General features: G+C 70.2%; 50 protein-coding genes and 1 pseudogene (2 of these 51 cut by a window edge). 33 read left to right on the plus strand and 18 right to left on the minus strand.

Features of this window, described 5'->3' with window-relative positions; all coding sequences use genetic code 11:
• A protein-coding gene (locus ACIRG5_RS41645; protein ID WP_402915800.1) for a sensor histidine kinase crosses the window boundary here: on the minus strand, positions 1 to 1,021 show its 5' portion. 113 nt of this gene lie to the left of the window's left edge; the window shows 1,021 of its 1,134 coding nt (coding positions 1–1,021); the start codon lies at positions 1,019 to 1,021; its stop codon lies off the left edge, out of view.
• Between the two features lie 135 nt (positions 1,022 to 1,156).
• Between ACIRG5_RS41645 and ACIRG5_RS41650 the strand changes: the two genes are divergently transcribed.
• The 7 genes from ACIRG5_RS41650 (at position 1,157) to ACIRG5_RS41680 (ending at position 6,355) form a co-directional block, all read left to right on the plus strand.
• Positions 1,157 to 2,491 (plus strand): hypothetical protein, encoded by a 1,335-nt coding sequence (locus ACIRG5_RS41650; RefSeq protein ID WP_402915802.1) that lies wholly within the window; start codon positions 1,157 to 1,159, stop codon positions 2,489 to 2,491.
• The gene (locus ACIRG5_RS41655; RefSeq protein ID WP_402915804.1) at positions 2,488 to 2,874 is read left to right on the plus strand and encodes a FixH family protein; all 387 of its coding nucleotides are present in this window, start codon (positions 2,488 to 2,490) and stop codon (positions 2,872 to 2,874) included. Before ACIRG5_RS41650 ends, ACIRG5_RS41655 begins: the two co-directional genes overlap by 4 nt.
• An 11-nt stretch (positions 2,875 to 2,885) precedes the next feature.
• On the plus strand, positions 2,886 to 3,986 hold the full coding sequence (locus ACIRG5_RS41660) for a hypothetical protein (protein ID WP_402915806.1): 1,101 nt from the start codon (positions 2,886 to 2,888) through the stop codon (positions 3,984 to 3,986).
• Positions 3,979 to 4,497 (plus strand): hypothetical protein, encoded by a 519-nt coding sequence (locus ACIRG5_RS41665; protein WP_402915808.1) that lies wholly within the window; start codon positions 3,979 to 3,981, stop codon positions 4,495 to 4,497. Before ACIRG5_RS41660 ends, ACIRG5_RS41665 begins: the two co-directional genes overlap by 8 nt.
• 111 nt (positions 4,498 to 4,608) lie before the next feature.
• The gene (locus tag ACIRG5_RS41670) at positions 4,609 to 5,574 is read left to right on the plus strand and encodes a hypothetical protein (protein WP_402915810.1); all 966 of its coding nucleotides are present in this window, start codon (positions 4,609 to 4,611) and stop codon (positions 5,572 to 5,574) included.
• 9 nt (positions 5,575 to 5,583) lie between these two features.
• Positions 5,584 to 5,943 carry a hypothetical protein gene (locus tag ACIRG5_RS41675; RefSeq protein ID WP_330276456.1) on the plus strand — a complete coding sequence of 120 codons (360 nt, stop codon included), beginning with the start codon at positions 5,584 to 5,586 and terminating at the stop codon, positions 5,941 to 5,943.
• Between the two features lie 91 nt (positions 5,944 to 6,034).
• Positions 6,035 to 6,355, plus strand: coding sequence for a hypothetical protein (locus ACIRG5_RS41680; protein ID WP_402915812.1), 321 nt, complete (start codon positions 6,035 to 6,037; stop codon positions 6,353 to 6,355).
• A 43-nt stretch (positions 6,356 to 6,398) separates the two neighbouring features.
• Here ACIRG5_RS41680 and ACIRG5_RS41685 read toward each other — a convergent pair whose 3' ends face one another.
• Positions 6,399 to 7,262, minus strand: a complete 864-nt coding sequence (locus tag ACIRG5_RS41685) for an alpha/beta fold hydrolase (RefSeq protein ID WP_402915814.1) — start codon at positions 7,260 to 7,262, stop codon at positions 6,399 to 6,401.
• A gap of 53 nt (positions 7,263 to 7,315) precedes the next feature.
• Between ACIRG5_RS41685 and ACIRG5_RS41690 the strand changes: the two genes are divergently transcribed.
• On the plus strand, positions 7,316 to 10,201 hold the full coding sequence (locus tag ACIRG5_RS41690) for a BTAD domain-containing putative transcriptional regulator (protein ID WP_402915816.1): 2,886 nt from the start codon (positions 7,316 to 7,318) through the stop codon (positions 10,199 to 10,201).
• Here ACIRG5_RS41690 and ACIRG5_RS41695 read toward each other — a convergent pair.
• On the minus strand, positions 10,190 to 10,960 hold the full coding sequence (locus tag ACIRG5_RS41695) for an SDR family NAD(P)-dependent oxidoreductase (protein ID WP_402915818.1): 771 nt from the start codon (positions 10,958 to 10,960) through the stop codon (positions 10,190 to 10,192). The two genes, ACIRG5_RS41690 and ACIRG5_RS41695, sit on opposite strands and share 12 nt — an antisense overlap.
• Before the next feature lie 97 nt (positions 10,961 to 11,057).
• Between ACIRG5_RS41695 and ACIRG5_RS41700 the strand changes: the two genes are divergently transcribed.
• Entirely contained in the window at positions 11,058 to 11,690 is a 633-nt protein-coding gene (locus tag ACIRG5_RS41700) for a TetR/AcrR family transcriptional regulator (protein ID WP_402915820.1), read from the plus strand.
• Here the strand turns inward: ACIRG5_RS41700 and ACIRG5_RS41705 are convergent.
• Genes ACIRG5_RS41705 through ACIRG5_RS41725 form a run of 5 tightly spaced genes read right to left on the minus strand, consistent with a single transcriptional unit; the run spans position 11,659 to position 16,580 of the window.
• Positions 11,659 to 13,095 carry a long-chain fatty acid--CoA ligase gene (locus ACIRG5_RS41705; RefSeq protein ID WP_402915822.1) on the minus strand — a complete coding sequence of 479 codons (1,437 nt, stop codon included), beginning with the start codon at positions 13,093 to 13,095 and terminating at the stop codon, positions 11,659 to 11,661. The genes ACIRG5_RS41700 and ACIRG5_RS41705 overlap by 32 nt on opposite strands.
• Positions 13,034 to 14,350, minus strand: a complete 1,317-nt coding sequence (locus ACIRG5_RS41710) for an MFS transporter (RefSeq protein WP_402915824.1) — start codon at positions 14,348 to 14,350, stop codon at positions 13,034 to 13,036. Before ACIRG5_RS41710 ends, ACIRG5_RS41705 begins: the two co-directional genes overlap by 62 nt.
• A gap of 9 nt (positions 14,351 to 14,359) precedes the next feature.
• Positions 14,360 to 14,818, minus strand: coding sequence for a MaoC family dehydratase (locus tag ACIRG5_RS41715; RefSeq protein ID WP_402915826.1), 459 nt, complete (start codon positions 14,816 to 14,818; stop codon positions 14,360 to 14,362).
• Complete coding sequence (locus tag ACIRG5_RS41720; RefSeq protein WP_402915828.1) at positions 14,815 to 15,690, minus strand: amidohydrolase family protein; 876 nt, start codon at positions 15,688 to 15,690, stop codon at positions 14,815 to 14,817. Before ACIRG5_RS41720 ends, ACIRG5_RS41715 begins: the two co-directional genes overlap by 4 nt.
• Positions 15,691 to 15,701: 11 nt before the next feature.
• Positions 15,702 to 16,580, minus strand: coding sequence for an SDR family NAD(P)-dependent oxidoreductase (locus tag ACIRG5_RS41725; protein ID WP_402915830.1), 879 nt, complete (start codon positions 16,578 to 16,580; stop codon positions 15,702 to 15,704).
• A 91-nt stretch (positions 16,581 to 16,671) separates the two neighbouring features.
• On the opposite strand from ACIRG5_RS41725, the gene ACIRG5_RS41730 reads away from it, so the two are divergent.
• From ACIRG5_RS41730 to ACIRG5_RS41760, 7 genes are all read left to right on the plus strand, one after another.
• Positions 16,672 to 17,463, plus strand: a complete 792-nt coding sequence (locus ACIRG5_RS41730; protein WP_402915832.1) for a PaaX family transcriptional regulator C-terminal domain-containing protein — start codon at positions 16,672 to 16,674, stop codon at positions 17,461 to 17,463.
• Positions 17,464 to 17,545: 82 nt separating this feature from the next.
• The gene (locus ACIRG5_RS41735; protein ID WP_402915834.1) at positions 17,546 to 17,722 is read left to right on the plus strand and encodes a hypothetical protein; all 177 of its coding nucleotides are present in this window, start codon (positions 17,546 to 17,548) and stop codon (positions 17,720 to 17,722) included.
• Positions 17,723 to 17,895: 173 nt separating this feature from the next.
• Positions 17,896 to 20,838 carry a M48 family metalloprotease gene (locus tag ACIRG5_RS41740; RefSeq protein ID WP_402915836.1) on the plus strand — a complete coding sequence of 981 codons (2,943 nt, stop codon included), beginning with the start codon at positions 17,896 to 17,898 and terminating at the stop codon, positions 20,836 to 20,838.
• A 421-nt stretch (positions 20,839 to 21,259) separates the two neighbouring features.
• On the plus strand, positions 21,260 to 21,958 hold the full coding sequence (locus ACIRG5_RS41745; protein WP_402915838.1) for a glycoside hydrolase family 11 protein: 699 nt from the start codon (positions 21,260 to 21,262) through the stop codon (positions 21,956 to 21,958).
• 187 nt (positions 21,959 to 22,145) lie between these two features.
• A complete protein-coding gene (locus tag ACIRG5_RS41750) occupies positions 22,146 to 22,700 on the plus strand; it encodes an RNA polymerase sigma factor (RefSeq protein WP_402915840.1) in 555 nt (184 codons plus the stop codon).
• A 29-nt stretch (positions 22,701 to 22,729) separates the two neighbouring features.
• Positions 22,730 to 23,755, plus strand: a complete 1,026-nt coding sequence (locus tag ACIRG5_RS41755) for a hypothetical protein (RefSeq protein WP_402915842.1) — start codon at positions 22,730 to 22,732, stop codon at positions 23,753 to 23,755.
• Positions 23,756 to 24,018: 263 nt separating this feature from the next.
• Positions 24,019 to 25,947, plus strand: coding sequence for a glycoside hydrolase family 44 protein (locus ACIRG5_RS41760; protein ID WP_402915844.1), 1,929 nt, complete (start codon positions 24,019 to 24,021; stop codon positions 25,945 to 25,947).
• 196 nt (positions 25,948 to 26,143) lie between these two features.
• Here the strand turns inward: ACIRG5_RS41760 and ACIRG5_RS41765 are convergent, their stop codons facing one another.
• Complete coding sequence (locus tag ACIRG5_RS41765) at positions 26,144 to 26,539, minus strand: RidA family protein (RefSeq protein WP_402916007.1); 396 nt, start codon at positions 26,537 to 26,539, stop codon at positions 26,144 to 26,146.
• A 97-nt stretch (positions 26,540 to 26,636) separates the two neighbouring features.
• Here ACIRG5_RS41765 and ACIRG5_RS41770 point away from each other — a divergent pair, with 97 nt between their 5' ends.
• Positions 26,637 to 27,614 carry a helix-turn-helix transcriptional regulator gene (locus ACIRG5_RS41770; RefSeq protein ID WP_402915846.1) on the plus strand — a complete coding sequence of 326 codons (978 nt, stop codon included), beginning with the start codon at positions 26,637 to 26,639 and terminating at the stop codon, positions 27,612 to 27,614.
• Between the two features lie 2 nt (positions 27,615 to 27,616).
• Positions 27,617 to 28,825 (plus strand): MFS transporter, encoded by a 1,209-nt coding sequence (locus ACIRG5_RS41775; protein WP_402915848.1) that lies wholly within the window; start codon positions 27,617 to 27,619, stop codon positions 28,823 to 28,825.
• On the opposite strand, the gene ACIRG5_RS41780 is transcribed toward ACIRG5_RS41775, so the two are convergent.
• Complete coding sequence (locus tag ACIRG5_RS41780; RefSeq protein ID WP_402915850.1) at positions 28,822 to 29,373, minus strand: SLC13 family permease; 552 nt, start codon at positions 29,371 to 29,373, stop codon at positions 28,822 to 28,824. The genes ACIRG5_RS41775 and ACIRG5_RS41780 overlap by 4 nt on opposite strands.
• Positions 29,374 to 29,412: 39 nt before the next feature.
• Positions 29,413 to 29,589 (minus strand): hypothetical protein, encoded by a 177-nt coding sequence (locus ACIRG5_RS41785; protein WP_402915852.1) that lies wholly within the window; start codon positions 29,587 to 29,589, stop codon positions 29,413 to 29,415.
• Between the two features lie 273 nt (positions 29,590 to 29,862).
• On the opposite strand from ACIRG5_RS41785, the pseudogene ACIRG5_RS41790 reads away from it, so the two are divergent.
• The 3 genes and pseudogenes from ACIRG5_RS41790 to ACIRG5_RS41800 form a co-directional block, all read left to right on the plus strand.
• Positions 29,863 to 30,015 (plus strand): annotated as a pseudogene (locus ACIRG5_RS41790) (hypothetical protein); the annotation flags it as partial.
• A 196-nt stretch (positions 30,016 to 30,211) separates the two neighbouring features.
• Positions 30,212 to 31,609, plus strand: a complete 1,398-nt coding sequence (locus tag ACIRG5_RS41795; RefSeq protein ID WP_402915854.1) for an acyltransferase family protein — start codon at positions 30,212 to 30,214, stop codon at positions 31,607 to 31,609.
• Between the two features lie 104 nt (positions 31,610 to 31,713).
• Positions 31,714 to 35,286 (plus strand): S8 family peptidase, encoded by a 3,573-nt coding sequence (locus ACIRG5_RS41800; RefSeq protein ID WP_402915856.1) that lies wholly within the window; start codon positions 31,714 to 31,716, stop codon positions 35,284 to 35,286.
• 54 nt (positions 35,287 to 35,340) lie between these two features.
• On the opposite strand, the gene ACIRG5_RS41805 is transcribed toward ACIRG5_RS41800, so the two are convergent.
• A complete protein-coding gene (locus tag ACIRG5_RS41805) occupies positions 35,341 to 35,907 on the minus strand; it encodes a TetR/AcrR family transcriptional regulator C-terminal domain-containing protein (RefSeq protein WP_402915858.1) in 567 nt (188 codons plus the stop codon).
• A 53-nt stretch (positions 35,908 to 35,960) separates the two neighbouring features.
• On the opposite strand from ACIRG5_RS41805, the gene ACIRG5_RS41810 reads away from it, so the two are divergent.
• The 4 genes from ACIRG5_RS41810 to ACIRG5_RS41825 all read left to right on the plus strand — a co-directional run bounded on the left by ACIRG5_RS41810 (position 35,961) and on the right by ACIRG5_RS41825 (position 39,949).
• On the plus strand, positions 35,961 to 37,211 hold the full coding sequence (locus ACIRG5_RS41810; protein ID WP_402915860.1) for an FAD-dependent monooxygenase: 1,251 nt from the start codon (positions 35,961 to 35,963) through the stop codon (positions 37,209 to 37,211).
• Positions 37,212 to 37,297: 86 nt separating this feature from the next.
• Positions 37,298 to 38,008 carry a hypothetical protein gene (locus tag ACIRG5_RS41815; protein WP_402915862.1) on the plus strand — a complete coding sequence of 237 codons (711 nt, stop codon included), beginning with the start codon at positions 37,298 to 37,300 and terminating at the stop codon, positions 38,006 to 38,008.
• Complete coding sequence (locus tag ACIRG5_RS41820; RefSeq protein ID WP_402915864.1) at positions 38,005 to 38,676, plus strand: DUF4166 domain-containing protein; 672 nt, start codon at positions 38,005 to 38,007, stop codon at positions 38,674 to 38,676. Before ACIRG5_RS41815 ends, ACIRG5_RS41820 begins: the two co-directional genes overlap by 4 nt.
• Positions 38,677 to 38,785: 109 nt before the next feature.
• Entirely contained in the window at positions 38,786 to 39,949 is a 1,164-nt protein-coding gene (locus ACIRG5_RS41825) for an LLM class flavin-dependent oxidoreductase (RefSeq protein ID WP_402915866.1), read from the plus strand.
• A 5-nt stretch (positions 39,950 to 39,954) separates the two neighbouring features.
• On the opposite strand, the gene ACIRG5_RS41830 is transcribed toward ACIRG5_RS41825, so the two are convergent.
• Positions 39,955 to 40,371, minus strand: coding sequence for a MarR family winged helix-turn-helix transcriptional regulator (locus ACIRG5_RS41830; protein ID WP_402915868.1), 417 nt, complete (start codon positions 40,369 to 40,371; stop codon positions 39,955 to 39,957).
• Positions 40,372 to 40,454: 83 nt separating this feature from the next.
• On the opposite strand from ACIRG5_RS41830, the gene ACIRG5_RS41835 reads away from it, so the two are divergent.
• Complete coding sequence (locus ACIRG5_RS41835) at positions 40,455 to 41,267, plus strand: SDR family NAD(P)-dependent oxidoreductase (protein ID WP_402915870.1); 813 nt, start codon at positions 40,455 to 40,457, stop codon at positions 41,265 to 41,267.
• A 117-nt stretch (positions 41,268 to 41,384) separates the two neighbouring features.
• Here ACIRG5_RS41835 and ACIRG5_RS41840 read toward each other — a convergent pair whose 3' ends face one another.
• Complete coding sequence (locus ACIRG5_RS41840) at positions 41,385 to 42,797, minus strand: ATP-binding protein (RefSeq protein WP_402916009.1); 1,413 nt, start codon at positions 42,795 to 42,797, stop codon at positions 41,385 to 41,387.
• Positions 42,797 to 44,464, minus strand: a complete 1,668-nt coding sequence (locus tag ACIRG5_RS41845) for an FAD-dependent oxidoreductase (RefSeq protein ID WP_402915872.1) — start codon at positions 44,462 to 44,464, stop codon at positions 42,797 to 42,799. Before ACIRG5_RS41845 ends, ACIRG5_RS41840 begins: the two co-directional genes overlap by 1 nt.
• A 56-nt stretch (positions 44,465 to 44,520) precedes the next feature.
• Here ACIRG5_RS41845 and ACIRG5_RS41850 point away from each other — a divergent pair, with 56 nt between their 5' ends.
• Complete coding sequence (locus tag ACIRG5_RS41850; protein ID WP_402915874.1) at positions 44,521 to 44,784, plus strand: UBP-type zinc finger domain-containing protein; 264 nt, start codon at positions 44,521 to 44,523, stop codon at positions 44,782 to 44,784.
• Between the two features lie 70 nt (positions 44,785 to 44,854).
• Positions 44,855 to 46,402 carry a substrate-binding and VWA domain-containing protein gene (locus tag ACIRG5_RS41855; RefSeq protein ID WP_402915876.1) on the plus strand — a complete coding sequence of 516 codons (1,548 nt, stop codon included), beginning with the start codon at positions 44,855 to 44,857 and terminating at the stop codon, positions 46,400 to 46,402.
• A gap of 19 nt (positions 46,403 to 46,421) precedes the next feature.
• Here the strand turns inward: ACIRG5_RS41855 and ACIRG5_RS41860 are convergent, their stop codons facing one another.
• Positions 46,422 to 47,132 (minus strand): class I SAM-dependent methyltransferase, encoded by a 711-nt coding sequence (locus tag ACIRG5_RS41860; protein ID WP_402915878.1) that lies wholly within the window; start codon positions 47,130 to 47,132, stop codon positions 46,422 to 46,424.
• Between the two features lie 75 nt (positions 47,133 to 47,207).
• On the opposite strand from ACIRG5_RS41860, the gene ACIRG5_RS41865 reads away from it, so the two are divergent.
• Positions 47,208 to 51,275, plus strand: a complete 4,068-nt coding sequence (locus ACIRG5_RS41865) for an alpha-(1->3)-arabinofuranosyltransferase (RefSeq protein WP_402915880.1) — start codon at positions 47,208 to 47,210, stop codon at positions 51,273 to 51,275.
• A gap of 16 nt (positions 51,276 to 51,291) precedes the next feature.
• Here ACIRG5_RS41865 and ACIRG5_RS41870 read toward each other — a convergent pair whose 3' ends face one another.
• Positions 51,292 to 52,467, minus strand: a complete 1,176-nt coding sequence (locus ACIRG5_RS41870; RefSeq protein ID WP_402915882.1) for a polysaccharide biosynthesis protein — start codon at positions 52,465 to 52,467, stop codon at positions 51,292 to 51,294.
• Between the two features lie 103 nt (positions 52,468 to 52,570).
• Between ACIRG5_RS41870 and ACIRG5_RS41875 the strand changes: the two genes are divergently transcribed.
• From ACIRG5_RS41875 to ACIRG5_RS41885, 3 genes are read left to right on the plus strand one after another with little or no spacing between them, the layout of a single operon-like run.
• Positions 52,571 to 54,175, plus strand: a complete 1,605-nt coding sequence (locus ACIRG5_RS41875; RefSeq protein ID WP_402915884.1) for a hypothetical protein — start codon at positions 52,571 to 52,573, stop codon at positions 54,173 to 54,175.
• A 3-nt stretch (positions 54,176 to 54,178) separates the two neighbouring features.
• On the plus strand, positions 54,179 to 54,346 hold the full coding sequence (locus ACIRG5_RS41880) for a hypothetical protein (protein WP_402915886.1): 168 nt from the start codon (positions 54,179 to 54,181) through the stop codon (positions 54,344 to 54,346).
• 4 nt (positions 54,347 to 54,350) lie between these two features.
• Positions 54,351 to 55,373 (plus strand): hypothetical protein, encoded by a 1,023-nt coding sequence (locus ACIRG5_RS41885; RefSeq protein WP_402915888.1) that lies wholly within the window; start codon positions 54,351 to 54,353, stop codon positions 55,371 to 55,373.
• Here the strand turns inward: ACIRG5_RS41885 and ACIRG5_RS41890 are convergent.
• A complete protein-coding gene (locus tag ACIRG5_RS41890) occupies positions 55,320 to 56,441 on the minus strand; it encodes a glycosyltransferase family 4 protein (protein WP_402915890.1) in 1,122 nt (373 codons plus the stop codon). The two genes, ACIRG5_RS41885 and ACIRG5_RS41890, sit on opposite strands and share 54 nt — an antisense overlap.
• Before the next feature lie 138 nt (positions 56,442 to 56,579).
• Here ACIRG5_RS41890 and ACIRG5_RS41895 point away from each other — a divergent pair, with 138 nt between their 5' ends.
• On the plus strand, positions 56,580 to 57,114 hold the 5' portion of the coding sequence (locus ACIRG5_RS41895; protein WP_402915892.1) for a class I SAM-dependent methyltransferase. Its footprint extends 191 nt past the window's final position; 535 of the gene's 726 nt are visible here — the first part of the coding sequence; it begins with the start codon at positions 56,580 to 56,582; the stop codon falls past the right edge of the window.

Below are 57,114 nucleotides of genomic sequence, written 5' to 3' on the forward strand. Positions count from 1 at the left end.
GGCCCCTGCGCACCGATCCCGAGTCGTCGCCGGGACCCGCGACGTTGCACGCGGCGACGGTCAGCGAGTCCGGCGCGTACTCCAGGGTCACCGTCACGCCGGACGCGTCACCGTGCCGCAGGGCGTTGGTCAGCATCTCCTGGATGATCCGGTAGACCGTGATGTCCAACGACTCCGGCACGTCCCGCCGCTGCCCGCGCACCTCCAGCCGAGCCGGTCTGCCCGCCGCGCGCACGCCGTCGAGGAGTTCGTCGAGGTTGTCGAGGCCCGGTTGCCGCGCGCCCTCGGACTTGTCGCCGTGCAGCAGGTCGAGCAGGTGCCGCAGGTCGACCATGGCCGCGCGACTGGACGTCTCGACCGCGCGCAGCGAGTTCGTGAGCTTGGGATTGCCGTCAGGCAGGCCGAGCCGGGCGGCGCCGGCGTGCAGTCCGATCGCGCTCACGTGGTGGATGATCACGTCGTGCAGGTCGCGGGCTATCGCACCGCGTTCCTCGGTGATCGCCTTGGTGACAGCGGCTTTCGCGTCCTTCTCCGCCATCGCCGACCGCTTCTCCAACTCGGCGAGGTAGGCGCGGCGGGCCGTCGTGTAGCGGCCGACGAGCCACGGCAGCAACGCGCCCTTGCACGCCACGAGCACCGCCTGCAACGGGCCGTAGCCGTTGATGATCATGCAGGTCATCAGGCTGGCCGAGAGCAGCCCGAGCGAGGTGTAGGCCGGTGTGCCGCGCAGCCACGCCCCTGCCCGGTACCCGGCGATCAGCAGGCCGGCGTCGTTGGCGTCGATCCCGTTGCGCATCGAGACGAGGACGATCACCGGGACGGCCGCCTGCGCCGCCGCCACCCACAGCGACAGCCGGGCGGGACCGGCGAGCATGGCGTCCACGGCCAGCGTCAGGACCAGCACGATCACGGTCTGGTGCAACGGTTCGCCGTCGAGCAACACGAACCCGCCGTCCACGACCATGCAGACGGCCGCGACCAGCCACGACTGGTGCTTGAGGGGCAGCTTGATCAGATCCATCGAGCGCAATCCTGCCCGATGACGTCCCTGAGAACCTCCCGCTTCGCAGGGGTCGGAGATCCCCCGCGCGGGGGACCCGGTTTCCGTCTCGGCAGTGACGCGGTGAGGTGGGCATGATCGATACGTTCGGTCGCGATGAAACGACGTGGTGTGACCTTGCTGCTCGTGCTGGGGGCGATCCTGGGGATCGCGGCCCCCGCACTGGCCGACGGCGTCCAGTCCGGCGCGGACGTCCACGTCGCGCAGAGCCTGGGCGACCGCGACCTGACGGTGATCATCCGGCGGGTCGCGGAGGTGCCGGGACCGGTGCACGTCGACGTCGTGACGCACGCGGGCACACCGGCCGGTGACGTCGCACTGACCTTGCGCGCGGCGGGCGCACCGAGCAGCACTGCCAAGGTGGAACTCGGTGCCACACCGGGGTTCTACTCCGGTGTCCTGCGCGTGGACCGGCCCGGACCGTGGGAGCTGGCGGTCGACGAGGCGACCATTCCGTTCGTCGTGCCCGCGCTCGTGCCGTCGCCGTGGGAGAACGCGACCTACGGCGGGTTCATCGCGGCCGGACTGCTGTTGCTGGCGGCGCTGCTGTTCGCCGTGTCCGGCAGGCCCGGGCTCGCGCTCGTGCCCACAGCGGGCGTGGTCGCGGCGGTGGCGGTCGGCGTGACGGCGGCGTTGCTGGCACCGAGCATCCCGCCGGTCGCGGCGCCCGGCACGCAGTTGGATCCGACCTATGACAACGTGACGAACCCCTACGAGCGAACGTCCACAGTGGACTTCTCGCGGCCGCCGGTGAACCTCGTCCCGAGCATGAACGGCAACGACCTCGTGCTCAGCCTGACGGACGGCTCGTCCGGACGGCCCGTGGACGACCTGCTGGTGCACGACAGCGCGTTCGTCCACCTCGTCGTGGTCTCGCCGTCCGGTCACCTCCGTCACCTGCACCCGGTCCGCACGGCGCCCGGCGAGTACCGCGCCCGGCTGCGCGGTCCCGAACAGGGCACGCACGCCATCGCCGCCGAGATCGCGCGGCGGGGCGGGGGAGTGCAGCTGCTGCGGTCCAGTGTGGACGTCGCCGGATCCGCCGCCGCCCAGGCGAACGACGGGACGACCGAGACGGCGATGGAGATCCGGGAGGCGGGCAGGCCGAGCACGATCACCGCGAAGTTCGGCGAGCGCGACCTGCAGCCGTGGCTGGGCATGCTCGGCCACATGATCGTCGTCGGCCCGGTCACCGACACCGCCGTCGACGCGCCGATCTGGGCGCACGTGCACTCGATGATCCCGCCGGCGCCGGGCATGCCGGACAAGCCCGACGAGAGCGTCGCCGCCTACGGGCCGGACGTGCCGTTCACCTACTCGTTCCCGCTGCCGGGCAGGTACCTCGTGTGGATCCAGGTCGAACGGGACTACTCGGTCGTCACCGTGCCCGAGATCGTCGACGTTCCCGCCGGGAAGGTGGTTTCGAAGTGAGGCGTTCAGCGGTAGCCGTCCTGGCCGGGGTGATCGCGATCGTGGCCGCGCTGGTCGTGCTGTGGCCACGCGGTGTCGAGGCCCAGCCGCACCTCGCCGAAAGCGGCGGGCTCCGGTTCGAGCTCACGCCCACCAGCACCAGAACCGGCAGCAACGCGTTCGACCTGCGGATCACCGACCGTTCCGGCAACGCAGCCGACGGTGATGTGACGGTCGAACCGGCCATGCCGCAGATGGGCCACGCGCTCGCCCCGATCACCGCGGCGCCGCAGGCTCCCGGCCAGTACCGGGTCGCGGGCGTCGACCTGCTCATGGCCGGCCAATGGGAGATCACCGTGTCACTGCGCAGCGAGCGGGTCGTGATCCCGCTGCTGCTCACCTAGAAGGGGGAGAAATGACCGCGAACATCGCGGCGACGACAGCGTCGCCGGCGAGGACGGTCCCGAGGGGGCTGGTCCCGGCGAGCGTCGTGCTCGGCGGCACCCTGCTCTCGCTGATCGGACTGACCTGGGACATCCAGTGGCACTCCGACGTCGGGCCGGACACGTTCTTCACCATGCCGCACCTGTTCCTGTACGCGGGCAGTGCGATCTCGGGCCTGGCGAGCCTCGCCGTGGTGCTGCTGACGACCGCGAACGCCAAGCGCGACAAGACGGTCGACCCGATGGTCGGCGGCCGCGCGGTCGGTGTCTTCGGCCGCACGTTCGAGGCCCCCGTCGGTTACCTGGTCTCCGGCATCGGCGCGGCGCTGTTCCTGGTCTACGGACTGTGGGACCAGTGGTGGCACGGCCTGTACGGCTTCGACGCCGTCATCGACTCACCGCCGCACATCGGGCTGCTGCTGTCGATCTCGATCACGATGGTCGGCGCGGTCATGATCTTCGCGGTCGCCAGGGACGAGCGCTGGGGCACCTACGGCGTCGCCGGTGCCGCGGCCACGTTGCTCGCGTTCAGCATGGTGACCGTGCTCGGCCTGCGCGCGTTGCCCGGCGGACCCGTCAACACGGTCAACGCGGGCAGTGCGTTCTTCTCGGTGATGATCCTGTTCATGGGCGCGTACGTCCTGAAGCAGCGCGGCGGCGCGCTCGCCGTCGGAGTGGTCGTCGCCGCACTTCAGGCCGTGTTCTGGTGGTTCTCGCCGTGGGCCACCGAGGTCTACGCGGACGCCACCGGCCTGCCGTTGCGCGACTACGTCGACGGCATCCCCGCCCTGCCCAACATGATCCCGATGAGCCTGATCCTCGTCGCGGTCGCCGTGGAACTGCTGCGCGGCCTGCCGGCCTGGGTTCCCGGCGCGGTCGGTGGCCTGATCATCACGGGTCTCGCGCCCGTGCAGCGCATTTTGGTGTACGGCAGCAACTTCCCCGCGATCGAACGCTACGTGGCCACCGTCGTGGCGGGCGTGCTGCTCGGTGCCCTCGCCGGGATGCTCGGCCGGCGGTTCGGTCACATGCTCCGTCACCTCGCACCAGCAAAGGAAGAGCGCCATGCGTAAGACGTTGCTGGGCCTCGCGGGCACGGTAGCCCTGCTGTTCGGACTGGCCGGCCCGGCGCTGGCGTTCGAGCCGGTGAACGTCGTGCACACCGAGAAGGTGCAGGCAGGACCGTACGACCTGACCATCGGCTTCAGCACGTGGCCGGTGAAGGCCATGCAGTCGCTGGACTTCACGTTCGCCCCCGAGGACGGGATCGAGGGCAAGAAGGGCACGCTGACCGTGCTCCACGAGGGCGTGGTGGGCGACGACGACCCGCTTGCCCGCCATCCCCGCAAGCGCGAGGTGTGGGGCCTGGACATCTACTCCCTGCCCGAGCCCGGGACGTGGACGCTGCGGTTCGACGTCGACGGACCGGCCGGTGCGGGGACCGGTGAGCTGAAGAACCTCCAGGTGATGGAGCAGCCTGGTCCGCCGATGGGCCTGTCCTGGGCCGTCAGCACCATCCCGTTGTTCGGCCTGATCGCGTTGATCGTGATCGCGTGGCGGAGGACGAAGACCGCTGTCGAGTAGGGCCGCTGCGTCAGGTGGCGGGCCCGGTTCCTGCCACCTGACCGGGTGAAGTTCGGTTCGAAAGGCTTGGGCGGCTGGCTTTTCGGTCGCGAGGTCCGGTACCCCTGCGCCGTGCGTTTGCCTCACGCGGTTTGGATTGGCGGGCTGTTGCTGCCCGCGTTGCTCGCCGCCACCGGCGTGGTCGTCTACGGCGGTGGTATCGAGCGGTCGCTGGACGCCGATGTGCGTTCGGCGCTCGGAAAAGCCGGCTACCACGGCGTTGTCGCCGTGGAGGGCCGGACCGTCGTGGTCAGCGAGGTCGCGCCGCGCTCGGTCGACGCGGTGCGCGCCGTGGTCTCCGACGTCTCGGGTGTCGGCACGGCCGACGTGCGGCAGGCCGAACCGGCGCAGCTGTTCGTCGCGGTGCGCGGCGCCGAGATCCTGGTCTCCGGCGCGGTCGCCGACGACGAGGAACGCGGTGCGCTCATCGGGGCCGTGCAGGTCGCTGACCACCGCGTCACGGCCGCGCTCCGGCTCGGCGGCCTTCTGCCGATTCCCCCGGCCGTCGTCGGGCGGGTGGTCTCCGCCGCGTTGTCCGCCAAGGTCTCCGACGTGACCGCGACCGTCCACAACGGTCAGATCGCGATCGCCGCCCGCGTCCCCGACGAGGCCCGCGCGACCGCGGTCCGCGAGGCGATCACCCAGGCGGCGAACGGCCTGCAGGTCACCGACCGCATCGAGGTCGGCCCGTCCGCGGTGGTCGGCGACCTGAACGTCGAGGCGCTGCACGACTCGATCTCCCGCCTGGTCAACGGCAACGGCGCGATCCGGTTCGTGCAGGGCACCACCGCCTACGAAGGCCACGGCACGGTGCTCATCCAACGAGTCGGCCGCATGCTTCTGGTCGCGCCGCGTGCCTCGATCACGCTGGTGGCACACGGCACCGACCAGGCGGTGGCCACGACGCGCGGCCAGATGGTGCGCGACGTCCTCGTGGGCCAGGGAGTGTCGGCCGCGCTGATCGCCATCGAGACCCGTCCCGCCCCCGGCGGCGAGTACGACCCGGCCACACGCCAGGTCGACGTCGTAGTCCGTTAGGAGTTCGTTGTGCTCTGGTTGTTCTCGCAGATGTTCCTGCTGTGCCTGGTGTCGTTCGCGGTCGGCTCGCTGGTGACGTGGCTGTCCGTGCGCGGCCGCCTGCAGCCCGAACGCCCGAAGACCCGCCTCGCCCTGCCCGCGCCCCGGCCGGCGGCGGAGCAGGTGGTGATCGCCGAACAGCCGGTGGCGCCGAAGCCGGCGAAGCAGGAGTCGTTGCCGGTCAAGGGCAACTCGAAGACGATGGTCTACCACACGCCCGACTCGCCGTACTACCGGCGGACCAAGGGCGACATGACGTTCGTCTCCGAGGCCGAGGCCCTGTCGGCGGGCTACCGGATGTGGACCACCAAGGCCCGCGTCAAGGCGTGAGGTTCAGTCCAGCGGCCGGTGGTGCGGCGCGACCTCGGCGAGCATCGGCGCGTCGCTGGAGACCAGGTCGGCGGCCGCGCCGAGTGCGATCGTGCCGGCGCAACAGGTGCGGGACGGGCATGTTCGTGTCCAGCTGGCCGGCGATCGGCGTGACGACGTGCTGTACGACGGCGGGGACGCGTTGGTGCGCAGGGCGGGCGAGAGGCCGTTGAGCGTCGATCTGCTGAGCCGCCAGTCGGTCGAGGTCGACGGGCGCACGCTGCGGCTCGCGGTCGGGCGCCCGGCGGACCGGGGTCAGGTGACGATCACCGTGCACGCCCCCGGTGTCCGCACCGTCGAGCTGAACAACCAGCCCGTCAGCTCGGTCACCCGGCACGGCGATCTGCTGAAGGTGACGTTCACGGTCGGATGAGCGGTGCGACGGGCCGGGGCTGTCCGCCCCGGCCCGTCGTGCTTCAGCGCTTCAGCAGGTCGCGGATGGCCGCGACGACCACGTCCGGCGCCTCCTCGGCCATGAAGTGTCCACAGGAGACGGTGCGGTGGTCGAGGTCGGGCGCCCAGGCCTGCCACAACGCCCTGGCGTCGAACCCGAGCGCGGCGCCCCAGTCCTGCTGCAGCACGGTGACCGGCATCTTCAGCTGGGCTCCCGCAGCCTTGTCGGCGGTGTCGTGCTCGACGTCGATCGTCGCCGACGCCCGGTAGTCCGCGACGATCGACGTGACGGCCTCGCGGCTCGCCCGCAGGTACTCGGCGCGGACGTCCTCGGGGAACGGCGTCTGGCTCCAGATGTCGAGGAAGTGGCCGAAGAACGCGTCCGGGGTCGCGCTGATCATCTCTTCGGCGAGACCGGGAGGCTGGGCCATCAGGAACAGGTGGAACCCGACGGCGGCGGACGTGCCGTGCATGACGTCCCACATGTCCAGCGTCGGCAGCACGTCGAGTGACGCGAGGTGCGTGACGTGCTGCGGGTGGTCGAGCCCGGTGCGGAACGCCACCAGTGCGCCGCGGTCGTGCCCTACCAGGGCGAACGTGTCGTGCCCGAGCGCGCGGGCCACCTCCACGACGTCGGCGGCCATGGTGCGCTTGGCGTAGGTGAGGCCGGTGTCGGCGGGCTTGTCGCTGTCGCCGTACCCGCGTAGGTCGGGCATGATCACGGTGTGGTCGGCGGCCAGGTCGGCGGCGACGTGCCGCCACATGAGGTGGGTCTGCGGGAAGCCGTGCAGCAGCACGACCGGGCTGCCCTGGCCGGTGGTGGCGACGTTGAGCTCGACGCCGTCGGAGACCTGAACGCGCTGGTGGTCGAATGCGGTGTGGTTCACGCACCCACTGTGCTGGTGGCCGATCAGCAACGAATCAGCGTTAGGGTCAGCGCGTGGTGACGTTCGGGGTGCTCGGCCCGCTGACCGCGGGATCCGCCCGCCTCGGCGGCCCGAAACAACGCGCCGTGCTGGCCCGTCTGCTGGTCGCCCGGCGCCGGGTCGTGCCGGTGCGCACGCTCGTCGCCGACCTGTGGGAGGACCCGCCGGACGGCGCCCTCGGCACGGTCCAGACGTTCGTCGGGGCGCTGCGCAAAGCCCTCGAACCGGACCGTCCACCCCGGACTCCGTCGTCGCTGCTCGTCACCGAGGGCGCGGGCTACGCGTTGCTCGCCGACGACGTCGACGCCTGGCGGTTCGAGGAGATGCTCGGCGGCGACCTGTCCGTGCTGGACGGTGCGCTGGCGCTGTGGCGCGGGCCCGCTTACTCCGAGTTCGCCGACGAGCACTGGGTACGGGCCGAGATCGACCGGCTGGAGGAACTGCGGCTGGTCGCGATCGAACGACGCTGTGAAGCAGCACTCGCCCTCGGCCGTTCCGCCGGTGTCGTCGCGGACCTGCGTGCTCACCTGGCCGACCACCCGTGGCGGGAGAAGGCCTGGAGCCTGCTCGCGCTGGCCCTGTACCGGGAAGGGCGTCAGGGAGACGCGCTGGAGGCGGTCCGCGAGGCCCGGCACGCGCTCGTCGAGAACCTCGGCGTCGATCCCGGCGAGGAACTCCGCGCGCTCGAGTCGGACATCCTGACCCAGTCCCCGCGCCTGCGGCCCCCACCCGTGTCGTCACTGGTGGGACGCGCCGCCGAGCTGGCGTTGCTGGAGACCGCCGTCCCGGCGGCCGGTCTGGGGATCGCGCTGGTGACGGGCGAGGCCGGCGTGGGCAAGACCGCCCTCGCCACGGCGTTCGCCGAGCTGCTGGCCGGCCGGGGCTGGAGGACGGTCTGGGCGCGCTGCCAGGAGGACGCGCCCGTGGCGTGGCCGTGGCAGCAGGTGGTCGAAGCGCTGGGGGAGGAACTCGTTGCCGCCGAACGATTCCGGCTCCGCCTGGCAATCGTGTCCACTGTGGAATCGGCGGCGCCGGTGCTGGTGGTGCTGGACGATCTCCACCGGGCCGACGAGGAGACCCTCGCGGTGCTGACCGCGTTCACCGGTCGCGTGCTCTCCGGCCGGGTGCTGATCGTCGCGACCTCGCGTTCGGCGGTGCCTTCGGAGGCACTGGCGCGCGCCGAACCGGTCCGTGCGGAGCTCGGCGGCCTGGACGAAGAGGCCGTCGCCGCGCTGGTGGGACCACGGGACGCGCGCGTGATCCACCAGCGCACCGGTGGCAACCCCTTCTACGTCAAGGAGCTCGGCCGGCTGGTCGCGTCGGGTGGCGACCTCGGCTCGGTGCCCGCCGGTGTGCGGGACGTGCTCCGGCACCGCCTCGCCGGGCTGCCCGCCGAGGTTCGGACCGTGCTGCACCAGGCCTCCGTGCTGGGCAGGGACGTCGAGGTGGACCTGCTGGCTGAGCTGGCGGGCCACGACGTGCTCGACGCGCTGGACCTGGCGATCGAGGCCGGTTTCGTCGTCGAGGTCGCACCCGGCCACGTCCGGTTCACGCACGCGTTGGTGCGCGACACCCTGTACGAAGACGTGTCGCTGACCAGGCGCGCACGGTGGCACGCCGCTGTGGCGGAGGTGCTGCCACCCGGCGACGTCCAGACGCTCGCTCACCACTACGCCCTCGCGGGTGCGCGAGGTGCCGCGGCGGTGACGGCGCTGGCGGAGGCAGCGGAGGAGAATCGATCACCTCGCGAGGCGGTGCGGCTGTGGCGGGCGGCGCTCGTGGCGGCCGGTTCGGAGCGGCTCGACCTGCTGACCGGACTGGGCAGGGCGTTGGCGGTGAGCGGAGACCTGGAGGGGGCGCGGGAGCAGAGGTCGGCCGCGTTGCGGCTGGCCGAAGGACGGGGGCCCGGAGCCGGGGAGCCCGGAAGCCGGGACACCGTCGCGTCTCCCGCCGTCGTGGACCCGGACGCGGTGGCCGAGGTGATCGGATCGTTCGACGTCCCCGGTATCTGGACCACCAACGACGACCCGGCCCACTCCGCCGAACTCGTCGCCGCCGCCGAACGCGTCCTGCCCGCGTTCCCCGGCCCCACCGCCACCCGTGCCCGCCTGCTCGCCACCATCGCCATGGAGGACCGAGGCACCGGTGCCCGCCTCGGTGAAGCACGGGAGGCCGAGGCCACGGCTCATGCCCTCGGCGACCCCGAACTGCTGGCGTTCGCGCTGAACGCCCGCTTCATGCACACCTTCCACCGCACCGGCCTGGCTCCGGAACGTGCCGCGATCGGCCGGGAACTCCTCGAGGTCGCGTCCGGCCGCCTGGTGACCCACGAGGTGCTGGGCCACCTGATCCTCGTCCAGGCCTGCTCCGCGCTGGCCGATTTCGGCACCGCCGACCAGCACGCGGCCGCGGCCGACGAACTGGCCCAGCGCCACGACCTGCCGTTGGTCGGCCTCTTCACCGACTGGTACGCGGCGCTGAAACTCGCGGCCTCAGGCCGGAAGGCCGAAGCCGACAGCGCGTATCGGGTCGCGGCCGGTCGCGTCAGGGGCACCGGCATGTGGGGCATGGAACGCGGACTCCTGCCGCTGGCCCTGCTGAGCCTGCACGGGCCGTCCACAGTGGACCTCGACGACGACTGGGGACCGCATCGGGACTGGGTGCGCCCGCTGGCGTTGCCGCACGACGAGGCTTTGAAGGCCGCGCGTGCTCTTCCCGATGGACCGGCGGACCTGCTCACGGAGGTCCGTGCCTGCCTGCTGGCGATGGCGGCCACCCGACTGGGGGACGACGAACTCGCGGAGCGCGCACACGCGTTGCTCCTGCCCGCCGAGAACGAGCTCGTGGCGGGTACCGGGCTGTTCACGTTCGGCCCGGTGACGGACTACCTACGCGGCTAGCGCGGGGCCGAGCAGCAGGCCGCCGTCCAGCACGAACTCCGACCCGGTCGCGAACGCCGCCTCCGCCGACGCCAGGTAGAGCACCAGCGCGGTGAACTCGCCGGGCTCGCCCAGCCGCGGCACGGCGAACGGCGCGGGGGAGTAGAGGTCGCCGATCGCGGGCTGACCGGCCGCGACCGGTTCGTTGATCAGCGGCGTCGACACCACACCGGGATGGATCGAGTTCACCCTGATCCCGTCCCTGCCGAGTTCCAGCGCGGCGGTCCTGGTCAGTCCGCGCAGCGCCCACTTGCTCGCGACGTACGGCGCGTAGTACGGCGAACCCACGTTGCCCATGGTCGAGGCGATGTTCACGATCGACCCGCCGCCCGCCCTGCGCAACGACGGCGCGACGTGCTTGATGCCGAGGAACTGCCCGGTCAGGTTCACCGCCATGGTCCGGTCCCACACCTCGCGTGACGTGTCCTCGATCAGTGCGGCCGCGTGCTGCGCGCCCGCGTTGTTCACCAGCACCGACACCGGCCCGAATCGCTTCTCCGCGGCCTGGACCGCTGAGATCCACGCGTCCTCGTCCGTCACGTCGAGCCGCACGGCGAACGCCCGCTCACCCAGTTCCTCGGCGACCTTCGAGCCCGCGTCCAGGCCCCGTGCGGCGATGACGACCTGCGCGCCTTCGGCGTGGAAGCCCCGCACGTGGCTCGCGCCCATCCCGCTCGTCGCGCCGGTGACGAACACCGTCCTGCCGTCGAAGCGTCCCATCATGTCCTCCAGTGGTGAGTTGAGTGACTCACCTCGGGACGGTAGGCGCGATCAGCATGGTGAGTCAAGTGACTCACCTCATGGCATACTGGACGTCGTGCCGACCTACCACGAACGCATGGCGGAGCAGAAGCGGACGGCGATCGTCGACGCGGCGACGGGGCTGTTCCTGGAATCCGGCTACGACAAGACCTCGCTTGCGCGCATCGCCGACGCGGCCGGGGTGTCGAAGGCGACGCTGTTCAAGCAGTTCCCGACGAAGGCCGAGCTGTTCGACGCGATCGTCACGGACTACTGGCGCACGGAAGAGGGCGCGCTCACGCCGCAGCCCGGTGATCCGGCGAAGGGGCTCAAAGCGCTCGGTGACCGGTACGTGGCGCTGCTGACGCGGCCGGGCATGGTCGCGCTGTTCCGCATCGTCATCGCCGAGGCGCCGCGCTTCCCCGAACTCGGCCAGACCCAGTTCAAGCTGGGCAAACAGCCGTTCTTCGACGCGGTCCGCGACTACCTCGCCGCCGAGAACGAGGCCGGCACCCTGGACGTCGGGGATCCGATCCTGGCCGCCACCCAGTTCCTCGGCATGATCTCGAACTTCGCGTTCTGGCCCCGGATGTTGCTGATGAACTGGGCGCCCACCGAGAAGGCCATGGCCCACTCGGTGGACGAGGCGGTCCAGACGATCCTGGCCCGGCACGAGGTCACAGCGGCAACCGGCGCAGCGCGGGCTTGAGGACCTTCCCGGAGCCCGTTCGCGGCAGTTCCGACACCACCTCGACGTGCACCGGGATCTTGTACTTCGCCAGGCGCGGCAGCAGGAACTCCCGCAGCCCGGCCGCGTCGACCACAGCGCCGTCGCGAGGCCGCACGAACGCGCGTCCGACCTCGCCCCACCGCTGGTCCGGCACCCCGACGACGGCGACCTCCGCCACGTCCGGGTGCGAGGTGATCGCGTTCTCCACCTCGGCCGGATAGACGTTCTCGCCGCCGGAGATGTACATGTCCTTGAGCCGGTCCAGGACGTACAGGTGGCCGTCGTCGAGCCGCCCGAGATCTCCGGTGCGGAACCACCCGTCCTCGGTGAACGCGGCCGCGGTGGCGACCGGGTCGTTCCAGTAGCCCGGGGTGACGTTGGGGCCCTGCACCTCGATCTCGCCGGTGTCGGCCAGCCGCAGGTCCCCGAAGAAGACGCACGGTCCGGCCGAACCGGCCCGCCGCACGCTGTCGGAAGCCTCCAGGAAGGTGGCGCCCGGAGCGGTCTCGGTGAGGCCGTAACCCTGGCAGAACACCAGGCCCCGGTCCTGATAGGCGTGGATCACCGCGTCCGGCACCGCCGCCCCGCCGCACAGCAGCACCCGCAACGACGACAGGTCCGCCGTCTGCCACAGCGACGAGGACGCCAGGTCCGCGTACATCGTGGACACACCGAACATCCACGTCACGCCGTGCGTCTCGATCAACGAGACGCACCGGGTGACGTCCCAGCCCGACGTGATCACGCTGTGCCCACCCTTGATGAAGGTGGGCAGCAACGTCTGGGTGAGTGCGGCGACGTGGAACAGCGGCGCTGTGACGAGGGTGACGTCGTTCGACGCGATGTCGACGCCGATCATCAGGTTGAAGGTGTTCCACAACAGGTTGGCGTGGCTCAGAATCGCGCCTTTGGGCCTGCCCGTGGTGCCGGAGGTGTAGAGGATCAGAGCGGCGTCGTCGATGCCGACCGGCTCGTCCAGCGGTTCGTCGGAACCGCCGAGAAGCCAGTCCTCGTACGTGGCAAGCGATACCGCCCGCGGATGCTCCACTTGATGGGACGGCGCGTGCACCAGCACGTGTGCGCCGGAGTCGCCGAGCTGGTAGTTGATCTCCGCCGGGGAGAGGCGGAAGTTCAACGGCACGAAGATCGCGCCCAGCTGGTGCGTGGCGAACAGGGTCTCGGCGAACGACGGGTGGTTCGGGCCGAGGTACGCGACCCGATCACCGTGCCGGACTCCGAGCTCCCGCAACCGCCACGCCAGCCGGGTCGTGCGAACGGCCAGCTCGCCGTACGTGGTCGAGACGCCGTCGTAGGTCAGCGCTTCACGCTTCGGCGCCATGCGCGCGCGGCGGTGTGGCCAGCTGCCCAGCCCCGAGTTCCGCATTCCTGTCTCCTGTCAGGCTGGTTCGGCTGGTCTCCCGCAGGATCACCGTGCACACGACCGTGAGCAGGCAGAACGCCGCGAGGATGAACGGGATCGCCCCCGTGCCGGAGGACCTCTGCACCTGCGCGAAGAGCAACGGCGCGAGCCCCGCGCCCAGACCCGCGAGCTGGTAGCCGAGCGAGGCGCCGGTGTAGCGGCTGCCGGTGTTGAACAGCTCGCTGTACAGGGCGGCGAGCGGCCCGTACATCATCGGGTGGATCACTGCCTGGCCGAGCACGAGGGCGAGGACCACGAACCCGTTGTCCACCAACGGGAACAGCACGAACCCGAACGCCGCCATGAGCACGGCGCCGGCGAGCACGACGGGCCTGCGCCCGAACCGGTCCGACGCCGCCGACCAGCCGAGGATGCCGATCACCGCGAGCGCCGAGGACAACGTCAGCGCGTTGAGGATCGTCTGCCGGCTGTTACCCGCCTGAACGCCGTAGGCGAGGATGAAGGTCGTCAGGGTCGACTGCGCGACGAACGCGGAGAGGCCGACACCGATGCCGAGCAACAACGTGCGCGGGTGGTTGCGCAGCACGTCGAGCAACGGCATCGAGCCGGGCTTGCGCTCCGCCTCGAAGACCGGCGTCTCCTCGACCTTCATCCGCACGAACAGGCCGATGCCGAGCAGCACCAGGCTCAGCAGGAACGGCACCCGCCAGCCCCACTCGAGGAAGGCCTTCTCGCCGACCAGTGCGGCGGTGCCGGACAACGCGAGGGTCGACAGCACCATGCCGCACGGCGCACCCGCGTTGGTGAAACTCGCCCACAGCCCACGCCGGGAGGTGGCGTGCTCGGCCGACATCAGCACGGCGCCGCCCCACTCGCCGCCGACGGAGATGCCCTGCACGACCCGCAGCAGGATCAGTCCGGCCGGAGCGAGCCAGCCGACCTGGGCGTAGGTGGGCAGCAGACCGATCAGGAAGCTCGCCACACCCATCAGGCTCATGGTGAGCACGAGCATCTTCTTGCGCCCCAGCAGGTCCCCGTAGTGTCCGAAGAGGACTCCGCCGAGCGGGCGGGCGAGGTAGCCGGTGGCGAACGTGCCGAAGCTCGCGATCGTGCCGACCAGCGGGTCCAGCGAGGAGAAGAAGACCTTGTTGAACACGACCGCGGAGGCCGTGGCGTAGAGCAGGAAGTCGTAGTACTCGATCACGCTGCCGAGGAAGCTCGACGCTACTGCACGGCGTAACTGCGTTGTTGTCGCCATGACTTCACCTCATGCGTAGTGGCGGTAGACGGCACGTGCGACACAAGCGGGCTTCGCGGAGCCCTCGATCTCGACGGTGAAGTCGACGGTGAGCTGCACGCCGTCGCCCGGCACGTCCTCGACCGACTCGACCCGGCCCAGCAGCCGGATCTTGGCCCCGACCGGCACCGGCGCGGGGAACCGCACCTTCTCCAGCCCGTAGTTCAGGCTCATCCGCACGCCCGAGACGTCGAGCAGTTCGGTCATCAACGGGATGAGCAGCGCCAGCGTCAGGTAGCCGTGCGCGATCGTGCCGCCGAACGGTCCGGATGCGGCGCGTTCCGGGTCGACGTGGATCCACTGGTGGTCGTCGGTGGCGGCGGCGAACGTGTCGACGCGCCCCTGGTCGATCTGCAGCCAGTCGGTGTGGCCGAGGCTCGTTCCCGCCAGGGCCTTGAGTTCGGCGATTCCTTGGACGGAGATGGTCACGCGTCCTCCTTGACGAGTCCGAGCAGGCGGGCTGCGTTGTGCTTGAGGATCTTGGGCCGGACCTCGTCGGAGATGTCGAGCTTGGCGAAGTCGGCGAGCCAGCGGTCCGGGGTGATGACGGGGTGGTCCGATCCGAACAGGACCTTGTCCTGCAGCAGGGTGTTGGCGTAGCGGACGAGCTGCGGCGGGAAGTACTTCGGCGACCAGCCGGACAGGTCGATGTACACGAACGGCTTGTGCGTCGCCACCGCGAGCGCCTCGTCCTGCCAGGGGAACGACGGGTGCGCGAGCACGATCCGCAGGTGCGGGAAGTCCACGGCGACGTCGTCCACGAGCATCGGGTTGGAGTGCTTGAGCCTGATGCCGCCGCCACCGGGCACGCCGGCGCCGATCCCGGTCTGTCCACTGTGGAACAGGGCGGGCACGCCCAGCTCCTCGATGACCTCGTACAGCGGGTACGCCATCCGGTCGTCGGGGGAGAAGTCCTGGAGGCTGGGGTGGAACTTGAAGCCCCGCACACCGTGCTCCTCGACCAGCCTCCGCGCCTCCCGGACGGCGGTGCGGCCCTTCCACGGGTCGACGCTCGCGAACGGGATCAGCACGTCCGCGTGTTCGGCGCAGGACGCGGCGATCTCCTCGTTGGAGATGCGCGGGTGGCCGGTGGCGTGCTCCGCGTCGACCGTGAAGATCACCGCGGCCATCTTCCGCTCGCGGTAGATCTGGGCGGTCTCGGCGATCGTCGGCTGCCGGTGGGCGGCCTTGAAGTACTTGGCGGACGCCTCGATCAGCGTCGGGCTCAGCGAACTGTGGCCGTCGCCGGAGATCTCGGCGTGCGTGTGGACGTCGATGGCGACCAGATCGTCCACGTTCATTTTGGGAATGTTCACGGCGCCACCGGCATCGGGACTCCGTAGGTCTCGGCCTCGAACTCGCTGAACCGCTCGGCGATCGCGGCCGCGTTCCAGCCTCCGTCCGCGAACAGGACCTGCTTCTCGGCAGGGTGCGACCAGAGCGCGAGCCGGTCCCCGCCGATGCCGATCGCCTGTCCCGTCACGCCTTTCGCCGCGTCCGAGGCGAGGTAGACGATCAGGTCCGCGACGTCCTCGACGGTGCCCAGGCCCTCGTCGCGCCGCACCCACTCCGGCAGTGGCGCGCCGGTCCGTTCGGACTCCTCGATCAACGGCGCGAACGCCGGAATCGTGCGGGTCATCTCGGTGGCCGCGACCGGGACGACCGCGTTGACGGCGATGTCCGAGCGGGCGAGTTCCAACGCCCAGGTCCGTGCCATGGCGGCGATCCCGGCCTTGGCGGCGGAGTAGTTGGTCTGCCCGAAGTTGCCGCGCTGGCCGGCGGGCGACGAGATCAGCACGAGGCTGCCGCCGGTGCCCTGCTCGCGCATCCGCACCGCCGCCGCGCGGGCGCACGTGAAGGTGCCGCGCAGGTGCACGTTGATGACCGCGTCGAAGTCGTCGTCGGTCATCTTCCACAGCACACGATCGCGCAGGATGCCGGCGTTGGTGACCAGCACGTCGAGCCGTCCGAACTCCTCCACGGCGGCTGCGACGAGCAGGTCGGCGGTCTCGGCGGACCCGACCGGCGCGATCACCGCGCGGCCCCCGATGCTCGCGGCGACCTCCTCCGCGGACTCGTCCACGTCGTTGACCACGACCTTGGCCCCGTTGCGCGCCAACGCTTCCGCGTAGGCCCGGCCCAGCCCGCGACCGGCGCCGGTGACGATCGCGACCTTTCCCGACAGCTCCATCAGGCGAGTCCTCTCCGTTGGGGTCGCGATCCAAAGTAGGGCATATTCATGACGCTCGTCTAGATGCTGCCCAACATGTATCGTGAGCTGTGTGACTCCCCAGTCCTTGATGCTCAACTTCCTCGGTCTGTACGTGTTCGACCGCGGCATCGCGGTCTACTCGGGCAGCGTGATCGACGTGTTCGGGCGCGTGGACGTCTCGGAGGAGGCGGTGCGCTCGACGCTGACGCGCATGACCTCGCGGGGCCTGCTCACCAAGCACCGCAACGGCCGCAAGGTCTACTTCGGACTCACACCGCGCGCGACGGACGTCCTGAGGGACGGTGAGCGCCGGATCTGGCAGCGCGGCGCGGTGAACCGGGACTGGGACGGCACCTGGACCCTGGTCGGCTTCTCGCTGCCGGAAGGCCGCCGCGGCGAACGGCACGACCTGCGTTCGCAGCTGCAGTGGGCCGGCTTCGGGCCGGTGCAGAACGGCCTGTGGATCGCGCCGGGCGCACGCGACGTGACCGCGCTGGTCGAGGGGCTCGCGGAGAACGTCACGGTCTTCACCGCCCAGCACGCCAAACCGACCGAGGCGGTGGACCTGGCCCGCCGCGCGTTCGACACGGCCGCCATCGCCGCCCGCTACCAGGACTTCCTGACGAAGTGGCGGGTGCCGGACGGCTCGTTGCCCGACGACCTGGCCCGCCAGTTGCTGCTGCACGCCGACTGGCTCGACCTCGTGCGCCAGGACCCCCACCTGCCGGCCGAACTGCTCGCGGGGGACTGGCCGGCGATCGAGGCCGAGCAACTGTTCCAGTCCCTGGCCACCCGCTACGTCGAGACGGCGACCCCGCTCGCGGCCGCCGCCATCGAGTCGATCGAGGTCGATGCCGGCTAGATCACAGCGCTGCGGAATCTATGGCGCTATCGAAAAGGTAGTTTGAGGCTCTCGTGCAGACGCCGAGTGGAAGATCTGCCCAGTGCTGCAGGCCGGCGTGCCGATCATGACCGGGACGGACGGACCCGGAACGAATCCCGCGGACCTGCACACCGAGTTCCGCGAACTGGCCGCCTGTCTCGGGCGTGTCGACCGGATGGACGCCATAGCCCCCGGCGTGGACGCGGACGTCCTCCTCCTCGCCACCGCCACCGTCTAATTAGGACTTTTGCGCGACGTGGCCGGTGCGGGTCTGTTCGCTACGACAATCGAGTGAGAAGTGCACAAACACTCGCGCGTCCGAACGACGAGGAGAACCCTCGGCCGGGGCCGATCTTCGTCTGGGCGAGGAGGGATCGAGGTGCTGTCCTGGTCGCTTCGGGGAGGTCGGCGATGACCGGCGCGGAAGTCGAGAGCGGAAGCCAGGACGACACCGCGCACAGACCGGTGCCCCATCCGCACGATGTGCCCGCGGGGACAACGACGCGGTTCGCGCTGTTGATCGCAGTGGTCGCGGCCACGAGTTCGACCATGTTCATGCTCCTGCACCTGCTGGTGCCCGCGAACTCGGCCCGTCAGGTGGATGCCCAGAAGAGCTGCTTCGCCGAGGTGTCCGGTCTGCCGCCTCTGGCCGGCCCGGATGAAGTGCCGTTGCGCGCGGAGGCTGCCGCGCGCGCGATGCGGTGTCTCGCGCCTGTGTACCTCGATGAGGTGTCCTGGGCGGGGTACGGGCTGGTGCTTCTGTTCGGTTTGGCGGTGGTCCTGTACTGGCTGCAGCCGTGGTGGATCATTCGCCGGCGTCGGTTGGTGCCGATCTCCGCCGAGAACTGCCCGGAGTTGCTGGCGTATCTCGGTGAGTTGAGCCAGAAGGTCGGACTGGCTCGGCCTCCGGCATGGCTGCTCGCGCCGTACAACGCCACGGCCGGCGGGCGGTCGTTCGGTCACGTCCGCCGCCGCCGGGTGCAGCTCGACGCGGGTCTGGTGATCTTGTACAGCACCGATCGGGCGGCGTTTCGCGCGGTGGTGCTGCACGAGCTGGCGCACCTGTGGAACCGGGACGTGGACAAGACCTACCTGACCATGGCGATCTGGCGGGCGTACGTGGTCGTCGCCCTGATCCCCTTCGTGGGCGGCCTGCTGATAGCCATCCCGCTCGGCTGGTCCGTGACGGCGCTGACCGGCCGATGGACGGGGACGCTGGCCGTTCTCGGCTCACTGCTGGCGCTCACCGCACTGGTGTACCTGACCCGCAACGCGATCTTGCACGTCCGTGAGACGCACGCCGACGCGATCGCTGCCGTCCACGATGGACCAGATGGGGCACTCCGTGGCCTCGTCGGCCGGCTCCGGGCACCGGCCGGCCCGTGGTGGCGGGCGTTGCTGAGCACGCATCCCGACGCCCGGCAGCGGCTGGCCGCCATCGACGACCCGGCCGTCCTGGCACGCCCCAGCCTGTGGGTACTGGCCGGGGCCGGAATCGCCGCGGGCATGCTCGCCACCGATCTCGGCTTCGTGTTCGACTTCCTGTTCGTGACGACCGCCGCCTTCAGCCGGGGCCTGGCCGGTCTGGTGACCGCGCTGGTCCTCAGCGGGCTGCTCGCGGTCACGCTGTGGCACGCCGCTGCCGGCGATCCGGCGCGGCGGCTCCGGTGGACCTGGCTGCTGTGCCCGGCGGTGCTCGCTGCCGGATTCGTGCTCGGCGAGCATCTGTCGCTGTTCCACGCGAGCGTCAGATGGGACCAGCCGGGCGGCGGCCTGGGCGGAGGCGTGGCCGTCGTCCTCACCACGCTGCTGCTGGTGGTCGGCGGGGTGCTGCTGGCCGGATGGACGCTGTCTGTTCTTCGCCTGGCACTGACCCCGGTCACGCCGCGTCGTCGGTGGGCGCCGTTCGCGGTGGTGGCGGCCACTGGAGTCGTTGCCGCACCTTGGTTCGCCGCGTGGTTCGTCCTCCACGGCCTCGACCTCGCGCTGTGGACGCCGATCCTCGGATCCGTCCCCGGGACCGGCGCGGAAATCGGTTGGTACCGCACCCTCTCCTGGTGGACCGACTTCACCTGGCTTCCGCTGCGGTACCTGGACGGCAACCCGCTCACCCTGCCCGGCCTGACCCTGCTCTGGCTCGTCCCGATCGTCATCACACTCCGTCGCCGCGGAAGCGGCACTCCGGCCGGGGCACCCGCCATGCGTCTCGACCGACCACTGACCACCGGACTCGTCGGTGGCATCGCGGTGATGGTCATCGGTGTCGCCCTGTCCTACGTGGCCAAGTCCGCACTGCCGCTGAACGTTCGACAGGACACCACCTTCACGACCGGGACCACCTACTTCGGCTACGTGCAGCTGAGTACGTACATCACCTTGGCCGTGCTCGCGCAAGCCGTTGTCGCCGGTCTCGTCGCCGCTCGCGTCCGCCGGCACCGTCCCGCCCTCGTCGCGCTCGCGGTGTCCTTGACGGGAACGCTCGCCGCCATCGGCTGGCTCGGTGTCCTGATGTTCAGCCGCTGCGTGGACCTGTACGGAAACGCGCCGACGAGATGCGTTCCGACGGTCAGCCTCCCCGATCTCACCGGCTACCTGCACACGATCCTGATCAAGGGCTTGATCCTGGCGGTTCCGGGCGCGCTGCTCGGTGCCGCGGTCAGCGCCCTGCGCCGACGACGCAGTCACCCGGCTACCCCGGCCTCTGGGCCCGCCGGTGCCCGTGGCGTGCCCGTCGTGGTGATTGCTCTGCTGGCCGCGGTGATGATCGTCGCCCCTCTGTCCGGACTGCCAGGAGACTGGAACATTTGGACCGGGCACGTGAGCTCGTCCTCCGCTGTGCCCGACGACGAGGGCGACGCGAAGCCACCGCCGCAGACCACGCCCACCAGCGCCACCTCGGCAGGCCGCGACATCAGCCCGCAAGAGACCACAGTGGACACATGTGTCGTCGGGACGTGGATCGAGACTGCCAACGAATCACACGTGAAGTCCCCCGGCGGGGTCGACGTGCGGTTCACCAGCGCCGGTCGGGTCCAGCGGTTCCGAGCGGACGGCACGGCGGTTCTCGACTTCGGTACCGGAAACGTCACGACCGGAACGTTCGACGGGAAGACACTTCGATCAGTCAGCTCAGGAACGATCACCTTCAGGTACGACACCGGAGCCGGACAGATCCTGTACAGCAGCCCGATGGCCAGCGGGACCACCACGGTGACGATTGACGGTGTGGTGCAGGAGACCCGTGCACTCGAGGCGAGCGTGGAGCCGGAGCACTACGTCTGTCAGGGCGACGTCATGACGCAGACCGGCGCCTCGTTCACCATTCAGCTGGCCCGGACGAGCCGCACTGGTTGAGTCCGATGCGACGGCATCCTCGTTTCGGCGCAGGGAAACTTCGGTGGTGCGCGGTGACGATGACTTTCTGGTGGCAGGAAGTCGCGGTCGCCCCCCGATCACGGTCGCGGCGGTGGACTCTCAGGAAACACCCAGATCGGGCGCACTCGAAGGCTAAATCTTTAGCTCGACCCATAAACGTGAGTTCAGCTGTCGAATCATTCGATTGATTCGACTTGTTTGATGGACATGAAAGCAGCCTGCTATAGGCGGTGCGGGTTCGCTGCAACGTTTCGAAACTTCTCGGCAACCTTACGGAGTCGGCTCGGCACTGCTAGTGTCCGAATCGACGGCGGCCGTCATCGCGATCACCATTCACTCGCACGGGTCGCTTCGTGCTGCCTTGCCGCCGTACCAACCTCGACGACGAGGAGTACCGCATATGGTTGAAAGCAATTTCCGACCGTCGAGCCGCAAACGCGGCCGTGTCGCCCTGCTCGTCGGCGGCGCCTGCACCGCGCTGGTCATGGCGCTGACGCCGGTCGTGGCCAGTGCTGATGTCGGTGCCGCCGCGACGTGCTCGAGCCAGACGGGCAACAACGGCGGTTACTACTTTTCGTTCTGGACCGACGGCGGCGGCCGGGTCTGCATGGACTTCGGCTCCGGCGGCAACTACAGCACCTCGTGGAGCAATGTCGGCAACTTCGTCGGCGGCAAGGGCTGGAGCAACGGTTCGCGGCGGACGGTGAACTATTCCGGAAGCTTCAACCCGTCCGGCAACGCCTATCTGACGCTGTACGGGTGGACGTCGAACCCGCTGGTCGAGTACTACATCGTCGACAACTGGGGCAACTACCGGCCCACCGGCACCTACAAGGGCACGGTCACCACTGACGGCGGCACGTACGACATCTACCAGACGATGCGGTACAACGCGCCCTCCGTCGAAGGCAACAACAAGACCTTCCCGCAGTTCTGGAGCGTCCGGCAGCAAAGGCGGACCGGTGGATCCATCACCACCGGCAACCACTTCGACGCGTGGAGCCGCGCCAACATGCGGCTCGGCAACTTCAGCTACTACATGATCCTCGCGACCGAGGGATATCAGAGCAGCGGCAACTCCAACATCACGGTGAGGTGAGCGCCTGCTCCTGATCGGGTTCTCGGGCCGCCGGGAGTCGTGTCCCCCACGACTCCCGGCGGCCTCGCTCGTCCTGCGGCCAGCCGCTGAACAGCGAACTTCGTCATGGGGCGAAGCAACCTGAACGCTTTTGGCGCGCGTTGGCAAATACGGGGTGCAAGGGCGAAGCGAAACCCCGAGGAGCTTCATGTCGTCAGACGCGGAACTGATCGGCAGATCACTGCGCGGAGACACCAACGCCTTCGTGGAAGTGATCAGCCGCCACGAGACCGCGATCGGGAACTACCTCGCGCGCAGAGTGGGGCGACAAGCAGCCGAGGACGTGCTCGGCGATGTGTGGGTGGCGGCTTACGAGTCCCGTGCGACCTACGACCGCTCGCATCCCGAAGCCAGGCCTTGGTTGTACGGCGTCGCGCTGAACAGGTTGCGCCGGCACTGGCGGTCGGAACCGGCGGAGGAACCGGCGCCGGACCTGAGCCGTGTGGCGAGCGACTGGGATCCCTGGCCGGCGGTGGACGCCCGCGTGGACACACAGGCGTTGCTCCGCAGTGCGCTGGCCCGCCTCAAACCGGAGGAACGGGAAGTGCTGGGCCTGGTCGCCTGGGAGGACCTGACCGTCGCGGAGGCCGGGCGAGTGCTCGACATCCCCGCGGGCACGGCCCGCCGCCTGTTGCACCAGGCGCGCAAGACGTTGCGTGAGACCCCCGAGGTGGCCGCGCTGCTGCAAGTCCCGACAACGTGAAAAGACACCCCATGGATGAAATGGATCTGATGAAGAATCTGCGTGAAGTGCCGTCCCCTGGGCCGGAGGCCTACGACCGTGCGCGCACGGCGTTGCACACGGCGATGACGGAACCTGTGGCCACGGTCGTGCGACCGAAGCGCTGGTTCTCCTGGCCCAAGGTCAGCGTCGCCGCCGTGGGTGCGGCAGCCGTCGCCACGGCCGTGGTGATGGGCACGACGGGCGGCAGCGTCCCGACCGGCCCTGCGATCGAGGCAGCCCCGCCGGTGGTCGAGTCACCGCTCGTGAAACTGGCCTCCGAGGTCAAGGCCGCGGCCACGCTGATGGGTGACTCGTCGCTGGTCATCGGCACGAAGACCGCGCCGGACGGCTCGCCGTACGTCTACTACACCGTCTACACCGACAAGGGCCAGGTCTTCAAGGGGGACTCGGCGAAGACCCTGGGGGCCTCGGCGGCGAAGAACGAGGACCAGGCTCGGCCGTTCGACGCGAAGGTGATGGCGGCGGCTCGCCAGGCCGCGAACGGCGACGTGGAAAAGGCCAGGGTCGCGATGGTCACCGCCGCAGGCAACGCCCTGGGACTCGGCCTGACCCCCGCCGAGGCGGACAAGGCCTGGGCGGACGCCCAGGCGGAGGTCGACGAGATGTTCCGCAAGGCCGGCAAGGAGGTGCTGCCTCCCAGGCCGCGTCCGACGGGCAAGGACCTGGAGAACCGCATCGGCAACCACCTGTGGAGCAACGCCACGTACGCGCTGTTCGTCGGCGCAGCCAACGCCGAGGTCCGCGCGGGTGTGCTGAAGCTCCTCGCCACCATCAAGGAGGCGACTGTCGGAGAGACCGACGTCGACGGCCAGCGCGCGCTGACCATCGGCGCGAGCCCTGACATCCTAGGCGGTGACGCCTCGGCGAAGCTGACCATCAACGCCGACAACGGACTGCCCATCCGCGACGAGACCTTCCCGGCCGAGAACTCGCCGAACCCGTCGAAGTACGCGGTGGTGACCTACAAGTCGTCCCGCGTGAACCTCGCCGACGTGGCGGCGGGCAAGATCTGATCCTGCTGGAGCACGCACTGTCCTGGGAGAGCTTCGGTCCTCTCAGGACAGTGCGGTGCCCGGCTTCAGGCCACGCGACACGGGAAGAGCGGCGCGGTCAGGGCGAATGCCGATGATCGGGTGAACGCATTCGTCCGAATCAGGTCTTCGACTCGAACGCCGTCGATTCGACCTGTTCGTGCTTGACGCTTTGCGCGTTTCCCGCGACCGTCCTGTGGGCACATATCCACGCACTGGATCGGGCGGGGGCGTCTGTGGTCGGTATGCGGCAATGGCGGAAGGCGCGTTCGATCACGGCCACGGGCTCGGCGGCGTTGCTCGTGGCAGCGACGTTCACGGTCCAGGCGACTCCGAACGCAGCGGCGGCCACCGGGCCCGAACTGTCGGTGGACGTGTCCGCCGCCCGGCACGCGATCAGTCCCGGCATCTACGGCCTGAACGGCGGCGATCCGGCGTTCAACGCCGAGATCGGCCAGTCGGTGGCGCGCTGGGGCGGCAACGCGTCCAGCCGCTACAACTTCAAGAACCACACGTACAACACCGGCAGCGACTGGTACTTCGAGAACATCGTCGCCGACGAGCAGCACACCCTCGAGTGGATGGTCGGGTCCAACCTCGACCGCGGCATCAAGCCGGTCGTCACCGTGCCCATGGTCGGCTGGGTGGCCAAGGACTCGCCGTCGTCGCACCCGTTCGCGTGCGGTTTCCCGGCGACCAGGTACCCGCGGCAGGACGGCTTCGACGAGTGGGACCCCCACTGCGGCAACGGTCTGCTCAACGGGGCGAACCTCGCCGGCGTGCCCGCGGACACCTCGGTCAGGGCCGGCGCGGCGTTCGCCGGCGAGATGGTGTCGCACCTGGTGAGCAGGTTCGGCACGGCGGCGCAGGGCGGCGTGCCGATCTACGAGCTCGACAACGAGCCGGTGCTGTGGGCCCACACGCATCGTGACGTGCATCCCGAACTGGTCTCGTACGACGAACTGGGAAGCAAGGGCACGGCGACCGCCGCGGCGATCAAGGCCGCCGACCCCGGTGCCGCGGTCCTCGGCCCGTCCGGCTGGGGGTACTGCGAGTGGGTCGCGTCCGGTGTGGACGGTTGCGGGCCCGGTGCCGACTCGGCCGCGCACGGCGGTCTCAACCTCTCGCAGTGGTACCTGAAGAACATGAAGGACTACAGCGACGCCCACGGCGGTAAGCGTTTCCTCGACTACTTCGACCAGCACTTCTACCCGCAGATCGGCGGCGGCAAGGACCCCGAGTCCAACGCCCTGCGGCTGCGGTCCACGAGGTCGTTGTGGGACCCCACCTACGTCGAGGAGTCCTGGATCGGCCCCGGCGGGGTCAACGCGCCGCCGTTGCAGTTCATCCGCACGATGAAGTCGTGGATCGACCAGTACAACCCCGGCACCAAGACCGCCATCACCGAGTACAACTGGGGCGCGCTGGACGACATCAACGGAGCGCTGACACAGGCCGACGTTCTCGGCATCTTCGGACGTGAGGGCCTCGACCTCGCCACGATGTGGGGTGAGCCCAAGCCGACCGATCCCGGCGCGTACGCGTTCCGGATGTACCGCAACTACGACGGCGCGGGCAGCCGGTTCGGTGACGTCAGCGTGTCGGCGACCTCCGCCGACCAGGGCAGGCTCGCGGTGTACGCGGCACAGCGCTCGTCCGACGACGCGCTCACCGTCATGGTCGTCAACAAGACCGGCGAGGACCTGACCTCGCCGCTGTCGACGGCCGGGTTCGACGGAACCGCTGCGGCGCAACGGTTCACCTACGGCCCGGCGAACCTGGGCGGGATCGTGCACGGCGCCGATCTCCCGGTGATCGACGGTCGTGCCGACGCGACGTATCCGGCGAACTCCATCACGCTGCTGGTGCTGCCGCCCGCGGGGTGTTCGGCGAGCCTGCACGTCAACGGCGACTGGAGCACCGGACACGTCGCGACGGTGACCGTCACCAACGACCGCCACACGGCGATGGCCGGATGGCGGGTCAGCTGGACGTGGCCCGGCGGCCAGCAGGTCACGAACTCGTGGAGCACCAGCCTGAAGCAGGACGGCACCCGCGTGGTCGCCGCGGACGCCGGGTGGAACGGCTCCATAGGTGCGGGTGGCAGCACCACGTTCGGGTTCCAGGCAACCGGCGGAGCGGCCGCGCCGGCGTTGCACTGCACCCCGGTCTGAGAAGCCGATCGACGACGTCTCCGGCCGGCGTGGCGGGACCTGCCCGAGGAACTCCGTGACGGAGAGGACCCTGTCCAGCCGGCGGGCGGCGTCCACTCCTGCATCACCTGCAGGAGTTCCTCATCCACGCAGAACATCGTCTCGTCCCGCGTCATGCCGGAGAGGGCGCCGATGTGCCCGGATCAGCCGGACGCACCTACGCGACCGCCGTGCCCTCCAGCTCGACCATCAGGTCCGGGATCGCCAGCCGCGTCACGCCGAGCATCGTCGTGGGCGGCGCCACCCGCGCCTGGCCGAGCCGGGCCGCCAGCACGCCGTAGTGCTGGAACAGCAGGTCGACGTCGGTGGTGTAGACGGTGAGCCGCACGAGGTTCGCGAGCGACATCCCCGCCTCGGCCAGCACCGCTTCCAGGTTGTCGAGGCTCAACGTCAACTGCGCCGCCATGTCCCCGGCGTGCTCGGGCTTGCCGTCGCCGTTCATCGAGGTCTGGCCTGCGCAGAAGAGCGTCCGGGTCTGCCCGGTGACGACCTCGCCCTGGTGGTACCCCAGCTCCGCCGACCAGGTCCACGGGTTGACCGGCGTTCGTTCCACTGCCACAACAGCTCCATTCAGGATTCCCGGATGTCGCTGTGCAGCCTCGCAACCGATACACGACATCCTGTGTCGTGTATTCCCGTAGGGTTTTCGCATGCGTGCCGACCGGTTGGTCTCACTGGTCCTGCTGCTGCGCCGGCACGGTCGGCTGTCCGCGACGGCGCTGGCCCGCGAGCTGGAGGTCTCCACCCGGACGGTGCTGCGCGACATCGAGGCGCTCTCCGCGGCGGGCGTGCCGGTCTACGCCGAACGCGGCCGGCACGGAGGTTTCGCGCTGCTGCCCGGTTTCCAGACCGAACTCACCGGCCTGAACCACGACGAGGCGCTCGCCCTGCTGGTCGCCGGTTCACGGCGCGGTGCCCAGGTGTTCGGACTCGGTTCGGCCCTCGCCTCGGCCATGCTCAAGGTGGTCGACGCGCTGCCCGAGAGCTACCGGCAGACGGCGGCAGGTGCGGCGGAACGCCTGCTCATCGACCCGGAGACCGATCTGCTGTCGCGTCGCGCGGTCGAGGAGGAGCTGCCGGACGCGGTGGTGGCGGAGGTCCGGCGCGCGGTGTTCGCGGGGCACCGGCTGCGAATCCACTACGAGGCGCACGAGAAGGAACCCGAGTGGCGGACGGTCGACCCGATCGGCCTGGTCACGGTGCGGGAGCAGGGTTATCTGCTGGCCCAGAGGTCGGGGGAGGACCGCACGTACCGGTTGTCCCGGATCCTGGCCGCCGAGGAGCTGGACGAACCCGCGCGGCGTGCCGACCGGGTCGACCTGGACCGGGCCTGGCAGGAACGCGGCACGCGGTTCCGGGCGGGTGATGACCAGGTCACCGTGCTGGTGCGGGTGCGTCCGGCGCGGCGCGAGGAACTGGTGGGGACCGCGCTGGCCGTGCTCGCCGAGGAGACTGAGGACGGGTGGCAGCGGATGGAGGTCACCTTTCAGGACTCCCGGCACGCCGAGTGGGCGGTGTGGCGGCTGTCCGTGGGAGTGGAAGTCCTTGAGCCGCAGTGGTTGCGCGCCGCGCTGAGGGAACGGGCGATGGCGGTCGCCGCTCGGTACGGCGATGGGGTGGGGGAGTAGCGGTGAGTCCTGAGCACGACTTCGGTCGCTACCTGAACGCGCGGGTGCTGTCGGTCGTCGGCGCGGTGGTGTCGGCGGTGGCGCTGCCCGTGCTCGTCTACCAGCTGACCGGCTCGGCGGGTTGGACGTCGGCCGTCACGGCGGCGGAGGCGTTGCCGTACCTGGTGTTCGGGCTGCTGGCCGGTGCGCTCGCGGATCGGCTGGACCGCCGCGTGATGATGGTGGCGATGGACTTCACGGTCGCCGCCGTGCTGCTGAGCGTGCCGCTGGCGTGGCTGGCGGGCGGACTGACCGCGCCGCACGTCGTGGTGGTGGGGTTCGCGACGCAGACGGCGTTCGTGTTCTTCGACGCGGCCAACTTCGGAGCGCTGCCGGCGTTGGTGGGCAAGGAGAAGCTGACCACCGCCTACTCCAAGCTCTACGGGCGCACGACCGTGGTGGAGCTCGTCGTGCCGGGCGTGACGGGGCTGCTCGTCGCGATCGTTGCTCCGGCGGCGCTGCTGGCCGTGAACGCGCTGACGGCTGTGGGGTCGGCGTTGTTGTTGCGCGCGATCACCAGCAGCATGGCCAATCCACGGCCGGTGCGCGGCGCGGGCGAACTCGCCCACGACGTGCGCGAAGGGCTGCGGTTCCTGTGGCACGAGCCGGTCATCCGGATCCTCACGCTCGTGGGCGCCACACACTCCGTCGCCAGCGGCTCCTGGATGGCGGTGCTCGTGCCGTTCGCCGACAAGGTGCTCGGTGTCGCTCCGAAAGGGGACGCCCGGCTCGCGGTGTTGTTCACCTGCTGGGGAGTGGGCGCGGTGATCGCCTCCCGGTTGTTCCCGCGGGTGACGGCGCGCTGGGGCAACGCGAAGGTGTCACTGGCCGCGCTACCGCTGTCCGTGCTCGGCGGAGTCCTCGTTCTCGTCAGCGGACATTGGCTCGTCCTCTGCGTGACCGCGACGTACTGGGGCATCACCGGCGCGCTCGTGGTGATCAACGGGATCACCTACCGGCAGCAGGTGTGCCCGGAGGAGTTGCAGTCGCGGGTGAACACGACGGCGCGGATGGTCGCCTGGGGTCTCGGCCAGCCCGTCGGTGCGGCGCTGGCCGGAGTCCTGTCGGTCGCACTGGGTGATCCACGGGCCGGCCTCGCCGCCGGCCTCGCGGTGCTGCTGGCAGGCGTCGTCACGGCGTGGGTGTCGCCGGTGCTGCGACAGGCGGCCTAGAAGTACCGCAGCCACACGTAACCCCAGGCCATCGCGGTGCTCACCAGCGTCACGACGATGCCGTAGCGGGTGAACTGCCAGAAGCTGATCCTGTGTCCGGCGCGGGCGGCGATGCCCAGCGCGACGACGTTGGCGCTGGCGGCGACCGCCGTGCCGTTGCCGCCGAAGTCCGCGCCGAGGGCGAACGACCACCACAGGGCACGGCCGGTGCCGGTGTCGGGGATCTCCGCCACCATGCCCTCGACCACCGGGGTCATCGTGGCCACGTAGGGGATGTTGTCGAAGAACGCGCCGAGCACGCTGGAACCGAACAACAACGCCGTGGCGGCCGCGAAGTAGTTGTCGCCGAAGGCCGATACCGCCCACGTGCCAACGGTTTCGATGACGCCGGTGTGCACGAGTCCCGCCACCATCACGAACAGGCCCAGGAAGAACGTGAGCGTGGGCCACTCCACCTCGGCCAGCACGTCGCTCACGTCCGCCCGTGTCACGAGCAGCATCACGCCCGCGCCGACCAGGGCGACGATCGCGGGGTCGAGGTGCAGCACGGAGCAGGCCGAACCCGGCCACCACGCCCGCGAAGACGATCAGGCAGCGGCGCAGCGCTGGTGACCCAGACCGGTCAGACCCGCCAGGATCAGCCCGGCGGCGACGAGAAGTGCGTGCGGCGCGGTGATCCCGGCGATCAGCAGGGCCAGGGCGATCCCGAGCAGGACCCGGTTCAGCGGCCGTCGAGTGCGGGCGGGTCGGCCGGTGTGGACCACGGCGCCTCCCAGCGGCGGTCGGAGGTGTGTGCCACCGGCGATTCCTGGTCGCCGCTCCTCTGACGATCCGTCCTGTCACTCAACTACCGGCCGTCAGGAGGGGTGGTCCGGGACGAAGTTGGGTGTTGTCACGGATGTACTGGAACGCGTTCGGGCGTCAGCCTCGCAGGCGTGTCAGGAAGTGATCACAGTTCGCCATCACCAGAGCGGACCTATCGGCCGGAACTGCAAGGCTTGCGCGCGGTCGCCGCACTGCTCGTAGTCGTCTACCACGTGTGGCTGGGCCGCGTTTCCGGTGGCGTCGACGTCTTCTTCCTGATCTCCGGGTTCCTGGTGACGGGACAGCTGGTGCGAGCAACCGGGCGCGGCCGGCTCGACCTGCGCGTGTTGTGGAGCAGGATGGTCAAGCGGCTGCTGCCCGCGGCGATCGTGGTGCTCGGCGCGACGCTGGTGGCCGGGGCGGTGCTGTTGCCGGAGAACCGCTGGCCGCAGACCGTGCGCGAGGTGGTCGCGTCCGCGCTGTTCCTGGAGAACTGGCAGCTGGCGTCGGATTCCACGGACTACTACGCGCAGCACGAGCAGGCGAGCGTCGATCCAGGGTCAGTTCTACTTCGTCTGGCCGTTGCTGGTCCTGGTGGTCACGCTGCTGCGCCGATCGCTTTTCCGCGTGCTGTCAGCGGTTTTCGTGCTTTCGCTCAGCTGCTCGGTGTGGCTCACCGCCGTCGACCAGCCGCTGGCCTACTTCCACACGGCGACGCGGATCTGGGAGTTCGCCTTCGGCGGTCTGCTGGCGTTGGCCGTGTCGCGCATCGACCTCGCGAGTCCTTTGAGGACTTTCCTCGGATGGGCGGGCCTGCTGGGACTCGTGGTCTGCGGGGTCGTGCTGGACGTGGGCGCGGGGTTCCCCGGCTACCTGGCGTTGTGGCCGACGACGTGCGCGGCCGCGGTGATCGTCGCCGGAGCCACCGGCAGCAGGTTCGGCGCGGACCGCCTGCTGGCCGCCGGGCCGCTGCGGTACCTGGGCGACCTCAGCTACGCCCTCTACCTCTGGCACTGGCCGGTGCTGGTGGGCTGGCTCGTGCTCAGTGGCCGCACCGAGGTCGGCGTGCTCGACGGAGTGGCGATCATCGGAGCGTCACTGGTGCTCGCGGCGGTCACGCACCACCTCGTCGAGCAACCCATGCGCAGGTCCCGATTCAGGGCACGCACGCTCACGGCTCTGCTGCTGATCCCGCTACTGGTGGCGACGACCGTCCTGCAGCCGACGGGACCGCGCGAGGTGGCCGCGCAGATCCCGGCCACGGACTTCGCGGCGCTCGACGGCCAGCACTGCGCGAGATCAGTGCACAACCAGGAACTCGACATCTGCTACGGCCCGGTCGAAGGCACCCCGGCCAAACGCGTCGTGCTCGTCGGCGACTCCCACGTCCAGCAGTACCTCGCCGCGTTCGCGCCGATCGCGGAGCGCCGGAACTGGCAGCTGATCGTCATGCTCAAAGGCGCCTGCCCGTTCTCCACGCGGTCGGAGAAGGTGCCCGGCGACCGGTCCTGCGAGCGGTGGAACGAGAGTGCGGCGACCGAGATCATCGGTCTGCGGCCCGACTTCGTCTTCACGCTCGCCACCCGCAACGTCCAAGTAGGACTCACCGAGCAGACGCCACCGGGGTTCGTCGACCGCTGGCGCCAGCTCGACGCCGAACAGATCCCGGTGGTCGCCGTGCGCGACAACCCCCGTTACAGCTTCTCGGTGCTCGACTGCGTGCAGGTGCACGGCCCCGCGGCCCGCTGTGGCGCGCCCCGTGCCGACCTGCTCGCACCCGTTCCGCCGTACGCCCTCCTCGACGTGCCGGCCAACGTGTCGTTCCTCGACTTCAGCGACCACCTCTGCGCCGAGGACCAGTGCCCGCCCGTCGTCGGCGACCTGCTGGTCAACTTCGACGACAACCACGTGAGCGCCACCTTCATGCGTTCGCTGTCGCCGGTGGTCGAACTCGCACTCGACGCCGTGACCGAGGCCTGACCGTGAAGATCCCGGTTGTTGTGAAGAGGTCATGAAGATCGCAGACGCGACGATTCGCGCGCCCTAGGTTCGGGGCACTGGCCATCCCTGCTCGAAGGAATCGCATGTGCAGAAAACGAAGCGCGGCTCTCGCGGTCGCGCTCCTGCTCTCCGTCGCGGTGGCGAAACCCGCGGCGGCGAGTGGACCGCAGCCGCAGGCCGCCGGCACGCCCGGCATCGTCACGCTGATCACCGGCGACCAGGTCGTCGTCGACGGTGACCGCGTCTCGTCGGTGCGGATGGCGAAGGGCCGCGAGCAACTGCGTGCCTGGCGCTACCGGCTCGACGGCCACGACCACGTCGTGCCGCAGGACGCGGTCGCGGACCTGAAGGCCGGCAAGCTGGACAAGCGGCTGTTCGACGTCACCGGACTCGTCCAGCAGGGCTACGACGACCGCAACGAGCCCACCGTGCCGACGATCGTGACCGGTGCCGCCGCCCTGACCGCGGGCGTGAACGCGGTCTACATCCCGAAGACCGAGGCGGCGGGACGGTGGCGTGCGCGAGGCTCTGCCCGTCTCGCAGCGGAGAAGATCTGGCTCAACGGCCGGGTGCGGCCGACGCTCGACGAGAGCGTGAAGCAGATCGGTGCGCCCAAGGCGTGGCGGGCGGGCTTCCGCGGTGACGGCGTGAAGGTCGCCGTCCTCGACACCGGGTACGACACCGCGCATCCGGACCTCAAGTCCGTTGTGGACACTTCGGCGGACTTCACCGGCGAGGGCGTGCGGGACACCGACGGGCACGGCACCCACGTGGCGAGCACGATCGCGGGCAGCGGCGCGGCCTCGCAGGGCCGCTACCAGGGCGTCGCACCCGGCGCGAAGCTGCTGGTCGGCAAGGTGCTCGGCGAGTTCGGCGGACGGGAGGACTGGGTCCTCAACGGCATGCGGTGGGCCGTCGAACAGGGTGCCGACGTCGTCAACATGAGCCTCGGCGGCGGCGTCACCGACGGCACCGACCTGATGTCCCAGACGGTCAACGAGCTCTCGGCTTCCAGCGGCACGCTGTTCGTCATCGCGGCGGGCAACTCCGGTCTGCGCGAGAGCGTGGGCAGCCCCGGTGCCGCCGATCGCGCGCTCACCGTGGCGAACGTGACCAAGCGGGACGAGCTCAACCTGACCTCGAGCCAGGGACCGCGACTGGGCGACTTCGGGCTGAAGCCGGAGATCGCCGGACCGGGCACGGACATCGTCGCCGCGCGGGCGGCAGGATTGCTGCCCGAGTACGCGGTGGGCGACCACTACGCGCAGCTCTCCGGCACGTCGATGGCGTCGCCGCACGTCGCCGGTGCCGCCGCGATCCTCGCGCAGCGGCACCCGGACTGGACCGGTGAGCAGATCAAGAACGCGTTGATCGGCTCGTCCCAGCGACTGCCGGGCATCTCCACGCTGGCCCAGGGCGCGGGCAGGCTCGACATCGCCCGTGGTGTCGCGCAACAGGTCCGGGCCGAGGGCGTGGCCGGGTTCGGCACGGTGTGGGGCACCGCCGAGTCGACCCGCGAGATCACTTACGTCAACTCCGGCGGCAAGCCGGTCACCCTGGCTCTGGAACTGGAGGTCGACCGGAGGAACGTGCTCTCGGTGCAGAAGTCGGTGACCGTGCCCGCCGGTGGTTCGGCGGCGGTCACGGTGACCGCGCGTCCCACGGCGCAACCGGCGGGCGAGCTCACCGGGGTGCTGCGGGCGCGTGCCGGTGACGTCGTGCTGACGACCCCGGTGACCGGGCAGTTCAACGGCGAGAAGCGGACGCTGACCGTGAAGGTCCCACCGAGGTCCGGAGAGTCCTTCCAGTCCCTGGTGATCGTGCAGAACGAACGCACCGGCCAAGCGTTCGGGGACTTCACCTTCACCGACTCGCTGAGCCTCACCGTGCCGGGCGGTCCCTACCGCGTGCTGGGGCTAATCGCGGAGCTGACCGGCGACAACACGTTGTTCGCACAACGCGTCGAAGTCGCCGGGGACACGACGGTCGACGCGAACACCAAGGCGGGCAAGCCGATCACGGTCGGGGTGGACGACCCGGACGCGCGGTCCCAGCTCGGTGGCGGGTTCGGGCTCCTGTCCGACCCCGACGAGTCCGGACCGCTGGAGTCCGCGGGCATCCTGCGCGGCGGCGGCGTGCCGAAGGAGGGCGCACGGCTGTACAGCGTCGCCGGCCCGGACGTCCGCGGTCTGTCGCTGACGAACCTGAGCTACTGGAACCACCCGTGGGCGTTGACGACGTTGAACGGGGCTGGAGGGTTCGAGCTCGGCGAGACGTACTTCCCGTGGACCACCGACTTCAGCGGCAGCCACACCGGCCGGCTGGTCGGTGTCGGCGAGGCTGATCGCGCGTCGATCGAGGCGGCCGACGTCTCCGGCGCCATCGCGGTGATCACGCCGAAGAACTGGGACGACCCGGTGTACCCGCCGGGCGAGCAGTTGATGAGCGGCGTGGAGTTGTTGAAGCAGAAGGGCGCGCGGGCCGTGCTCTCCTACTTCAACCCGACCATCGACTCGGGTTCGGCCGCCGAACCCGCGCTGCCCACCGGCCTGATCTTCGACTCCGCGGAACTGCGCCGTGTGCAGGACCTGATGGCGCAGCGGACCGTGGAAGCCACGATGTCCGTGCGTGCCAACAGTCCTGTGTCGTACTTCCTCGGCCAGGAGGTCAAGGGACTGCCCGGCGGGTACGACTTCAAGTTCGCGAAGGCCGGCCTCGGCCGGATCGAGCGCAGGCTGATCGACACCATGCCGGCGGGCACCTACCGGTTCGGTGCCGCGTCGTGGACCGTCGGGCCGATGCGGGCGGGAGCGGACGTCGAGTCGAAGTGGCCGCAGCGCCGCACCGACTACATCTCGCCCGCCGCCGCGGTGCAGCTGTTCGACGCGGGCGCGTTCCTGCCCGACGGCCGCCAGCCGTACTCGGAGATCACGCTCCCGGTTTCGGTGAAGGCGGGGGAGAAGCGGACGTCCCGTGTCTTCGCCGCGCCGTTCGGCCCGGAGTTGACCACGCTGCCGATCGCGCGGGCGGACGCCAAGCCGCTGCCGTGGGCGTACCGGTCGCGTGACCGGATCAGCCTGATGATCCCGATGTTCTCCGACAGCGATCCCGGCACGGTCAGCTACTTCGACCCGTCGCACACCGGCACCACCGTGCTGTCGAAGAACGGCAGGGAGATCGGCCGCGGCAACGACCGGCCCGCGCTGGGCACGTTCGACGTGCCTTCCGGCCCAGGCTGGTTCACGCTGGCCACCGAGGCCGTGCGACCGACCGGCAACCTCACTCCCGCACTGTCCACAAAGGTGCGTTCGGAGTGGCGGTTCCACGCGCGGTCCGGCACGGACGAGCGGGCCGCGTTGCCGTTGCTCGACATCCGGTACGCGCTGGACCTCGACGACCACAACACCGCGCACGGTCCGGTGCGCGGCACGGTGTCGGTCGCGCACCAGCCCGGTGCCCCGTCGGCGAACGTGCGGTCGATCGGGGTGGAGGTGTCCTTCGACGACGGCGTGACCTGGCAGCGCGTCAAGGTCGTCGGCGGCAGGCTGGAGCTTCCGGCCGGAACGACGGGCTTCGCGTCGTTGCGCGCCACGGCCGTCGACGTTCTGGGCAACTCGGTGACGGAGACGATCACCAGGGCCTACGCGGTGAAGTAGGACCGCGCGGGGTGCCCTGCTCGGGGGCAGGGCACCCCTGCGAGGCTGATCTCATCAGCACAGCAGCTTGGCGATTCCGAACTCGAACCGCGCGTCGAACGACTCCTCGGCGAGGAAAGGCAGAACGCGCTCCAGTGCCGGTCGTGCTCCGACGGCGAGAGTGCCCGAACCGCGGGGCAGCGCCTGTTCCTCCTGCGTCAGGCCGAGGATGAAGTAGATGACGCTCCAGCACGTCCACGCGGCGTCCCGGGCGGACAGCCCGCCGTCCAGCAGCGCGGCGACGAGCGCTTCCGCCATGTCCAAAGTGGCCGGTTCCGCGGCATAGGTGCCCGCAACGACAGCGGCGCCGTCGCGATGTGCCAGCAGCGCCTGCCGATAGCGGCGCGCGATCTCGGCGGCCCGCTCGCGCCAGTCCTCCGGCAGGCCGTCGAGGGAGACGCCCGCGACGATCGCGTCGGCCATCAGTTCTTCGAGCCGTGCCTTGGTCTTGACGTGCCAGAGGACGGTGTTCATCCGCACGTCGAGCTTCTGCGCGATGGCACGCATCGACACGGCCTCGGCGCCGCGCTCGTCGAGGATCTCCAGCGCGGTCCGCACCACGTCCGCTTGACTCTTGATCACTGACCTAGTCTACTCGACCGCGAAGCATTGGTCAGTGACCAAGGGAGTGAGTCATGCACGACGTCGTCATCGTGGGCGCGGGGCCGACCGGGCTCTGGCTGGCCGGGGAACTGCGGCTGGGAGGGGCTTCCGTGGTGGTGCTGGAAACGCGGCTGGAACGGGACTCGAACTCCAAGGCGCTCACGATCCACCCCCGCACGATCGAGATCCTCGACTGCCGGGGAGTGGCGGAGCCGTTCCTGGAGGAGGGCATCCGCATTCCGAACGGGCACTTCGGCGGGCTGTCCGACCGCATGGACTTCTCGGCGCTGGACACGCCGTACCCGTTCACGCTGGCGTTGCCCCAGGTCCGCACCGAGGAGTTGCTCGAACAGCGCGCCGTCGGCATGGGCGCGACGGTGAGGCGGGGATGCCGGGTGGTGGGCCTGACCCCGGAAGGTGTCGAACTGGCTGACGGCGAGGTCGTCCTCGGACGTCACGTGGTCGGCTGCGACGGCACCCGCAGTGTCGTGCGGGAGGCGGCGGGCATCGACTTCCCCGGCACCGACGCGACGACCTGGGGCTGGCTGGGCGACGTCGTCCTGGACGACCCGCCCGCGCGTGGGTTCGCGAGCGTCACGGGTCCTGACGGTGGCCTGATGGTCGTGCCGCTGCCCGGTGGCGTGCACCGCGTCGTCGGCGGCGATCCCGCCACGAACCGGCCCGAGTGGCCTGGCGAGCTGACCCTCGACGAGCTGCGTGCCACGGTCAAGGCCATCGCCGGCACCGACTTCGGCATGCGCGACCCGAAGTGGTTGTCGCGCTTCGGCAACGCCACCCGCCAGGCCGCCGCCTACCGCTCTGGCGCCGTTCTGCTGGCGGGCGACGCCGCACACATGCACTTCCCGACCGGCGGAGTTGGCATGAACGTGGGCATCCAGGACGCGCACAACCTCGGCTGGAAGCTCGCCGCCGTGGTCGCTGGACGCGCGGACGCCGCGTTGCTCGACACCTACCACTCCGAGCGTCATCCGGTGGGCGCCGACCTGCTTCAGCACACGAGGGCGCAGACCGCCCTGATGACGGCGTACTCGTCTGAAGGACAGGCGTTGCGCGCGGTCGTCAGCGGGCTGATCGCCTCCGCACCGGACATGTCCCAGCAGCTCGCCGAACGACTGTCCGGCCTCGACGTCGCCTACGCCACCGGCAGGCGTGTGCCCGACCAGCGGCTACCGGGCGGCGACAGGCTCTTCGAGCGGTTGCGCGGCGGCGGCCACGTGGAGACCGAGGCCGGTCTCGTGCGACCGGACGGGCATCTCGCCTAGCCGTACCTGGTCACCACCTGTTTGAGCATCTGCTCAAATCTGGTTATCCTGCTGTTTGAGCAGATGCTCAAACAGCAGGGGGTCACATGGCGCGACGACGAACGCTCTACGTGGAGACGGTGATCCGGGCCGACCTCGACGACCTGTGGCGGCAGACGCAGGAACCGCGTCTGCACCAGCGGTGGGACCTCCGGTTCACCTGGATCGACTACCTGCCGAAGGCGGAACCGGCCGCGGCGCAACGTTTCCGGTACGCCGTCCGCGTCCTGCCCGGTCTGACGGTGGACGGGACCGGCATCAGCGTCGGTGAGCGCACCAGGCCTGACGGCTCGCGGACGTCGGCGCTGCGGTTCAGCTCGGCACATCCGCTGTCCCTGATCCGCAGCGGGTCCGGCTACTGGCGGTACGTGCCGACCAGCGCGGGGGTCCGGTTCCTCACCGGGTACGACTACCAGCCGGGCTGGGGCCGCCTGGGTGCGCTGGCCGATCGCCCGTTCCGTCTCCTGCTGGGGTGGGGGACGGCGTGGTCGTTCGATCGGCTTCGGCTGTGGCTGGAGCGCGGCGTGCCACCGGAGGTGTCGCTTCGGCGAGCGCTGCTGGACGCCGGAACGAGGCTCGCCGTCTGCGCCGTCGCTTGGTGGGCCGCACCGGTCGTGCTCGCCGCGGCCGTCACGCTCGCCGCCCTGCTGGCCCCGCCGTTGCCGTCCACGCCGGCGGCCAGGAGGTGCCGGCGCACCCCGCCGGACCGCCGTTCGTCGACGGCGCCGTCCACCCTGTCCACTTTGGAGCATCCATGACGTCGATCTTCCAGCGCGCCCTCGGCGACGACTTCGACCGCCTGCACCCGCAGCTGCGACGCCGATTCGGCTTCGCCAGCGCGGACGGCGTGGCCTGCGTCGGCACGGGCACGATGGACCGGGTGTGGCACGGTCGCGGTTTCACCCGGCCGTTCCTCTGGCTCGGGGCCAAGCGCCACATCCTCCTGCCGGGCCACGGCCGCGACATCCCGTTCACCATCGAGAACTACCCCTACCGCGACTCGCTCGGCCGGGAGACGGTGACGTTCGTCCGCACCTTCGACTTCGACCGGCCCCGGCGCTGGGACGCCACGATGATCTACAGCCCCGAGCGGGGGACCGTCGTGGACTATCTGGGCACGCACCAGCACGTCTCCGTCGACCTGCGCCTGTCCGTCGACGAACGCGGCGGGCTCCTGATCCGCAGCGGCGAGCAGCGCTTCCACGAGGGCCCGCTGCACTTCCGCATCCCCCGCCTGGTGACCGGTACCGCGGAGGTCCGCGAGTCCTTCGACGACGAGCTGGGCCGATTCCGCATCAACGTCGAGGTCACCAACCACCGGTTCGGGCCGCTCTTCGGCTATCACGGCACCTTCACCTGCGCCTACCCCGAAGGCGATCTCGTGCCGGACGCGGTCAGGCCGGTGCGGGAGCAGGCAAGGGTCTGATCAGCGCGCCGGACTGCTCCGTTCGGGGATTTTGTATTGCCCGCGTAACGACCTGATCGCTCACAGAGACATCAGCCTTGGTGTCCGCGCGAGGTGAGGGTGTGTGCCGATGAAGATCGATCTGTTCAACGAGATCCAGAACCCCGGCCCTGCCACCGAGCAGTTCCGCTTCCGCCAGGCCCTCGACCAGGCCCGGCTCGCCGACGAGCTCGGCTACGGCTGCTGGTGGCAGGTCGAGCACCACGGAGCGGGCGAGTTCAGCCTGTCCTCCGCGCCCGAGCTGATGCTCGCCGCCCTGTCCCAGCAGACCTCCCGCATCCGCCTGGGCCACGCCGCCGTGCTGGCACCCGGCCGCTTCAACCACCCGATCCGCGTCGCCGAACGCGCCGCCACCCTCGACCACCTCAGCGGCGGTCGCGTCGAGCTCGGCCTCACCCGCTCCACCATCCCCGAGTGGAACCTCTTCGGCGTCGAGCCCGCCGACGCGCGCTCCCAGACCGCCGAGGCGTTCGAGATGGTGCCGAAGATGTGGACCACCGACCACTTCTCCCACACCGGCGCGCACTACGACGTCTCCGACGTCTCGATCATCCCCAAACCCCTGCAGAGCCCGCACCCGCCGCTGTGGCAGGCAGCCGCGTCCCCGACGTCCTTCGAGGAGGCAGGCCGCCGCGGCGTAGGGGTGCTCGGCACGACGATCTGGGAGTCCATCGACCGGGTCGCCCGCATGATCGACCTCTACCGCGCGGCCGCCGCCGAGTGCACCGAACCGGTCGGCTCGTTCGTCAACAACCAGGTCGCCTACTTCACCTTCGTGCACTGCGCCGAGACCGACGAACAGGCCATGCGCAACGGTGCGGCCGCCGCCGCGGCCTGGTACACGGTGACAGCGCTGCGCTTCTTCAACGCCGCGGCCGAGTTCGCCGCGACCATGCAACGCCACCAGGACATCCTCGCGGCCGGCGACGGCGGCCTCACCGGCGAGTTCCTGCGCGCCGAGGTGGACGCCGCCCCCACCGACGCGCAGCTCGTGATCGGCCGGATCATCCAGGGCGAGGACGTTCCGGAGGACGAGCTGTTCGAGGTGCTCTCGGCGCAGCAGTCGCTGATCGTCGGCAGCCCGGACACGTGCCGCAAGAAGCTGCAGGCGTACGCGGACCTCGGGATCGACCGGCTGATGTGCCTGCAGCAGATCGGGCCGATCGGGGCGGACGAGGTGATGACGAGCATCAGGCTGATCGGGGAGCTGATCCCGGAGTTCGACCAATCCTGACCCGGTCACCCGAGCCCGAGTTTGTCCAAAATGGACAGCAGTGTGGTCATGTCATCAGGTTTCAGGGCCGACAGTGGACTGTGCTCGACCACGATGCTCATGACCCGCGAACGCACCTGCGCGCCTTCGGTGGTGAGGACGAGCGCGCGCGAACGCCGGTCTCGCGGGTCGGGGACTCGTTCGACCAGTCCGCGTGCGGTGAGCTGGTCCGCGACGAAGGAGAGGTTGGGGGCGTTGCAGTGCAGGCGGGCAGCCACCGTCTTCATCGACGGTGGCTCCTCATCCGGATCGAGCGCCCAGAGCGCTTGGGCGGTCGCGGTGGTCAGACCCAGTTCCGCGAGGGGTCCGGTGATCGCCGCCTCGGTGCGCATGAACACCTCGTGGATGGCGCGTATGGCCGCCACCGGTCCTTCCTCGCTCATGGGAGCAGTCTAACTTGCTTCGAGTCTCGAACTTGTTATGCTCGCCACGAGATAGTTCGAGACTCGAACGACTGGAGCAGGTCATGGACTCCTTCCACGGCGTCGCCGCGCTCGTCACCGGAGCGTCGAAAGGGCTCGGGCGTGCGTATGCGCTGGAACTGGCACGCAGGGGCGCCAACCTGGTACTGGTGGCGCGCAGCACGGCAGCGCTGGAAGCCCTTGCGGCAGAGGTGCGGGCCGCGCACGGCGTGACGGCCGAGGTCATCGCGGTGGATCTCGCGGCCCCTTCAGGCCCCGAGAACCTCGTCAAGGCCGTCGCCGACCGCGGTCTTCAGGTCGACCTGCTGGTGAACAACGCCGGGTCGGGCTCGGCCGGCAGGTTCTTCGAACGTCCCTTCGCGCAGAACACCCGGTCCGTCGCGCTCAACGTCCGAGCGCTGATGGAACTCACCTACCTGTTCGGTCGCGAGATGGTGGCCAGGGGAGCGGGTGGCATCATCAACGTGGGTTCGACAGCGGGGTTTCAGCCGATGCCCTACCAGGCGAGCTACGCCGCGACGAAGGCGTTCGTCCTGTCGTTCACCGAGGCCGTCGCCGAGGAACTGCGTGGCTCCGGCGTCCGCGTCATGGCCGCGCATCCGGGAGCGACTGACACCGGCTTCTTCGACGGCACAACGGCCACGATGGATCCGCGCGTGACCGACTCACCGGAGTCGGTCGCCGCACGCACGCTCGACGACTACGCGCGCGGGCGCATCGCCTCCTATCCCGGCCGCGGCGTCAACCGGCTGACCACGCTCGTGGCGCGGGTGATGCCCCGCCGCGCGGTCACCAACGCCGTTGCCGCCCTCAACCGCAAGCTCGGCCTCGACGTCGTCACCGATCTGACTGAGTGATGACGAAATGTCCCTGCGGTGCGACGATTCGGGTTTGTATGCCCGACGGGCAACTCGGATCAGCTGTACGGCCAGCACGGAACTCACTTGCACATTTCGACCGCGGTGCGCTGTCCGTCACGGTCCCACCGCGTCCAGGGGCAGCAGGACCTGGAACCGCGTGTCGCCCGGCTGCGACTCCACGCGGATCGCGCCGTGGTGCTTGTTGACCACGATCCGCCACGAGATCTCCAGCCCGAGCCCGGTGCCCTCCCCGACCGGCTTGGTGGTGAAGAACGGTTCGAAGATCCGGCTCTTCACCTCCCCCGGGATTCCGGGGCCGGTGTCGCCGATCTCCACGACGAGGTGCTTGTCCTGCCTGGAGGTCCGCACGGTCAACGTGCCCGAACCTGCCATCGCGCTCAGGGCGTTGTCGATCATGTTCGTCCACACCTGGTTGAGCTCCCCGGCGTACGCGGGGATGTGCGGGAGCGTCCGGTCGTAGTCCTGGACCACCTGGACGTTCCCGAGTTTGCCGCCGAACATGACCAGGGTGGAGTCGAGCAGCTCGTGCACGTCGACCACCTGGAACGGCGCGCGGTCCATCTGCGAGTACTGCTTGGCTGCACCGACCAAAGTGGACACTCTGGTGGTGGCGTCCTCGATCTCGTTCATCAGCATCTCGGTCTCGACCGTGTACCTGAGCCAGTGCACGGCGGATCCGGTGACGGCGGCCGGGCACGCGGTGAGCGAGTTCTCCAGCCACTCGACGTCCAGTCCGGCGGCGACGAGGACGGGTGCGACGTCCCAGCCGCCGCTGATGCCGTGGTCGTCGAGCCAGTCGGCGACCTCGTCCTCGGCGTCGCTGGCCTGCAACGGGCTGAGCTTCGGCGCCTTGGCGACCTGTTCGACCGCCTTCTCCTGGAGCTTCACCAGGGAGGGCAGCGTGGCCGGGTCGATCGCCCCCTGCGACAGGAGGGCGAGTTTGTGCCGCATGCCCGCGACCCGTTCGCGGAGTGCCGCGGTCGCTCGCACGGCGGCCGCGGCCGGGTTGTTGAGCTCGTGGGTGAGGCCTGCGGACAGCGCTCCGAGCGCGGTGAGCCGTTCGTGCTGGCCCACCGTGGCCTGGGTGTTCCGCATACCCCAGAACAGGCCTTCCAGCAGGTGCATCGCCATGGGGAACCACGCGCGGACCATCGGCCCGAACTCGTCGGCGTCGAACTGCAGCATCGACGTGGCGGTGATCGACTCGACGGTCATCTGGTAGGTCGGCTGGTCGAGCTCCAGGTAGGCCTGGGTGGCGCCGAAGTACGAGCCGCGCAGGTCGCTGCGGCTCACCTCGATCCGCTGGCCGCCGATGGTGCGGCACAGGGCGACCGTGCCTTCGAGCAGCACGAAGAAACACGTCGCCGGCTCGCCCTCGGTGAGCACGGGCGTGCCCGCCTCGCGGGTCTCGACGTGGCCGTGCTCGGTCAGCCAGTCCAGCTGGGTCTGGTCGAGCTTCTCGAACAGGAACAGTTCGCGCAGCTCAGCCGCGGTGAGCCTCTCCATCACGACCTCTCCAGGTAACGGTGGACCAGCGTGACGGCCATGGCGCCCTCGCCGACCGCGGACGCGACCCGTTTCACCGAGTCCGCCCGGACGTCGCCCGCGACGAACACGCCGGGCACGTTCGTCTCCAGGTGGTACGGCGCCCTTTCGAGGTCCCAGCCGGGCGGTGAGCCGCCGAGGTCGGGGCCGGCGAGCAGGAACCCGTGCTCGTCGCGTTCCAGTGTGCCGTCCAGCCAGTCCGTGCGCGGGGCGGCGCCGATGAACGCGAACAGCCAGCCCGCCGGAACGGTCGTCGTCTCGCCGGTCTTGTTGTGCAGCAACGTCAGCGTTTCGAGGTGATCCTCACCCGTGCCACCGCAGACCTCGGTGTGCGTGCGCACCTCCACGTTCGGGATCGCCGCGAGCTGGTCGATCAGGTACCGCGACATCGACGACTCCAGCGAGTCGCCCCTGACCAGGATCACCACCTTCCGCGCGTGCCCGGAGAAGTAGACGGCCGCCTGGCCCGCGGAGTTCGCCCCGCCGACCAGGTAGACGTCCTGACCGGCGCAGTTCGGGCCCTCGGTGGTCGAGGCGCCGTAGTACACGCCCCGCCCGGTCAGCTCGCCGAGTCCGGGCGCGTCGAGCAACCGGTACGAGACGCCGGTGGCGAGGATGACGGTGTGGGCGGCGAGTTCGGTGCCGTCGCCGAACCGCACGACGCGTGCGGCGCCCCGGCGTTCGAGGGCGACGACGTCGCGGGTGGTGAGCAGCTCGACGCCGAACTTCACCGCCTGTCTGCGGGCCCGTTCGGTCAGTTGCCCGCCGGACACCCCGTCGGGGAAGCCCAGGTAGTTCTCGATGCGGCTGCTGGTGCCGGCCTGACCACCCGTCGCGATCCGTTCGACCAGGACGGTCCGCAGTCCCTCCGACCCGCCGTACACCGCGGCGCCGAGCCCCGCGGGCCCGCCGCCCACGACGATCAGGTCGTAGAACTCGGCCGACGGCTGGGTGCTCAGGCCCACCTCGGCGGCGAGCTCCGCGTCCGACGGGTCGACCAGCGCGGTGCCCTGAGCAGTGACCACGACCGGCAGCGTGGCCCCGTCCTGATGCGCGGCGGTGAGCAGGCAGCGTGCCTCCGGCTCGTCGAGCGCGTGCCAGCGGAACGGAACGTTGTTGCGTGCCAGGAAGTCGCGCACCTCGTAGGAACGCGGCGACCAGCGGTGCCCGATCACCCGCACCCGCTGCGGTGGCTGCCGGTCGCTCACGGCCCAGGCGCGCAGCTGCTCGTCGAGCACCGGGTAGAGGTTCTGCTCCGGCGGGTCCCACGGCTTGAGCAGGTAGTGGTCGAGGTCCACGACGTTGATCGCCTGGATCGCGGCGTCGGTGTCGGCGTACGCCGTGAGCAGCACCCGGCGCGCCTGGGGGAACACGTCCATGGCCTGTTCCAGGAACTCGATGCCGCTCATCTGCGGCATCCGGTAGTCCGCGAGCAGCGCCGCGACCTCCTCGCCGCGCAGTTTGATCTCGTGCAGGGCCTCCAGCGCCTGGGGGCCGGACTCCGCTCGCACGATGCGGTAGTGCTCGCCGTACATCCGGCGCAGGTCGCGCGCCACCGCCCGCGACACGGCGGCGTCGTCGTCCACCGTGAGAATCGAGGGCCGCGCGACGCGGTCGGCAGTCGTCATGTGCTCAGTCAAACACCAGAACTTGTCGATGACAGCAATCGAGGTACCGTCGTGCCGTGACCACCACCTGCGAGCACGTCGCCGAGCTGGGCCCAGAGCCCACTCCTTCCACTGTGGAGGGCTGCGAGGACTGCCTGGCCGCCGGCGGCAGGTGGGTCCACCTGCGCCTGTGCCTGGGCTGCGGCAAGGTCGCCTGCTGCGACTCGTCGCCCGCCAAGCACGCCTCGAAGCACTTCGCCGCCGAGGGACACCCGATCATGCGTTCGTTCGAGCCGGGGGAGACCTGGCGCTGGTGCTTCGTGGACAACACGCTCGTGTGATCTTCCGCGCGCGGAAACCGGAACCGCCGAGTTCTGGTGGTGCCCGGACCGGTTGTCTAAGGTGTCCGCCATGGTGCGACCACGGCGGGTGACGGCGCCTGTCGTCGGGCTTTCGGTGCTGCTCGTGTTGTCCGTCGTCGCCTGGATCGGCGGCGACGTGGTCATCGACCGGCTCAACGCGACCCGCTGCACGGATCCGGCGACGGTTCTCGTCACCGCGGCGCCCGCGGTCGCTCCGGCTCTGAGCGAGGTCGCGGACGCGCTGGACGCGGCGGACGAGTGCTATCGCGTCGAGGTGAAGGCCGAGCCCGCGCGCGAGACGATGACGCGGCTCGTCGCCGGGGAGGTGTCGCCCTCGGTCTGGGTGCCCGAGTCCACGACGTGGCTGCGGCAGGCACGGGACTCCGGTGCGTGGCGGGTGCCCGAGTCGGGCATCTCCGTGGGACGGTCGCCGGTCGTGCTCGCGGTCAAGGACTCCGTGAAGGCCAGGAACTGGCGGGAGCTGATCGGGCCCGGTGCCACCGCGGTCGCCGGTATCGCGGATCCGGCGAAGGACCCGGCCAGCCTGTCAGCGTTGCTGGCGATGCGGGGGTTCGCGTCGGCGGAGAAGGATCCCGCGGCCGCGACGGTCGCCGCCATCAGGCCCGTGTCCGGTGACTACGCCGAGCGGGCCGAGGATCTGTTCACCCGTCCACTGGACGTGTTCCCCACTTCCGAACAGGCCCTGGAGCGGCACAACTCCACGCCCGGCGCCACGCGGCTGACGGCGGTCGCCCCGGAGAATCCGGTGCCGCCACTGGACTTCCCCTACGTCGTGCTGCCCGACGCGGGCGAGGCGCAGCGGGCGGGAGCGGAGAAGTTCCTGGCGCGGCTGCGGTCGGGGACCGGCTTCGAGAAGTTCGGCCTGCGCGCTCCCGACGACAAGGTCGCCGGTCCGGAGCAGGGATTCGTGGACGAGACGCTGCGCCTGTGGAGCGGTCTCACGCTGACCGCGCGAGTGCTGGGCGTCCTGGACGTGTCGGGCTCGATGAACCAGATCGTCCCCCGGACCGGGACCACGCGGATGGCGCTGGCCGTCGGAGCGGCCGAACGCGGCCTGGGCATGTTCAAGCCCGGCACGCAGATCGGCCTGTGGAAGTTCTCCACCAGGCTGGACGGCGACAAGGACTACAAGGAGATCATCCCGTTCGCGTCGGTCAAGGACCACCTCGCGAGCGGCCAGGCCGTCGCGGCGGTCCGGGCGACGCGGGCGACCGCGAACGGCGCCACGGGCCTTTACGACACCACGCTGGCCGCCTACCAGGAGGCCAGGAAGACCTGGGAGCTCGGGCGGATCAACATCGTCGCCATCATGACCGACGGCCGCAACGAGGATCCCGACTCGATCGGTCAGCGCCAGCTGCTGGACGAACTGGCCAAGCTGCAGGACAAGCGCAGGCCGTTGCCCGTCATCGCGATCGGCATGGGCCCCGACGTCGACGTCGACGAACTGACGAGGATCGCCGAGGCGACCGGCGGCAGGGCCTTCACCACCGTCGACCCCGCCGGCATCAGCGACATCTTCGCGCAGGCGCTGAGCACGATGCTCTGCCAGCCGCCCGCCTGCCGTCCCCAGTAGGGCGCCCCGGCAGACGACCTCAGTACGGGTCGTACGGACTGTCGTGGCCGAACAGCCGCGCGACCGGCCGCAGCCGCAGGCGGAGCAGAACCTTGATCCCCACGTTGCGGAGGAACCAGGGCATCTCGGCGAGCACGCGCCTGCGATCGGCCCAGTCCGGCTGCGTCAAACGGAAGCGCGCGAGGGAGCCCGCCCGGTCCACGTACACGTATCGCTTGCCGCACAGCACCTTCGCGATGATTCCGCAGGTGACCCCGATGGACGAGAACGCGTCGTGGACCAGGATCTCGCCGCCGGGAACGAGGTTCTCCGACCACAGCATGTCGTCGGTGTAGGTCCAGTAGTCGTGCTTGCCGTCGATGTACAACAGGTCGATGCGCTCGTCCCACTCCCGGCGCAACTTGGTGCTGTACTCGGCTTCGAGCCGCACGACGTCGGTCAGGCCGGCGCGGGCGAGGTTCTTCTCGAACCGGGTGCGGGTGGGGGTGCCGCCGAACAGCTTGCCCTCGACGAACGGGTCGACGGCGACCACGGTGGCCCCGACGGAGCGTGCCGCGATGCCCAGCACGGTGGTGGATCGTCCCTGGTGGCTGCCGATCTCGACGATCCGCGCGCCGGGACCGAGCCGCAGGACGGCTCTCCACAACATCGTCGCCTGGTCGACGGTCAACCACCCGGGAACCTGGTCGCCCAGCTCCCACGCCTGCTCGAACGCTGTCGGAGAAGTCATCGCCACCTGCCTGAGTGCTCCCCAGAACGGTCGTGGTGGCCCAAGATAGCGACAGTCGCCCGCGAGCACTACCCGGTGGTAACTTCCTGCGCCATCAAGAACCTGAAGATCGCACACCGGAACCCGACGACGTGGGTGCTCCTCGCACTCACGGTGCTGTCGTTCGCGCAACGCTTCGGAACGGCCACGTTCGACACCAAGCTCGACCTGGCCGTCAATCCCGTCGGCTTCCTGGGCAGGGCGCTGCACCTGTGGAATCCCGCCGCCACGGCCGGTGAGCTGCAGAACCAGGCGTACGGCTACTTCTTCCCGATGGGGCCGTTCTTCGCGACCGGTCAGATCCTGGGCATTCCCGCGTGGGTCACCCAACGGCTCTGGTGCGCGCTCCTGCTCTGTCTCGCGTTCTACGGCGTGCTGCGGCTGGCCCGCGCACTCGGCATCGGCCACGAGCCGACGAGGTACGCCGGTGCGCTGGCCTACGCGCTGGCCCCTCGGGTGCTGACCGAGATCGGGCCGTTGTCCGCGGAGATGCTGCCCGCCGTCATGCTGCCGTGGGTGCTGCTGCCGCTGGTGCTGGCCGACCGGATCGGGTCGCCGCGCCGGGCCGCCGCCCTGTCGGCGCTCGCGGTGCTGGGGATGGGCGGCGTCAACGGCGCGATGGTCGTGATGGCGCTGGTGCTCCCGGGGATCTGGCTGCTGACGCGCACGTGGAACCGCGCGCACGTGAAGCTGGTGCTGTGGTGGGCGGGCAGTGTCATCGCGGTCGCGCTGTGGTGGATCTTCCCGCTGCTGCTGCTCGGCCGGTACAGCCTGCCGTTCCTCGACTACATCGAGTCGGCGGCGAACACCACCGCACCCATGTCGTTGTTCCAGGTGCTGCGCGGAACGAACCAGTGGGTCGCGTACGTGCTCCAGGGCGAACCGTGGTGGCCCAACGGGTTCCTCCTGGTCGACAACCCCGCGCTGATGGCCGGCACCGCCCTGGTGGCGCTGATCGGCGTCGTCGGACTGGCCCGGTTGGGGCTGCCGGAACGCCGCTTCCTGGTGCTGGGCACGCTGGCGGGGCTGACGCTGCTGACCGTCGGGTACGTCGGATCGCTCGACTCGCCGCTCGCCGAGGTGGTGCGCGGAGCACTGGACGGGCCGCTCGCGCCGCTGCGCAACGTGCACAAGTTCGAGCCGGTGCTGCGGCTGTGCCTGGTCCTCGGGTTCGTCCACGGGCTGCACCTGTCCCGGCCGGCCGGGCTGCGGGCCGCTCCCGAGCACTGGCGGCGACGGGCGCGCACCGGTGTCGCGCTCCTGCTGATCGCGGTCGTCGCGGCACCCGCGTGGCTGCTGACCCTGCGGCCAGGCCAGGGGTGGTCGGACGTGCCGGGCCACTGGCGCGAGGCGGCGGGATGGCTCGCGGAACAGGACGGCCGGGCGAGGACGTTGTTGTTGCCCGCCACGGGTTTCGGCCAGTACACCTGGGGCAGGACCGTGGACGAGCCGATGCAGGCGCTCGCGGAGGCCCCGTGGGCGGTGCGCAACCAGGTGCCGCTCGGGTCCGAGGGCAACACCCGGTACATGGACGCCGTCTACGACTCGCTCGCGGACGGGCGCGGCTCGGCAGGACTGGCGGACTTCCTCGCGCGCGGTGGATACCGGTTCCTGTTGCTGCGCAACGACATCGCGCGTGAGCCGACCGGCTCGCCGCCGCTCACCGTGTTGCGTCAGGCGCTCCAGGGATCACCCGGCATCGAGCGCGTCGCCCAGTTCGGGCCCGAGGTGCGGATGAGCGACCAGCGGCTCGTCAGTTCGGTCGACGCCGCCGCGAGCGGGCACGCACTGGAGATCTTCGAGGTGAAGCGGGCGGTCCCGGTCGTCACCGCGGTGAACGAGGCCGACGTGCCGACGGTGAGCGGTGGGCCGGAGTCGTTGTTGCCGTTGCTGTCCCAGGGGCTGATCAAGGCGGACCAGCCCGCTGTCCTCGCGGGCGACGCCGAGGGGCGGACCGGGGAACTGCTCGTCACCGACGGCCTCCGGCGCAAGGAACGCAACGTCGGCAGGGTGACCGACAACCTCAGCCAGACGATGTCCGCGGGCGAGGAGTCACGGCAGGGACGCGTCGCACTGGACGTGTCGCCCTTCCAGGACGTCAAGCACCAGACCGTCGCCGAATACCGCGGCATCCGGGCCGTGCAGGCCTCCACGTCGACCGCGTACGCCGACGCGGCGGGGGCGATCGACCCGGCGAACTCGCCGTTCGCGGCGGTGGACGGCGACGGCGGGTCCGCGTGGCACTCGTCGAGCTTCACCGGGCCGGTCGGGCAGTGGCTGGAGATCGACCTCGACACCCCGCGCTCGGTCGCCGAGGTGACGCTCGACCTGGTCGACGACCTGCGGGTGGGCTGGGCGGTCACCCGGATCAGGCTCACCACGGACGCGGGGGAGAGCGAGCACGACGTCCCGTCCGGCGGCGGCCCGCACGCCTACCCCGTCCGCCCCGGCCTCACGGGCAGCGTGCGCGTCACGATCCTCGGTGTCGCCGCCGACCGGCAGGACGGCAACGTCGGCATCAAGGAACTGAGCGTGCCGGGCATGACCGCTCAGAGGGCGCTGCGCGTGCCGCGCGACCAGGACGCGGCCAGGCCCGGCTTCTCGTTCACCCGAGGCAGTCAGTCGCGGCCCGCCTGTTACCGGACCGACGGCACGGTGCGGTGCGACTCCTCGCTGTCCCGGTTCGGCGAGGAGATCAACGGGCTCACGCGGCTGTTCCGCACCTCGGCCGCGGGGAAGTTCGCGGTGAACGCCACCGTCGTGCCTGCCGCCGGTGCGAGGAACCCGGTGACACCGGAGGGCCTGACGGTCACGGGGACGACGTCGCTCGCCGGCGACGTCGCGGCGAGCCCGCTGTCCGCTGTGGACGGTGACCTGGGCACGTCGTGGGTGCCGGACGTGACGGACCTGCGGCCGACGCTGACGTTGGCGTGGAAGGGGAAGCGGACGCTCTCGGAGTTCCGGATCGAAGGGGCCCGTGGAGCCAGAGCGCCCGTCGAGCTGGAAGTGCGCACCGACGCGGGCACCGAGGTCGTGCGCGTCGGCCCGGACGGTCTGGTCACGATCAGACCGGCGGACACCGAGAAGCTCGAACTCGTCGTGCGCGAGTCGGGTGGCGTGGGGCCCGCGGAGATCGGTGAGCTCCGGGTGCCCGCGCTCGACGGCGTGCTGAAGCCGGTGCCCGCGACGACACCGTTCACCGTGCCGTGCGGCAGCGGCCCGGTCGTCGACATCGACGGGAAGAAGATCAGCAGTTCGGTGTCCGGCGTGCTCGGTGACGTCATGGCCAACCGCCCGTTGAAGGCCGTGCTGTGCGACGACGACCTGGCGACCGCCCTGGAACTGCCTGCCGGCGACCACGTGCTGACCACGTCGCGATCCGACTCGTTCGTCGTGCAGGACGTCTCCGTGACCCACGTCGAACTCCCGAAACCCGGTGCGACGCATCGAGAAGTCACCACCGGCACCTGGGACGCCACCGCACGGGAGGTCACCGTCGCGCCGGGGGCCCGTGCACTGCTCGTGGTTTCCGAGAACGTCAACGACGGCTGGACGGCGACGTTGAACGGGCAGGTGCTGGAGAAGGTCCGCGTCGACGGCTGGCAACAGGCGTACGTCCTGCCCGAGGGCGACGGCGGCGTGGTCGCGCTGGAGTTCGGCCCGGACGCCCGGTATCGGACGGGCCTGCTGGCAGGCGGACTGGGAGTGCTGGCGGTCCTGCTGCTCGCCGCGGTCCCGGTCCGGCGGCGGGTGGAGTTCGTTGCGCCGTCACGGAGTCGGTGGCTGATGGTCGCGATGCTCGTGCTGCTGGCCGTTCTCGGCGGCATGCTGCCGATCGTGGCGGTGATCGCGTGCCTGCTGGCGCGGGAGTTCTGGACGGCGGCGCCGAAGGTGATCGCGGTGGGCGGGGTCGCGCTGGGATCGGGTGTCGCGGTGCTCGGCCGGATCCTCGGTCACGGGCAGGAGTGGGCCTACGTCCCGCTCGTCCAGGCCGCGTTCCTGGTGGCGGTCTCGGCGGTGGTCGCGGCCGCGTTCGGCCCGTTCGGGCAGCGTCGTGATCCCGCGGCACCCGATCCCGCCGCGTCTGATCCCGCGGTGCCGTGATCCTGCGGCGCCCTGATCAGGGCCGCCTGGCTCCGCGGGTCTCGATGACCGCGCCCGCGACCACCAGTCCCGCCGTGGCGAGCAGCGCGCCGGTCACGACCTGACCGACGGAGCCGTTGAGCCACAAGGTGATCAGCGCGACCTCGGCGGCGACCGCGATCCACACCGCGACGGTGGACCGCCGGTCGCCGCTCGCGATCCGGGAGAACAGCAGCAGCTGCACCAGCGCCAGGCAGGAACCCACGAGAGCGAACTGCCACAACGGAATCGCGTCGCCGTGGTAGCGCGCACCACCGATCAGTGACACGCCCAGCGGTCCGAACAGGACACAGCCCACGATCACGAACGCGTCGAGACCCGCGCACACCGCCAACGCCTTCGGCAGCATGCGGCGCCGGTCGCCGGCGTCGGCCATGCGGGGCAGCACGAGCACGCCCACCGCCTGCGGCAGCCAGTAGGCGATCTTCGTGACGACCGCTCCCACGGCGTAGCCGCCTGCCAGGTCCGCGAGCTGGTGCCGGGCCAGCACGAGGTCGAGGTTCACCAGCAGCACCAGCGCCAGCATGGCCTGGGACGCGTGCATCACCTCGGCCCCGCCGGCGGGCCGTGCCGGACGAGGAGCGCCGCACAGCCGCCACCCGGTCAGCACGACCAGGAACGAGCCGATGGCGGTGCCCGCCAGCACGGAGGTCGACGAGGGCGACAGCCACAGCCCGATCACCCCGCCGCCGACCTTGCCCAGTCCTTCGAGCGACACCAGCAGCGCCAGCGCGCCGAACCGGTGCGTTCCCTGCAGAAGACCGTGCAGGACACCGAGAACCGTGAGCGGGGCCAGCGACAGCGCCAGCCACACCACCGGCCACGGGCCGTCGAGGTGCAGCAGGTGGGCGAGCAGCGGCACCACGGCCAGGGTCAGCACCGTCATGCCCGCGCTCACGCTCAGGCCCAGTCCGAACAGGGGGCGCGGGCCGAGGCTCGTCACCCGCAGGGCGGCGACGGTCTGCAGGCTCATCGCGGGCACCACGCCGATGACCACGAGCGCGAGCAGTGCGCTGAGCTCGCCGAAGATCGCGGGTGCGAGAGCTCGTGCGGCCGCGATGGTCAGCACGTAGCTCGCGGCGTTGGCGCCCAGCAGCGCGCCCGTGATCAGCAGGGCGTCCAGGCGGGTCGTGGTCGTCGCCGGAGCGGACACGCGAGATCCTTCCGGTGGCCGGGTCTGCCGCGGTACTACCCGCGAGTACTACTGGCCGGTAGTTTCGGCGACTGTAGCCCCGGCGCGACCGGAGAGGGAGCAAGTGCGGCCGAACGGACTGACGCTCTACGCCACGTGCGCGCTGCTGGCGCTGGCCGCCCTCGCTCCCGTGCTGTGGCCGGGTTACGTCCTCGTCTACGACATGGTGTTCACGCCGGAGCAGCCGCTGAACGCGGCGGCGTTCGGCCTCGGCGACGCGCTGCCGCGGGCGGTGCCGGTCGACGCCGTGGTGGCGCTGGCGACCCAGGTCGTCCCCGGTCAGCTGGTGCAGAAGCTCGCGCTGCTCGCGATCGTCTTCGCCGGTGCCCTGGGTGCCGGGCTGCTGGTGCCGACGGAGAAGACGGGCGTGCGGATCGTCGCCGCCGTGGCGTACTCGTGGAACGCCTACGTCGCCGAACGTCTCTTCATCGGCCACTGGACGCTGCTGCTGGGCTACGCGGCGCTGCCGTGGGTCGCAATGGCCGGGCTGCGGATGCGTGATGGCGAACCGCACGCGTGGACCCGGCTCGTGCTCGCGAGCCTGCCCGCCGTGCTCTCGGCGCCGGGTGGCGTCCTGGCTCTGGGCACGGCGCTGGCCACCGCCGGACGCCGCAAGGCCTGGCAGGTCCTGGCGATCGGTGTCGTGCTGAACTCGCCGTGGTGGGTGCCGTCGCTGCTGCACGACGGACTGTCCGACCCGGCCGGCGTCGAGGCGTTCAGCGCACGCGGGGAGAACTGGGGCGGGCCGGTGCTCAGCGTGCTGGGCCTGGGCGGGATCTGGAACGCCGAGGTCGTCCCCGTGAGCCGGGCCAATCCGATGCTTCCGGTGTTCACGGTGCTGCTCCTGGGAGCGGCGGTCCTCGGTCTGCGGGAGCTGTCGAAACGCCTGCCGGTGTGGCCGCTGGCGGGACTGGGCGTGCTCGGGGCGCTGCTGGCCCTGCTCGCGGTGCTGCCGGGTGGCGTGGCCGTGCTGGAGACGTTGATCGAGCACGTGCCTGGTGCGGGGTTGTTGCGCGACAGCCAGAAGTGGGTGGCGTGGCTCGCGCTGCCGTTCGCGATCGGGCTCGCGGTCGCGGTGGAACGGCTGCGTGCGCGGCTGCTCGTGGCCGTGCTGCTGCTCGGGTTGCTGCCGGACCTGGCCTGGGGCGGGTTCGGGCGCCTCGAACCGGTCGGTTACCCGGCGGACTGGGCTGCGGTGCGGGAGAAGCTCGTGGACCAGCCCGGAGACGTGGCGGTGTACCCGCTGTCGGCGTTCCGCCGGTTCGACTGGAACGACCGGCGCACCCAGCTCGACCCCGCGCCGCGCTACCTGCCCGGCACGACCGTAGTGGACGACTCGCTGTCGGTCGGCGGGAAGGTCGTGGCGGGGGAGGACCCGCGGGCGGCGCGGCTGCGTGCCGGCGACCTGAGCGGCATCGGCTGGGTGCTGGTCGAACACGGGACTCCCGGCCGGGTGGACGAGAACCTGCTGGCACGGCTGGAGAAGGTCCACGACGGGCCCGAACTGGCGCTCTATCGGGTACCTGGAGCAGTGCCCGATGAACCGAACGGCCCACCCGTTGCACCCGTTGTGCTGGCCTGGGTCGCGGCTGGGTCACTGATCGGCACGAGCCTGTTGTGGAGACGGTTACCGGTCGGTAGATTCGCGGCACCCCGACATGAGGAGTAAGACGTGGAACTGGTTTCGGTGCTGGTAGCGATCGTCGCCGGGGCCGCGCTCGCCGGCGGGGTCGGCGTGATCGTCGTCGAGCAGAACAGCCCCGACAAGGTCGTCGAGCAGCGGATCGAGGAAGGTCAGAAGGCCCAGGAGCCCGTGGTCCTCGACTACGGCTCTCGCTGACCGGGTGACCGTGGCCTTCTCCGGGGACCCGGCGGCCTCCTGGAGCATCCTGCTCGAAGCGAGTCTGCGCGAGGCGCCGGATCCCTCGGTGGTGGCCGCGCGGATGTCCCGTGCCTGCACGGAGTTCCCCCATCTCGGTCCGGCGGCGGTCGTCCTCCGTCCGTCCGACTGGGACGGTGCGCGAGCGGAGTTCGCCGACGGCCGTTACCGCGCGGGCGATCCGCTGATCCGGGTCGCGATCGCCGATGAGTCGCTGATGATCGCCGCCCACCACGGTGCGGTCGACGGGCTCGGCCTGCTCGCGTTGCTCGGCATCACACTGGGCGAACCCGTGCACAGCTCGGCGACCGGTGTGGCGCTGCGCAGTCCCGACCGGCCCTACCTCCTGAGCGCGCTCGACCGCGTGCGTGAAGCCGTGTGGACACCTCCCACGCGCATCGAGCCTTCCTTGCACGGCAACGAGTCTGGTGACCACCTCGTGTCTCGCGCGCTGCCCGCCGTGAAGCTGGGCAGCGCCAGGCTCACCTCCGCCGCGCTGGACGCGACCCGGAAGTGGAACGGCGCCCGTGGCGCCGCGCACGGCCGCGTGGTCGCCGCGATCGGTGCTTCCTGGCGCGGTGGCGCGGATCCGCGTCCCGAGGCGGACAGCGCGCTGCTGAGACTGCGCCTGCCGGCCGGAGCCACTGAGGACGACGTGCTCACGCTGCTGACGGCGGCGTCGCCGGAGGCGGGATTCCCCAGCGCGCACAACCCGTTGGCGCAGTGGGGGATGCGGCTGCTCGCGTCCCGGCTCGGCAGCACCTTCCTGGTGTCGAACCTTGGCGTCGTCAAGGCGAACGTCGCCGCGCTGCGCTTCTTCCCCGCGGCGAGCGGCCGGTCAGGCGTCGCGTTCGGCGTGGTGACGACAGGGGAGGTCACCACGGCCACGGTGCGCTTGCGGCGCAAGGACTTCGACGCGGCCGCCGCCGCGGGGCTACTCGACCTGCTGTGCGACGCGGTGCTCGCCGGCCACGAGGCGCGGAGGTAGCCGCAGGGCGCTGTGCACGGCGCTCTCGAACGCGTCGAGGCTCTCCTCCCAGCTGAACTGCTGGGCACGTTCCCTGCCCGCCGCGCCCATCGCCTTGCGCAACGGCTGGTCCCGCAACAGCGTCTCCGCGTGCCGGACGAAGTCGTCGAAGTCCTCGGCGAGCAGACCTGTCCGGTGCTCGACGATCGCCTCGGTCACACCGCCCGCCGAGCGGTACGCGATCGTGGGCACGCCGTGCGAGGCGGCCTCCATGATCACGATGCCCCAGCCCTCCTTGACCGACGGGCACACGTGCAGCCACGCGCCGGCGAGGATCTCGTGCTTGGCCTGCTCGTCGACCCAGCCGTGGATGACGACGCTGTCCTGGACGCCGCGGTCGATCGCGTGCTGCCGCAGCACGTCCTTCCACGGGCCCTCGCCGACGAGTTCCAGCCGCAGGTCCGGCCATTGTGGACGGAGCTGCGCGACCAGGTCGATCGCGTGCTCCAGCCGCTTGTGCGGGACCAGGCGGGACACCGCGACCAGGACGGGGGCCTCGGTGCGCCGCGCGGTGACGGCGGGAGGCGCGTCCAGCCCGTTCGGCACGACCACCGTGCGACGGAGTTCGACCCCGAGCTGGCCCAGTTCGTCCCGCGTCACGTTGGAGACGGTGATGTAGCGGCACTTGCGGTACAGCCTCGGCGCGAGCCACGACTCGATCCACCAGCCGATCCGGCCGAAGAACGGGCCCAGCGCGCTGTGCCACTGCTCGCGGTGCACGTGGTGCACCAGCACCAGGACGGGACAGCGCGCCACCAGGCGGCTGAAGAAGGGCATGCCGTTCTGCACGTCCACGATGACGTCCGCGTCGGAGCGCAGGATCGCCAGCAGGGCGTGCAGGTAGACCGTGAACTTGTTGCCGCGCCTGCGGAAGCGGACGCCCGCCACCCAGTCGCCGGAGGGGGCGCGGTCGTGGCCGGCGCACTGGATCGAGACCCGGTAGCCGAGCCGGGCGAGGCCCTCGGCGATGCGCTCGACGTAGCGTTCGGAACCGCCGCCCTCGGGGTGTCTGGTGTCGCGCCAATTCACCAGCAGAATGCTCGGCCGGTAATCAGGACCACGCGACATCTGCCTCTCCCGATGCTAGGTTACTGCCAGGTAGCCATCGTAGACGGAATGCGGGAGATAGCAATGGTCGAGATCGGTTCAGTTTCGGCCCTTGAAAAGTTGCGAAAGCCAACTTTCAGCCGTTCTGTTCGGCTTTTTCGCGCATTCCTGAAAGAGCAGTCCGACCCCGACCACTTCTATCGGATCCTGGCGGACGACTCGGTCGCCCAGGTGTCGTCGTACGTGTCCCTGAGCGGTGCCGTCGTGCTCGACGTCGGCGGTGGTCCCGGCTACTTCGCCGAGGCGTTCCGCGGCGCCGGCGCCCGGTACGTGGGTCTGGACCCGGACGTCGGCGAGCTGTCCGCCCGCGGTGAACCCGACCCCGGCATGATCCGCGCGAGCGGCACGGCGCTGCCGTTCCGCGACGCCTCGGTGGACGTCTGCTACTCGTCCAACGTCCTGGAGCACGTCGACGACCCGTGGCTGATGCTGGCCGAGATGGTGCGTGTGACCAGGCCAGGAGGCACCGTCTTCATGTCCTACACGCCGTGGTACTCGCCTTGGGGCGGGCACGAGACTGCGCCGTGGCACTTCCTCGGCGGCCACTACGCGCGACGCCGGTACGAGCGCCGCAACGGCAAACCGCCGAAGAACT

It is taken from the genome of Lentzea sp. NPDC102401 (assembly GCF_044765805.1).
GTDB classification, from domain to species: domain Bacteria; phylum Actinomycetota; class Actinomycetes; order Mycobacteriales; family Pseudonocardiaceae; genus Lentzea; species Lentzea sokolovensis.

Bases quoted from the DNA above. Each gene is read 5' to 3' on its own strand.
- ACIRG5_RS41650 (WP_402915802.1), top strand. From the start codon at position 1,157: ATGAAACGACGTGGTGTGACCTTGCTGCTCGTGCTGGGGGCGATCCTG.
- ACIRG5_RS41660 (WP_402915806.1), top strand. From the start codon at position 2,886: ATGACCGCGAACATCGCGGCGACGACAGCGTCGCCGGCGAGGACGGTC.
- ACIRG5_RS41665 (WP_402915808.1), top strand. From the start codon at position 3,979: ATGCGTAAGACGTTGCTGGGCCTCGCGGGCACGGTAGCCCTGCTGTTC.
- ACIRG5_RS41695 (WP_402915818.1), bottom strand. From the start codon at position 10,960: ATGGGACGCTTCGACGGCAGGACGGTGTTCGTCACCGGCGCGACGAGC.
- ACIRG5_RS41705 (WP_402915822.1), bottom strand. From the start codon at position 13,095: ATGCGGAACTCGGGGCTGGGCAGCTGGCCACACCGCCGCGCGCGCATG.
- ACIRG5_RS41710 (WP_402915824.1), bottom strand. From the start codon at position 14,350: ATGGCGACAACAACGCAGTTACGCCGTGCAGTAGCGTCGAGCTTCCTC.
- ACIRG5_RS41720 (WP_402915828.1), bottom strand. From the start codon at position 15,690: ATGAACGTGGACGATCTGGTCGCCATCGACGTCCACACGCACGCCGAG.
- ACIRG5_RS41725 (WP_402915830.1), bottom strand. From the start codon at position 16,580: ATGGAGCTGTCGGGAAAGGTCGCGATCGTCACCGGCGCCGGTCGCGGG.
- ACIRG5_RS41740 (WP_402915836.1), top strand. From the start codon at position 17,896: ATGACCGGCGCGGAAGTCGAGAGCGGAAGCCAGGACGACACCGCGCAC.
- ACIRG5_RS41745 (WP_402915838.1), top strand. From the start codon at position 21,260: ATGGTTGAAAGCAATTTCCGACCGTCGAGCCGCAAACGCGGCCGTGTC.
- ACIRG5_RS41750 (WP_402915840.1), top strand. From the start codon at position 22,146: ATGTCGTCAGACGCGGAACTGATCGGCAGATCACTGCGCGGAGACACC.
- ACIRG5_RS41755 (WP_402915842.1), top strand. From the start codon at position 22,730: ATGAAGAATCTGCGTGAAGTGCCGTCCCCTGGGCCGGAGGCCTACGAC.
- ACIRG5_RS41760 (WP_402915844.1), top strand. From the start codon at position 24,019: ATGCGGCAATGGCGGAAGGCGCGTTCGATCACGGCCACGGGCTCGGCG.
- ACIRG5_RS41770 (WP_402915846.1), top strand. From the start codon at position 26,637: ATGCGTGCCGACCGGTTGGTCTCACTGGTCCTGCTGCTGCGCCGGCAC.
- ACIRG5_RS41800 (WP_402915856.1), top strand. From the start codon at position 31,714: ATGTGCAGAAAACGAAGCGCGGCTCTCGCGGTCGCGCTCCTGCTCTCC.
- ACIRG5_RS41810 (WP_402915860.1), top strand. From the start codon at position 35,961: ATGCACGACGTCGTCATCGTGGGCGCGGGGCCGACCGGGCTCTGGCTG.
- ACIRG5_RS41815 (WP_402915862.1), top strand. From the start codon at position 37,298: ATGGCGCGACGACGAACGCTCTACGTGGAGACGGTGATCCGGGCCGAC.
- ACIRG5_RS41820 (WP_402915864.1), top strand. From the start codon at position 38,005: ATGACGTCGATCTTCCAGCGCGCCCTCGGCGACGACTTCGACCGCCTG.
- ACIRG5_RS41825 (WP_402915866.1), top strand. From the start codon at position 38,786: ATGAAGATCGATCTGTTCAACGAGATCCAGAACCCCGGCCCTGCCACC.
- ACIRG5_RS41830 (WP_402915868.1), bottom strand. From the start codon at position 40,371: ATGAGCGAGGAAGGACCGGTGGCGGCCATACGCGCCATCCACGAGGTG.
- ACIRG5_RS41835 (WP_402915870.1), top strand. From the start codon at position 40,455: ATGGACTCCTTCCACGGCGTCGCCGCGCTCGTCACCGGAGCGTCGAAA.
- ACIRG5_RS41840 (WP_402916009.1), bottom strand. From the start codon at position 42,797: ATGGAGAGGCTCACCGCGGCTGAGCTGCGCGAACTGTTCCTGTTCGAG.
- ACIRG5_RS41845 (WP_402915872.1), bottom strand. From the start codon at position 44,464: ATGACGACTGCCGACCGCGTCGCGCGGCCCTCGATTCTCACGGTGGAC.
- ACIRG5_RS41855 (WP_402915876.1), top strand. From the start codon at position 44,855: ATGGTGCGACCACGGCGGGTGACGGCGCCTGTCGTCGGGCTTTCGGTG.
- ACIRG5_RS41860 (WP_402915878.1), bottom strand. From the start codon at position 47,132: ATGACTTCTCCGACAGCGTTCGAGCAGGCGTGGGAGCTGGGCGACCAG.